This is a genomic window from Achromobacter sp. 1012554356, assembly GCF_059760815.1.
Map to the genome: position 1 here is coordinate 1 of NZ_JCBANC010000042.1, position 56,754 is coordinate 56,754.

Sequence of the window (56,754 nt, forward strand, 5' to 3'; positions counted from 1 at the left end):
CATCTTGAGCCCGCGGCCCAAGGGTGTCAGACACCGGCCGGACCCGCCGCCGCAGCCGCCACGAGGTGTCTGACACCCTGGTGAGAAGCGCTTCATCCTGAGCCGGCGGCTCAAGGGTGTCAGACACCGGCCGGACCGCCGCCGCAGCCGCCACGAGGTGTCTGACACCCTGGTGAGAAGCGCTTCATCTTGAGCCGGCGGCCGAAGGGTGTCAGACACCGGCCGGACCGCCGCCGCAGCCTCCGCGAGGTGTCTGACACCCTGGTGAGAAGCGCTTCATCTTGAGCCGGCGGCCCAAAGGGTGTCAGACACCGGCGGCCAAGCTGCCACCGACGCTCCCCCATCCGGGCAAACCCGCATCTTTGGCACAAAATTATTTCGGATTGTTACGCTATACTCGTCCGCTGCTTGGTTCGGGATTTCCGATAAAAGGAGCGCCGCATGGTGATGATGCTGCCCTTTGTGACTGGGACGTTGGCAGTATGGTTTGGTCTCGTGGGCCGGCGCCGCCCCTGCGTGACGTTCTGGCTGCTGACTTTGGCCATCTTTGCCGCCTGGTGCAAATACCACATGACCAGTCCGCTGGCGTTGTCTCTGTAAAGCGGCGGCGATGATCTTTTCCAGCAACCCGGCGCGCGGCTCGCGCATTCTCAATGCCCTGGCGCTGCTCGGGGTCACCGGCATCCTCTGCATGGCCTTCGCGTGGCAATTCGCGTATGACGAACTGCCGTGCCCGCTATGCCTGCTGCAGCGCGTGGCGCTGATCCTTGCCGGTGTGGGTTTCCTCTTGAACCTGCGGCTGGGCCCATCGCCGATGCACTATGCGATGAGCATTGCCGGCGCGCTGGCCGGCATGCTGGCCGCGGGACGCCAGGTGCTGCTGCACATTGCGCCGGGCGATGCGGGTTACGGCACCCCCTTTCTGGGCGTGCACTTCTATACCTGGGCGTTCGTTGCCTTCACGGCAATCATCGTGTTCTGCGTCGTCATGCTGTGCGTGGACCGCAAGTGGGGCGACAGCATGCTCAAGAAGCCCGTCTCGGCACTGGGCATGGTGGTCATGGCCCTGTTTTTCATCGTCGCCCTGGCCAACGCCGGCAGCACCACGCTGCAGTGCGGTTTCGGACCGTGCCCCGACGATCCGGTCAGCTACCTTTTGCTGAAAAGCGCCGCGTCGCCATAGCGGTCTCCGGCGCCGGGTAAAATACCGGGTTTCGCGGGCTGATCCCGCGGTCCCCCGACATTTCGCGGCGCGTGCGCCGTGGTCTCAACTACTAGACACCGGTTATGACAGACCAGACTTCCGCAGCGGCGCAAGCCTCCCCCGTGGTGGGCGTGATTATGGGATCTTCCAGCGATTGGGAGGTCATGAAGCACGCGGTGACGATGCTGGAGGATTTCGGCGTGGCCTACGAGGCGCGCGTCATCTCCGCGCACCGCATGCCGCAGGACATGGCCGAGTACGGCGCCGCGGCGCACCAGCGCGGCCTGCGCGGCATCATCGCCGGCGCCGGCGGCGCGGCGCACCTGCCGGGCATGATGGCCGCCCTGACCGAAGTGCCGGTCTTCGGCGTGCCGGTCCCCTCCAAGTACCTGCGGGGCGAAGACTCGCTGCTGTCCATCGTGCAGATGCCCAAGGGCGTGCCCGTGGCCACCTTTGCCATCGGCGAAGCCGGCGCCGCCAACGCCGCGCTGCACGTGATCGCCACGCTGGCGGGCACCGATGCCGGCCTGCACGCAAAGCTGGTGGCGTTCCGCGCCCGCCAGACGCAAGCCGCGCGCGACATGAAGGTTCCGCCCGAGGCTTGATGCGAATGACTCAATCGACTCCTTTCCTCATCGCGCCCGGCGGCTGGCTGGGCATGCTGGGCGGCGGCCAACTGGGCCGCATGTTCTGTCACGCCGCGCAAAGCCTCGGGTACAAGGTCGCCGTGCTGGACCCGGCCGCGGAATGTCCGGCCGGCATGGTGGCCGACCTGCACATCCAGGCCGCCTATGACGACGAGGCCGGCCTCGCCCGCCTGGCGCAGACGTGCCAGGCCGTCACCACCGAATTCGAAAACGTTCCCGCCGACAGCCTGCGCGCGCTGGCGACCCGCTGCCGCGTCAGCCCGGCGGGCGACGCCGTGGCCATCGTGCAAGACCGAATCGCTGAAAAGACCTTCATCGCGGCGCAAGGCATCCCGGTCGCGCCGCATGCCGCGATCCGCAGTGAAGCCGATCTGAACGCCGCCTCGGATGCGCTGTTCCCCGGCATCCTGAAGGTCGCGCGCCTGGGTTATGACGGCAAGGGCCAGGCCCGCATCAACACCCGCCAGGAAGCGATCGCCGCCTTCGCCGAATTCGGCGGCGTGGCCTGCGTGCTGGAAGCGTTGATGCCGCTGGACTACGAAATCTCGGTCGTGCTGGCGCGCGGCTTTGATGGCGCGAGCGTAGTGTTTCCCGTGGCGCGCAACGTGCACCGCGACGGCATCCTGGCCGTGTCCACCGCGGCGCCCGTGCAGCAGGACGCGGCCCACGCCGAACGCCAGGCCCGCGCCACCGAAGCCGCGCAAGCCATCGCGCAGGGGTTGGGCTACCACGGCGTGCTGTGCGTGGAGTTCTTCGTGCTCCAGGACGGCAGTCTGATCGTCAACGAGATCGCGCCGCGTCCGCACAACAGCGGCCACTACACGATCGACGCCTGCGTCACCAGCCAGTTCGAGCAGCAGGCGCGCGCCATGGCCGGCCTGCCGCTGGGCAGCACCGACCTGCTGGCGCCCGCCGTCATGCTGAACATCCTGGGCGACATCTGGTACGCCGACGCCACTGGCGATGCGCAACGCGAACCCGATTGGGCGGCCGTGCTGGCCGTGCCGTCGGCCAAGTTGCACCTGTATGGCAAGCGCGAGGCGCGCCGTGGCCGCAAGATGGGCCACATCACGATCGTGGCGGCCACCTTGCAGCAGGCCCGTGACGACGCTGCCCGCGTGGCAGCCGCGCTGGGCATGCAGGCTCCCGAGTAAGCGACACGCCGATGTCTTCATCCCCGTCCGCCAGCGCCGCGGAAATCGCGCACGCCGCCCAGCGCATGCTGGACGGCGAACTGGCCGCCTTCCCGACCGAGACCGTCTACGGCCTGGGCGCGGACGCCGAAAACCCGCAAGCCGTCGCCAAGATCTACGCGGCCAAGGGCCGGCCCTCGAACCATCCCGTCATCGTGCATATCGCGCCGCAGGGCGACGTGGCGTATTGGGCGGCGCACGTGCCGCCCGAGGCGCAACTGCTCATCGACGCGTTCTGGCCCGGTCCGCTGACCCTGATCCTGAAGCGCGCGCCCCACATCGTCGACACGGTGAGCGGCGGGCAGGACAGCATCGGCATCCGTTGCCCATCGCATCCGGTGGCGCAGGCGCTGCTGGCGGCGTTTGCGGCCGGCAAGCCGAACGGGCAGGGCGGTGTGGCGGCGCCGTCGGCCAACAAGTTTGGTCAGGTATCGCCCACCCGTGCCGAACACGTGCGCAACGAGTTCCCCGACGAGGTCGCCGCCGGCATGCCCGTGCTGGAAGGCGGCGCGTCGGACGTCGGCATCGAATCCACCATTCTCGACCTGTCTCGCCTGGATCGCGGCGCGGGGCCCGTGCTGCTGCGGCCCGGCCACATCAGCGCCGCACAGATCGAGGCCGTGCTGGGCGTGCAGGTCTTTGCGCCCGACGCAGCCGCACCGCGCGCGTCCGGCACGCTGAAGGCGCATTACGCGCCGCGCACGCCGCTGGAACTGGCCAGCGAGGCTCGCATGAACGACGTGCTGGCCGGACGCAATCTGCCCGAGGGCCGCGTGGTGCTGGTGGCCTACGACCCGCAACCCGCCGCATCCGATCCTCGTGTGCAGTGGCAGCCGGTATCCGCAGACCCGGCGCGCTACGCGCAGGCGCTGTATGGCTTGCTGCGCGATCTGGACGGTCAGGGGTATGCGCGCATCATCGTGCAGGCGCCGCCCGCCACTGATGACTGGCACGCGGTCAACGACCGCATCGGGCGGGCCGCCGCGGCCTTCACGCTGGATACCACCGGCCTGTAGCCTGCTGGCTGCTCACGCGGCCAGGAATTCCCCGATTCGTTCCACGGCCTGCCGCAAGGGCGGCAGGAACTCGTCCTGCAGGCGGTTGAGCGGCACGCGCGCCGCCTTCACGCTGACATTCACTGCGCCGCAGGCCTTGCCGCTGGCCGATCGCACGGCCACCGAGATCGCGCGCACGTTCAACTCCAGTTCCTGGTCGACCACCGCATAGCCTTGCTCGCGGATGCGCGCCAGTTCCGCGCGCAGTTTCGCCTCGGTGGTCAGCGTGAACTCGGTGTAGGGCTGCAGGTCGGTTGCCGCGAAATACCGCGCCAGCGCGGGCTCGGGCAGTTCCGCCAGCAGCACGCGCCCGATCGACGTGCAATACGCGGGCAGGCGGCTGCCCAACCCCATCGACGTGGCCAGCAGGCGGTTCACCTCGGACCGCGCCAGGTACAGCATTTCGTGGCCTTCCATGATGGCGAGCGCGCAGGTTTCGTTCACGGTCGCGCTCAATTCTTCCAGCACCGGCTGCGCCAGCGAGACAAACGGCGTGGACGAAAAGTATGCGTAGCCCAGCCCAAGAATGCGCGGCGTCAGTACGTAGAGCCGGCCGTGCTGCTCGGCCATGCCCAGCAAGATCAGCGTGTGCAGGCAGCGCTGCACGACGGCGCGCGGCAGACCCGCGCGCCGGCTCAGTTCGGCGGCGGTCTGCGGATGGCGGCGCGTGCCGAAGGCGCGGATGACATGCAGGCCGCGCGCCAGCGTCAGCATGTAGTCCGGGTCGCCGCGCAACTGGTCCGGATGGTCTTCGGCCGTGGGCGGCGCTGCGTAGCCGGGAGCGGGCAGGTTGGGCAGCATCAGCCTGCGCGCAGCGGCGCGCCGGTGCGCGTCTGCAGTTCGGTCAGAGTCATGCCGTCGATCATATCCCGGACCACCAGGCCGTCCGGCGTGACGTCGATGACCGCGAGGTCCGTGTAGATGCGGTTGACCACGCCCGCGCCGGTCAGCGGATAGGTGCAGCGCTCGACGATCTTGGAATCGCCGTTCTTGCTGTTGTGCTCCATCATGATGAACACGCTGCGCGCGCCCACGGCCAGGTCCATCGCGCCGCCGACGGCGGGCGCCTCGCCTGGCTTGTTCAGCGACCAGTTCGCCAGATCGCCATTGGCCGCAACCTGCATGCCGCCCATGACGCAGATGTCCAGATGGCCGCCGCGCATCATCGCGAACGAGTCCGCGTGATGGAAGTACGAGCCGCCCGTCAGCAGCGTTACGGGCTGCTTGCCGGCATTGATGAGATCCAGGTTGATGTCGGCCTCGGCCGGGGGCGGGCCCATGCCGAGGATGCCGTTTTCGCTGTGCAGCACGATCTCGCGGCCCTCGGGCAGATGGGCCGCCACCAGCACCGGCATGCCGATGCCCAGGTTCACGTAGCTGCCGTCGGGAATGTCCAAAGCCAGGCGGCGCGCCATGGCTTCGCGGGTCAGGGGACGAAACATGCGGACTCCTACACGCTGATGGCGTTAACTGGAAAAGGCGGCGTTCGGCACTTCGGTCACGCGCTTGACGAAGATGCCCGGGGTCACCACGGCCTCGGGCGGCAGCTCGCCCAGTTCGGCCTTGGCGCGCACCTGCACGATGGTGGTCTTGGCGGCCATGCACATGATGGGACCGAAGTTGCGCGCGCTCATGTTGTAGGTCAGGTTGCCCCAGCGGTCGCCGCGGTCGGCCTTGACCAGCGCAAAGTCGCCATGCAGCGGTTCCTCGAATACGTGGCCGCGGCCGTTGATGATGCGGGTCTCCTTGCCGCGCGCAAGCTCGGTGCCGTACGCGGTGGGCGTGAAGAAGCCGCCCAGTCCGGCGCCGGCCGCGCGCAAGCGTTCGGCGATGGTGCCTTGCGGTACGCATTCGAGTTCGATGCGGCCTTGCCGGTAGAGCTCGTCGAAGACCCACGAGTGCGAGGCCTTTGGAAACGAGCAGATCACCTTGCGCACGCGCCCGGCCTTGACCAGCGCGGCCAGGCCCGTCTCGCGATTGCCGGCGTTGTTGCTGACCACCGTGAGCTCGCGCGCGCCCTGGTCAATCAGGGCATGGATCAGTTCGGTGGGCATCCCGGCCCCGCCGAACCCGCTGATGAGCACGGTGGCGCCGTCGTGCACGTCTGCAACCGCGGCCTCGGGGGTGTCGAAGAACTTGTCGATCATGGGGGGGCTCCGATGAGGCGGGCGCTGCGGCGCCCGGCCTCGCTCAGTTCACGGTGATGTTTGCCTGTTTGATGATCTCGGCGTAGCGCGCCGAGTCCTTCTTCATCAATTCGGCAAACTCGGCCGGCGTGCCGCCCACCGGCAGAAAGCCCGCGTCCACGAACTTCTGCCGCACGTCCGGCTCTTTGACGATCTCGCTGATCTCGCGCGCCATGCGTTCGATGATCGGCTTGGGCGTGTTGGCCGGCGCCATCAGGCCGGCCCACGAGCCGGTGACAAAGCCCGGCATGCCGGCTTCTTCCATCGTGGGAATGTCCGGCTCCGTGGGCCAGCGCGCCTTGCCCGTGAACGCCAGCGCCTTCAGGCGGTTCTGCTTCACGTATTGCATCGGCACGAGCACGGGATCGAACACCATGCTCACGCGGTTGCCCAGGATATCGGTCAGGATCGGCGCGCTGCCCTTGTACGCCACGTGCGTCATCGTGATCTTGTTCTGCAGCGCGAAGTCGGCGCCAGTCAGGTGGGCGCTCGAGCCGTTGCCGCTGGACGCGTAGGTGAGCTTGTCCGGATTCTTGCGGGCATACGCAACCAGCTCCGCCACGGTCTTGACGGGAAGCTCGTTCGCCACGAACAGGAACAGCGGCAGATCCGCCATCTGCACAACGGGCGTCAGGTCCGCAGGCGTATAGCCCAGCTTGTACAGGTGAAAGTTGATGATGTAGGCCGGCAGCATCGACAGGAACGTGTAGCCGTCGGGTTCCGCCTTGGCGGCCAGCGCCGACCCCAGGCTGCTGTTCGCGCCCGGCCGGTTCTCGACGACGATGGTCTGGTTCAGGCGCGGGCCCAGCTTTTCCATCACGATGCGCGTCACGATGTCGGTGGATCCGCCTGGTGTGTACGGAACGATGATCTTGATCGGCTTGCTGGGCCAGTTGTCGGCCGCGTACGCGGGACCGGCGGCCAGGCTGGCAGCCGCCAGCGCGGCGAACAGGACATTTTTCAGAACGCGGCGGCGGTCAGTGACCGCCGGGCGATGGGGCTGCGACTTGCATGCATGTGCCATGGACTTGTCTCCTCCATGAATCGGCCGATTGCCGCTGTGCGTCCGGGTTTTTATGTGACGCGACGGCTTTTTAAAGGGGCTGCGGCTTTGCTGACTATCGGACAAAGACGCAAAAAAAGTATGGCACGGGGGAATCGGCACGACGGCGCATGACCGCCCCAAAAAAGTTCGATCACCGGACACGGGGAAGTGGCGCCCGTGCGTCCGTTTTACGGGTTTTCACTAGCGATTCGCGCGTTGTTCACAGGGTGGACATGCCTTAATCTGGCGGCCGGTCCAGTAAGGCAGGACCTGGTTTCAACTGTCCCCGGCTACGAGCCCAGGGCGGTCATCTATCTCAGGAGAAGCAGAACATGAAGCGGAAATTGATGGTTGCGGCCGGCGCGATTGCCCTGGCCTGCGCGTCCCAGGCGGCGATGGCCGGTCCCACGCTGGACGCGGTGAAAAAGAAGGGATTCGTGCAGTGCGGCCTGACGGACGGGGTGTCCGGATTCTCCGCGACGAACAGCAAAGGCGAATGGGAAGGCATGGACGTGGACATCTGTCGCGCGGTGGCCGCGGCGGTGTTTGGCGATGCCTCCAAGTTCAAGGGCACCGCGCTGTCCACCCAGCAACGCTTCACTGCACTGCAATCGGGCGAGGTCGACGTGCTGCTGCGCACCGTGACGCTGACCCAGACGCGCGACACGTCGCTGGGCCTGTCCGCCGTGGCCGCCAGTTTCTATGACGGCCAGGGCATCCTGGTGAGCAAGAAGCTGGGCGTCAAGAGCGCCAAGGAACTGAACGGCGCCACAGTCTGCGTGCAGCCCGGCACCACCACCGAACTGAACCTGGCCGACTGGTTCCGCGCCAACAACATCGAGTTCAAGCCGGTCGTGATCGACAAGGTCACGGAAGTCGTGCGCGCCTTTGAATCCGGCCGCTGCGACGCCTTCACCGACGACGCCTCGCAACTGGCCGCGGTGCGCGCCACGCAGGTCGCCAACCCGAACGACTACGAAATTCTGCCGGAGCGTTTCTCGAAAGAGCCGCTGGGCCCCATGGTGCGCCAGGGCGACGAGAACTGGCTGGGCATCGTGCGCTGGACGCTGTTCGCGCTGCTGGAAGCCGAGGAGTACGGCATCACCCAGAAGAACGTGGACGACATGCTCAAGAGCAAGAACCCCAACGTGCTGCGCATCCTGGGCGTGACGCCGGGCGCCGGCAAGAACATGGGGCTGGATGAAAAGTGGGCCTACAACGCCATCAAGGCCGTGGGCAACTACAGCGAAGTGTTCGAGCGCAACGTGGGCAAGGACAGCAAGCTGGGCCTGCAACGCGGCACGAACGCGTTGTGGAACCAGGGCGGCGCGATGTATCCGTGGCCGATCCGCTGATACGTAATCACCCATAGCGGCCGGATAAACCCGTCCGATGCAATCGCGCAAGGCCTCCTTCGGGAGGCCTTGCTGTTTCCGGGTGCGACCCGAACGGGAACGAGGCGTGCCTCGGAAAGGGGACGCCTTGGCACGTCTGCGATAGAATGCGAGCGATTCCCATTTGCAGATAACCGCCCGCCGCGCCATGCTTCCGCCTTCCACGCTTACCTCGGACCATCCTCTGCTGGCCCGGATCTACACCGAAGACAGGCCATGGCTGCTGGGTCGCCTTTACACCCGGCTGCGCAACCTCGAAGACGCCGAAGACGTCGCGGGCGACACGTTCGTGCAGCTCATCCAGACGCCGCGTCTCGCCTCCGTGCGCGAGCCGCGCGCGCTCATCATCACCATCGCCAAACGCCTGGTCTGGAAACTGTGGCGCCGCCGCGAGCTGGAAGCCGCGTGGCTGGAAAGCCTGTTTCATCAGGGCGAGCAGTTTGCGCCGTCGCCGCAGGAACAGCTTGCCATCCTGCAGACGCTGCAGCAGGTGGACCAGATGCTCGACGGCCTGTCTGCGAAGGCGCGCGCCGCGTTCCTGTACAGCCAGCTCGACGGCCTGACGCACAAGGAAATCGCCGCCGCGCTGGGCGTGTCGGTGAGCATGGTGCGCCAGTACATCTCGCAGGCGCTGCAGCGCTGCTACGCGCTGGCGGATGCGCAATGAGCCGCGAGCAAACCGTGGCCGAGGCCGGGGACCGCGCGATCGGCTTCTGGGTCAAGCTGACCTCGGGCGAGGCGACGGACGCCGATCACGCCGCCTGTGCCGCCTGGCGCGCGGCTGACCCGGCCCACGAACATGCCTGGGCGCGGCTGCAGCAGGGCCTGAGCCAGTCGGTGGGACGGCTGGAATCGGTCATGAAGAACGAGCATCACGCGCTGCGGCGCACGCTGGTGCGTCCGGCGCGCCGCCGCGTGCTGCTCAACGCGGCCGCCTTGGCCGGCGCCGCCGCGGCCGGCGGCTGGGTGGCCAACCGCATTTCCCCGCTGGGCAATCTGACGGCCGATCTGGGCACCGCCACGGGTGAACGCCGGACCTACACGCTGCCGGACGGCAGCCTGCTGACCCTGGATGCGCGCAGCCGGGTGGACTTGGACTTCACGGCGGACGCGCGCAGCGTGCGGCTGCTGGAGGGCGCGTTGGTGGTGCAGCCGCGCACCGGCCTTACGGCGATGTTTGCGGTGCACACGGCGCACGGGCAGGTCCGCAGCGCGGGCGCGGGCTGCATGGTGCGGCTGGAAGAGGAAGCCAGCCTGGCCGTGGCGTTGCAGAGCAGCGTCGAAGTGCTTCCGCGCGATGCGTCGCCGCTGACGCTGGCGATGGGGCAAGGCGCGCGTTTTGGCGCCGCCTGGGCGGACCGCCCGCAAGCGATGGAAGACGCCGCGTCGTGGCGCGAGGGATGGCTGAAGGTGCGCGACCAGCCGCTGGGCGAGATTGCCGCGGCGCTGGCCAGCTACCGCACGGGCGTGCTGCGCGTCAGCCCGCAGGCCGCCCGCCTGGCGGTGTCCGGTCTCTATCCGCTGGACGACACCGAACGCGCGCTGAGCGCGCTGGAACACACGCTGCCGATCACGGTCAGCCGCTATACGCGCTGGCTCACTTTGATCGACGTCCGGCCGGCCTGACCGGTTTTTTTCACTTTTTTTCGCACGAGGACTGTCACTTTTCCGATCTCGCGGCACATACCCAGATATCACTGTGCGCAACGTATCGGAGAGCTTCATGCGCGTTTTGCCTGTTCCCCATGTCCTGAGTATCGCCGTGGTCCTGGCGGCGTCCAGCCTTGGCCAGCCCGTCCAGGCCCAGCCGCGGGCACCCATCGCGTTCGATCTGCCCGCTGGCAGCCTGGACGCCACGCTGACCGAGATTGCGAGGTTGAGCCGGACCGTCGTTTCCTACGATCCGCAGCTCGTGCGCGGCCTGAATGCCCCCGCGGTGCGGGGCGTATACACCACGGACGCTGCGCTGCGCGCCGCCCTGGCGGGCAGCGGACTCGAATCCACACAGGCCGCGGACGGCACGCTGACCCTGCGGCGTGCGCCGCCTCAGACCCCCACGCTCGCACCGGTCACGGTGTCCGGTAATTTGCCGCCCGTGGATACCAGTGACACCTACGTCGTGCAGGTGACGAACAGCGCCACGCGCCTGAACCTGTCGCAGCGCGAGACGCCGCAATCGGTAACGGTGGTGACGCGCCAGCGCATGGATGACCAGTCCATGCGGAACCTGGACGACGTGTTGCAGGCGACCACCGGCATTTCGGTGGTTCAGAGCGGTTCGGAGCGCTCGACCTACCAGGCGCGTGGCCAACAGATCGACAACCTGCAAATCGACGGCGTGCCGGTCAACATCACCAACCCGTATTCGTTCGACGCCATCAACAAGCCCACCACCGAGATCTATGACCGGGTCGAGGTCGTGCGTGGCGCCACGGGCCTGCTGGAAGGGGCCGGCAACCCGGCGGCCGCCATCAACCTGGTGCGCAAACGGCCCGGCTACGAGACGACGGGGGTCATGACGGTGTCGGCGGGATCGTGGGACGACTACCGCACCATGCTCGACGTGTCCTCGCCTTTGAACGACGCCAAGACGCTGCGCGGACGCGCCGTGATGGCTTACACCAATTCGGGCGACTTCCAGCAACATGCGGGCAAGGAGAACACGCTCTTCTACGGCATCCTGGAGGCCGACATCACGCCCGCCACCACGGTGACGGCGGGCCTGACCTACCAGAAGGACCGCAACCAGGGCTATGACTGGTCCGGCCTGCCGACGCGGACCGACGGTTCGTTCTACCCGATGTCGCGCAAGACGAGCCTGGTCGGCGACTGGAACTACGTGAACAAGCGCAACACCAACCTGTTCGCCGACATCAGGCATGAATTCGACAACGGCTGGAAGTTCACCCTGGCCGGGAACTGGCTGTCCGCCAAGTCGGACTTCCTGGGAAATTACACGCAGCGCACCACCGGCGACCTTTTCACACTGAACCCGCGCCTCTTCCATTTCAACGATACGCAGTGGGGCGTGGACGCGTATGCATCGGGCCCGTTCCAATTGCTGGGCCGCCAGCATGAGCTGGTGGTGGGCGCCTCCACGCGCAAGGACGACTTCGACTATCACGGTGGGCGCGACGCCAGCTATCGCTACGTGGTCGACATGAACGACCTGAGCGCCTTCGATCCGCCCGTGCCGACCGGGCTGGACGTGGACATGTGGCAGTACAACATCACGCAGAAGCAGCAAGGGATTTACACCGCCGGCCGCTTCAGCCTGACCGACAGCACGACCTTCCTCGTCGGTGCGCGCATGAGCTGGTTCGAATTCGACCGCTTTGCGCAGACCACCGTGCGCACAGGAAGCCGCTATGAGCAGCGCGGCAAGGTCACGCCGTACGCTGGTGTGGTGCAGGACCTGAACGAGAACCTGTCGGCGTACGCCAGCTATACCGAAATCTTCAAGCCGCAGGAAAACATTGGCGTCGACGGCAGCGTGCTGCCGCCGATGACGGGGCAGAACTACGAGATTGGTCTGAAGGGCGAGTTCATGGACCGCCGGGTGAACGCCGCGCTGGCGCTGTTCCAGACGGACCAGAAGGGCCGGGCCGACCGGATCTACGACATGGACCTGTGCCCGCCGGGCGTCCTTTCGTGCTTTCGCGCTGCCGAGAAGGTGCGCAACCGGGGCGTGGACTTCGAGATCAACGGCGCCATCACGCCGGCCTGGAATGTCAGCCTGGGCTACACGTACACGCAGTCCAAATATGCGCAGGGTCCGCTCGCCGGCCAGACATTTGCCAGCACCTTTCCGCGTCACCTGCTGAAGGTGTCCACCGACTACCGACTGCCGGACCAATGGAACAAGCTGCGCGTGGGCGGCTCGGTCTATGCGCAGAGCGGCATCTTCAACACCGGCACGACGGGTGGAGTCGACTACAGGATTTCGCAGGGCGCCTACACGCTGGTCGGCCTGCATGCGGTCTACGACGTCAACAAGAACCTGGCGGTGCAGTTCAATGTGGACAACCTCTTCGACCGGAATTACTACCAGTCGGTGGGCAACACCGACTACTTCAATTACTTCGGCCAGCCGCGCACTTTCCGCCTCGCGCTGCGCGCCACGTTCTGACGGCATGCGAACCGGGGGCGGCCGTCCGCTTCCCGGGCGCCTCCCTGTTATGTTCCGCCAGGCGGAACACTGCCCGGAATGGTTCCATGCGCGCAAGCGGAAATGGCACTATCGCGAATCCGCCAGGCTCCCTATGATGTCCGTTGCGCGGGTGGCCTTGCCACCCGCTACTGCCATTGATAACTACCAGGGAAACAACGATGAACGGCGCCGATAGCCTTTGCGACACCTTGCTTGCCAATGATGTGGACGTTTGCTTTGCAAATCCGGGCACATCCGAGATGCACTTTGTGGCGGCCCTGGATCGCAAGCCCAAGATGCGCTGCGTGCTGGGCCTGTTCGAAGGCGTGGTGACGGGCGCGGCCGACGGCTACGCGCGCATGGCCGACAAGCCGGCAGCCACGCTGCTGCACCTGGGCCCGGGCCTGGGCAATGGCCTTGCCAATCTGCACAACGCCAAGCGTGCGCGCACGCCGATGGTCAACATCGTGGGCGACCACGCCACCTATCACGTGCAGTACGACGCGCCGCTGACCAGCGACGTGGAAGGCGTGGCGCGGCCGATGTCGCACTGGGTCAAGCGCACGATGACGGCATCGGCCTTGTCCGCGGATGCCGCCGAGGCCGTGGCCGTGGCGTGCCGTTCGCCGGGCAACATCGCCACGCTGATCCTGCCGGCCGACACGGCCTGGACCGAGCTGCCCGATAACGCGCCCGCGCCCATCGTGGCCAAGGACGAGCCGCTGGCGCAGACCACCGCCGACGCCGTTCGCGCCGCCGCCGCCGCCATCCGTTCGGGCGAGGTCACCGTGCTGATGCTGGGTGGCGCCGCGCTGCGCGAGCGCGCCCTGAACGCCGCCGGCCGCATTGCGCGGGCCACCGGGGTGCGCCTGGTGTCGGAAACGTCGAACCGCCGCATCGAGCGCGGCGGCTCGCGCACCCCCGTGGACCGCCTGCCGTATCCGATCGACATGGCCGTGGCCAAGCTGAAGGACGTGAAGCATCTGGTGCTGGCGGGCGCCAAATCCCCGGTCGGCTTTTTTGCCTACCCCGGCAAGCCCAGCCTGCTGGCCCCGCAGGACAGCAACCAGCTCGTGCTGGCCACCGCCGACCAGGACCTGCCGCACGCGCTGGAATGGCTCGCCGACGAACTGGGCATCGCCGCCGACGCGCCGCGGCTGCTCGCGCCCGCGCCCAGCTATGAAGTGCCTGCCTCCGGCAAGCTGACCAGCGCCGCGGTCAACGTTCTGGTTGCGCACCACCTGCCCGAGCAGGCCATCGTCTGCGACGAGTCCATCACGCAGGGGCGCGAATTCCCGCTCTACAGCGTCAACAGCGCGCCGCACGACTGGTTGATGCTGACCGGCGGCGCGATTGGCATCGGCCTGCCGATGGCGACGGGCGCGGCGGTCGCTTGCCCCGACCGTAAGGTGGTGACCCTGCAGGCGGACGGCAGCGGCATGTACACCTTGCAGGCGTTGTGGACGCAGGCACGCGAAAACCTGGATTGCCTGACCATCATCCTGGCCAACCGTTCCTATGCCACGCTGCACGGCGAAATGAAGAACGTGGGCGTGCAGGAGCCGGGCCGCAATGCGCGCCGCATGCTGGACCTGCAGGATCCGCATCTGGAATGGACCCATCTGGCGCGCGGCATGGGCGTCGAAGCCGTCAGCGTGGATACGGTCGAAGGCTTTGCGCGCGCGCTGGCCGAAGGCCTGAAGCGCCGCGGCCCCTTCCTGATCGAAGCGGTGATCTGACGATTGCCGCATTGGCGCGAGCGCTTGGCGAATCGTCTTCGCACGCGCCGCGCCGCTACACCCCCAGATAGCGCGTCAATTGCTCCGGCTGTTGGGCAAGCGACGCGCTGTCGCCATCCTGCACGATCAATCCCTTTTCCATGACCAGGCACCGGTCGGTGTGTTCCAGCACCGCCCGGTAGTTGCGGTCCACGATCAGCGTGGACATGCCGGTCGCGCGGATCTCGCGGATGATGCGCCAGATCTCAGCCACGATCAGCGGCGCAAGGCCCTCGGTGGCCTCGTCCAGGATCAAGAGATCGGGATTCGTCATCAACGCGCGGCCGATGGCCAGCATCTGCTGCTCGCCGCCCGACAACTGCTGACCACCGTGGCCCAGGCGCTCGCGCAGGCGCGGAAACGTATCCAGCACGCGCGCGTACGTCCAGTCCTGCCCCGCGCGCTTGCCGGGGCGCGCCGCCACCTGCAGGTTCTCGCGCACATTCAGGTTGGGAAAGATGCCGCGCCCCTCGGGCACGTAGGCCACGCCCATGCGTGCAATCGCATGCGGCTGCGCGTGCGTGCAGTCGCTGCCCCGCACCCGCACGTTGCCCTGCGCGCTTTTCACATGGCCCATCAGGCTGCGGATGAGCGTGGTCTTGCCCATGCCGTTGCGGCCCACGAGGCCCACCGATTCTCCTGGCGCGATGTGCATGTCCACGCCCCGCAGCACATGGCTGGCGCCGTAGTACACATGCAGGCCGCCGGCCTCGATCAGCGTGTGCATCAATGGGCTCCTTGTCCGTCTTCGCCCAGGTAGGCGGTGCGCACCTCGGGATTGGCGCGGATCTGCGGCGGCGCGCCGCTTGCGATCGCGCTGCCGTTGACCATCACGGTGATGGTTTCGGCGATGCGGAACACGGCGTCCATGTCGTGTTCGACCAGCAGGATCGCGTGGCCGGCCTTCAGCGTCTGCAGCAGGTCCAGGATGCGGTCGGTTTCCTCGGGACCCATCCCCGCCAGCGGTTCGTCCAGCAGCAGCACCTGCGGTTCGCCCGCGAGGCACATCGCGATCTCCAACTGGCGCTTGCGGCCGTGGGCCAGCAGACCGGCGGGTTGCCGGGCGTCGGCGGCCAAGCCGGTGCGGTCCAGTGCCTCGGCGGCCAGGTCGGCGCTGCGCCGGCAGCTCGCGGCATCGCGCCACCAGTGCCAGAAGCGCTGGCGGCTGGCCTGCGCGGCCAGCCGGCAGTTTTCGAAAACGCTCAGTTCAGGAAAGATGGTTGACCGCTGGTAGCTGCGGCCCAGCCCGGCGCGCGCGCGCTCGGGTTGCGGCCACGCGGTGATGTCGCGGCCCGCCAGCGTGACCTGCCCGCTGCTGGCCGCCAGTTCGCCCGACAGGATGTTGATGAGCGTGGACTTGCCCGCGCCATTGGTGCCGATGACGGCGTGCACCTGACCGCGCTGCAATTCGAGCGACACGCCGTTGACCGCGGTCAGGCCGCCGAAGCGGCGCGTGACCGCGCTTGCGGCGAGCAGGACATCAGACATGGCGTTCTCCCTGAATGGGCAGGCGGGACGCAGGCGCCGTGCCTTGCGCGCGTGCCGGGGTAATGACGTCTCTGGCGGCTTTTCGGCTCGCGTCCGCCGTCCGTGCATGGCGGCGCTCGCGCCATTGCGCGGGCAATCCCGCCAGTCCGTTCGGCAGCAGTGCCACCAGCGCGATGATGGCCAGGCCCAGCGGCAGGTGCCAATGGCGCGCGTAGTCGCCAAACAATTCCTGCGACTGGAACAGCTCCTGCAGCAGCACCATCGTCACCGTGCCCAGCACCGCGCCGCCCAGGCTGCCCATGCCGCCCAGAATCACCATCAACAGCACCAGCCCCGATTGTTCCCACGCCAGCAGTTCGGGCGTGACAAAGCCGTCTTTCAGCGCAAACAGAAAGCCCGCCAGCCCCGCCAGCGTGGCGCCAATGACGTATGCGGCCAGCTTGTACGGATACGTTGAATAGCCGGCCGCGCGCATGCGCTGCTCGTTGATGCGGATGCCGGCCAGCGCCGCGCCGAACGGCGAGCGCCGCAGCAGCGCCAGAAAACCCCACGCCAGCGCCAGGCACGCAAGGACGAAGAAGTAGAACGTGGTCCCGTTGCTCAGATCGAATGGCATCCAGCCGCCCAGCGAGAGCTCGGGCCGGAAGTACAGATAGATGCCGTCGCTGCCGCCGCCGATCTTGGTGTCGTGAAAGACGTAGTAGGCCATCTGCGAGAACGCCAGCGTGACCATGATGAAGTACACCCCGCGCGTGCGCAGCGCCAGCGCGCCGGTGACCAGCGCATAGGCGGCCGCGGCGAGTAGCGCAGCCGGCAGCAGCCACCACAGCCCGGCCGCTTCCGACTCGGGCGACAGCAGCGCCGCCACGTAGGCGCCAATGCCGAAGAACGCGGCGTGTCCCAGGCTGACCAGCCCCGCGCCGCCGACCAGCAATTGCAGGCTCAGTGCGAAGATCGCGTAGATCATGATCTTCACCACCAGGCCGGTGTAGTAGTCGCTGCCGCTGAACGAAAAGGCGGCCAGCGCCAGCAGCGCCGCGAAGGGCAGAAGTCGGTTGAGCAGAGGCGTGCGCATGCGTGGGTCCTTTTGATGTCGACAGGACCTAGCCCTGTTTGAACAGCCCTTCGGGCTTGCAAAGCAGAATGAAGGCCATCAGCAGATAGACCAGCACGCCCGCCGCGGAGGGGAAGAGCACCTGGCCGAAGGTCTCGGCAAAACCGACCAGCATCGCGGCCAGGAACGCGCCGCGGATCGACCCGATGCCGCCGATCACCACCACCACGAAACAGATGATCAGCACGCCGTTGCCCATGCCGGGATACACCGACGAGACGGGCGCGGCAATGCTGCCGGCCAGCGCCGCCAGCGCCACGCCGGCCGCGAACACCACGCGGTAAAGCTTGTTGATGTCGATGCCCAGCGAGCTGATCATCTCGCGGTTGCTGGCGCCGGCGCGCAGCATCATGCCCAGCCGCGTGCGCGAGATGATCCAGTACAGCAGCAGCGCGACCGCAATGCCGACGGCCGAGATGAACAGCCGGTAGACGGGATAGGTCATCACGTCACCCAGCGCAATGCTGCCCTGCAGCCACGACGGCAGCGGCACGCCGTGCACGTCGTTGCCCACAAGAATGCTGCGCAGTTCCTCGAACACCAGGATCAAGCCGTAGGTCATCAGCACCTGCTGCAAGTGGTTGCGCTTGTACAGGTAGCTGAAGAACGCGGCCTCCAGCACATAGCCCAGCACGCCGGCTGCCAGCACGCAGACGGCCAGCGTCGCGAGAAACCCGCCACCCAGCCAGCGGTCGACCACCGGGCCCAGCGCAAACGCCATGTACGCCCCGATCATGTAGAAACTGCCGTGGGCCAGGTTGATGATGCCCATGATCCCGAAGATCAGCGTGAGTCCGCTGGCCACCAGGAACAGCAGCAAGCCGTACTGGAATGCGTTCAGGCTCTGGATGAGCAGGATGCTGATGTCCATGGGGCCTCCCTGTGGCGGACGCGTGGCGCGGCGTTACAGCTTGCAGCCGCGCGCGGGGTCGGCCAGCTTCTGCACGGCAACCTCGACGACCTTGTTTTCCAGGCCATCGACGCGGCGCAGGTAGATGTCCTGCACCGGGTTGCCGGCCTTGGACAGCGTGAACGAGCCGCGCGGGCTGTCAACCGTCGCCGTGCGCATGGCGCTGCGGAAGGCGTCCTTCTTCGAGAAATCTCCCTTCACGGCCGAGAGGCCCGATTGCATGAGCTGCGCGGCGTCATAGCCTTGCACCGCGTAGACGTCCGGCTGCATCTTGTACGCCTTGGAATAGTCGGCGCGGAACGCGTTGTCGCGCGGCGTGTTCAGCCCGTCAGCGTAGTGCAGGGTGGTCAGCAACCCCTGCGCGGACGCGCCCTGCGCCTGCAGCGTGCCGTCCGTCAGGAAGCCCGATCCGTACAGCGGAATCGTCTTGTCCAGGCCGGCCGCGTGATAGTCCTGCACGAACTTCACCGCGCCGCCGCCCGCAAAGAAGGTGAAGACCATGTCGGGCTTGAGCGCGGCAATCTCCGTCAACAGGGATTGAAACTCCACGTTGGGAAACGGCAGGCTCAGTTCGCGCACAACCTTGCCGCCCGCTTTCTCGAAGCCTTCCTTGAAGCCGCCGATGGCTTCGTCGCCCGCCGCGTACTTCCACGTGATGGTCACGGCAGTCTTGTGGCCCTTGGCATATGCCACCGGTCCCATCGCATAGGCCGGCTGCCAGTTCGTGAACGAGGTGCGGAAGATGCCGGGGCCGCACAGCGGGCCGGTGATTGCGTTGGCGCCGGCGTTGGTCACGATCAGCGTGGTGTCGGCATCCTTGGCGGCTTTGGCCAGCGCCATCGCCACGCCCGAATGCACCGTGCCGATCAGCACGTCCACCTGGTCGCGCTTGATGAGGCGGTTGGCGTTTTCAGCGGCCTTGGCCGGGTTGGATTCGTCGTCCACCTTGAAGTATTCGATCTCGCGCCCGCCCAGCTTGCCGCCTTGCTCGGCAACGTAGAGCTTGAAGCCGTTCTCGATGGCGTTGCCCAGCGCGGCGAAGGTGCCGCTGTAGGGCAGCATGAAGCCGACCTTGAGCTTGTCGTCGGCATGCGCGCCGCTTGCGGCGATCGTCAGGGCGGCGGCCAGCGCGGCCCGGGTCAGGACGTGGTTCATGGTTTGTCTCCGTGCTTGTTATGGGCGGACGCCTGGGCCGGTAGCAGGGCCAGGGTCAACCGGGTTTTTCCAGCGCGCCCACAAAGCGTGCGGCGGCCTGGACAACGGTGGCGGGCTGATCCCGGTGCGGCGAATGCCCGCACGCCGGTATCTCCAGCAGTTCGGTTTGCGGCGCGCGGCGGCGGATGCCGCGCACTTGCTCCAGCGTGCCGTATTCGTCGTCCGTGCCTTGGATGGCCAGCACGGGACAGGTGATACGGGCGAGCTCGTCTTCGATGTTCCAGCCGCGGAATTCGGGCTTCAGCCAGATGTCGTTCCAGCCCCAGAATGCCGAGTCCACATCCCGGTGATGACGCCCCAGCCGCGCACGCAGGTCCGATTCCAGATAGGCCTGGCGCGCCTGCGCGATGCTGGCCACGGAGATGTCTTCGACAAAGAGGTGCGGCGCGGCGGCCACCACGCCGGCGACGGCGTCCGGATACCGCGCGGCGTACAGCAACGCGATCGAGCCGCCGTCGCTATGGCCGAACAGCACGGGCTTGTCGTGGCGCGCGTTCACGCCCAGGACTTCAAGCAGGGCGGGCAGGACGTCGTGCGCCTCTCGGTGCATGAAGTCCACGGGCCACGCTTCGCGCAGCGGGCGCGCGGTCGACTGGCCGTATCCGTATCGCGAGTACACGAGGCCGCGGCAGCCGGCCGCGTCGCAGACGCGTTGCGGAAAGTCTTTCCACATCGACACCGATCCCAGCCCCTCGTGCAGGAACACGATGAGCGGCGCATCAACGCGTTCCGGTGCGATCCACGCGCATTCCAGCCGCATGTCGCGGCCGCGCGCGTGGAGGGTGGCAAAGACCGTGGCGGCCTCGGCGGCGGTCATAGCGCGGCCTCTTCCAGCGCACGCAAGCGGAACCGTTGGATCTTGCCGGTGGCGGTCTTGGGCAGTTCTTCCAGGAAGTCTATCTGGCGCGGGTACTTGAACGGCGCCAGATGCTGCTTCACGTAATGCTGCAAGGCGGCGCCGGTCTGCGCGTCGGGTTCGAAGCCGGCGCGCAGCACTACGTAGGCCTTCGTCTTGACCAGGCCGTCGTGGTCCGGCACGCCGATCACCGCGGCTTCGAGCACCGCCTCGTGCTGAATCAGGATGTTCTCGACTTCCACCGGCGACACGTACTGGCCACTGACCTTGATCATGTCGTCGCTGCGGCCGGCGTAGGTGTAGTAACCGTCGGGGTCGCACACGTACTTGTCGCCGCTTTTCAGCCAGTCGCCCAGAAAGCACTGGCGCGTCTTGTCGCGGTTGTTCCAGTACATCAGCGCGGCGCTGGGGCCCTTGATGTAGAGATCGCCGATGGCGCCCGGCGGGACCGGCGCGCCGTTGTCGTCACGCAGTTGCACCTCGTAGCCGGGCACGGGCTTGCCCGTGGTGCCGTAGCGCAGCTGGCCCGCGCGGTTCGAAATGAAAATGTGCAGCATCTCGGTCGAGCCGATGCCGTCCAGGATTTCACAGCCGAAGTGGCGCGTGAAGCGCTCACCGATGTCACGCGGCAGGGCCTCGCCGGCGGACGTGCAGACGCGCATCGCCACGTGTTCGCGGGCTGGCAAGTCGGGCGACGCGAGCATGCTGGCATATAGCGTCGGCACGCCATAGAACACGGTGGGACGATGCCGGACCAGGCGCTGGAATACGGCCTGCGGGGTGGGGCGCTCGGCCATCAGCACGACGGTGGCGCCCACCGACAGCGGAAACGTCAGGCCGTTGCCCAGGCCATACGCGAAGAACAGTTTCGCGGCCGAGAACACCACGTCGCCTTCGCGGATGCCTAGCACGGGCTTGGCATAGAGTTCGGCCGTGTGCCACAGGTTGCCGTGGGTGTGCACCACGCCCTTGGGCTTGCCCGTGGAGCCGGACGAATACAGCCAGAACGCAATCTCATCCGACAGCGTCCGGGCGGCGGGCACGAGCGCTGCGGCCGCCAGCAGCGATTCGAATTCGTTGGCGCCGTCGGGCAGGTTTGCGCCGGGCTGCGACACGATCAGGTGTTCAATGTCAACCGGCGCCTGGCCAAGCGCCGATTGCAGGACCGGCAGCAACGCGCCCGACACGAACACCGCCCGCACGCGGCTGTGCGCAACGATGTAGGCGTAGTCGTCGGCGGTGAGCAGCGTGTTCACGGCCACCGGCACCACGCCGGCGTGCAGCGCGCCCAGGAACACCACAGGCCAGTCGGCTGTGTCCTGCATCAGCAGCAGGATGCGCTCCTCGCGGCGCAGTCCCAGATTGCGCAGCGCGCCCGCCATGCGGGCCACCCGCTCGGCCAGATCGCCATACGTGAGCTGGCGGGTGTCGTCGATGTAGGCAAGCTTGGCGGCGCGCGGCGCGTTCAGCGCGGCAAGGTGGCTGGCGAAATTCAGTTCGGCGGGGCAGGTGTTCACGGTTGTCTCCTGATGTCCTGGTGGGCGGACGCCGTGCCTGTGTTTGTTGTTGGCGGCAGGGCGGGTGTCCGGACCGGCTGTCAGCCGGGGCGCGTGAATTCGATGGCCCCGCCGGGTAGCAGATACAGCACCAGGGCGCGGCCCTGCGTGACAGTGGGGCGGTGCGCCGACCCCGGGCCATAAACCAGCCAGCCGGCGCCGTGGCCATCAAAGCGGGCGTCTTCGGTCAGCGGCATGATCATGTCGATCTCGCCATTGGGATGCGCGTGGTGCGGACCGGCCAGATCGATCATGTCGACGACGTCCACCGAGCAGCCGCCCAGATCATCGGCCGGCTTGATGACCCGGCCATACTTGATGCCGCCGCCTTCACGGTTGCACATCCAGCCGTCGGCCACGCCCTGCCTACAGGTGGCAAAGATGTCCTGGAACAGCGCGCTGTCCGGGCCGGCCGCGTCATTGAGCCGGGCCTGCAGCGCTGCATCCAGCGGCTGGCCGGCCGTCAGACGCGTCACGTCGCGCATCAGGGCATGGAATTGGTCAGGCGTACTCACCAGGCGGCTCCTTTACACTGTCGGCGCTCCGGCAGTCCGCACTGGACTGCTGTTTTTTTGCACCGGATCGGCTGTGGACTCGTTGGATGGAAAAATAGTGCTTCCGTTGATATGGGTCAAGCACTATAGTGCATAAAAGAGCGGTAATCAGGGTTTTTGCGGAGTCAGTCGAACCATGAATCAAGCGCTAGACACGGCGCCCATCGAACCCCGGCGCGAGCCCTTTCTGATCGCTCTGGGCGAGCGCGTGCGCCGTCTGCGCGCCATTCGCGGCATGACGCGCAAGGGGCTTTCCCAGGCGACCGGCGTGTCCGAACGCCACCTGGCCAATCTGGAACATGGCGTCGGCAACGCGTCGATTCTGGTGCTGCTGCAGATTGCCCGCGCCTTCAACTGCGCGCTGGCGGAGCTGGTCGGTGACGTCACCACGGAATCGCCCGACTGGCTGCTGATCCGGGAATTGCTCAGCGGGCGCACCGAATCCGATCTGCAGCGCGCCCGCGAGGCGCTGTCGCAGCTGTTTGGCGTGGGGGCGGGGGCACAGCGCCCGAACCGCACGCAGCGCGTGGCGCTCATCGGCCTGCGCGGCGCGGGCAAGTCGACGCTGGGTCAGATGCTGGCCGACGACCTGGGCTATCCCTTTGTGGAACTGAACCGCGAGATCGAGCGCGTGGCGGGCTGCGGCATCCTCGAGATCCACAACCTCTACGGCCCCAACGCCTATCGCCGTTACGAACGGCGTGCGCTCGAAGAGGCCGTGCAGATCTACCCGGAAATGGTGCTGGCCACGCCCGGCGGTCTGGTGTCGGAACCTGCCACGCTGAATCTGCTGCTGACCCATTGCTACACGGTCTGGCTGCGCGCCACGCCCGAAGAGCACATGGGCCGCGTCATGGCGCAGGGCGACTTCCGCCCCATGTCCGGCAATAACGAAGCCATGGCCGACCTCAAGCGCATCCTGGCCGGGCGCGAGGCGTTTTATGCCAAGGCGGATCTGACCTGGGTGACGAGCAATCTGGAAGTCCCAGAGAGCTTTGCTGGCTTGCGGACCCAGGTGCGTAAAGCTTGCGGCTTGCCGCTGTAGCGGTTCGATTGGCCAGGTGTCAGACACCCTCGTGGCGCCTCATCATCGTGACGGTCCCTTCTGCCGGGTGTCAGACACCTTCAAGTGGCGCCATGCCCAGGTGTCTGACACCCGCTTAACTGCCGTCTCAAGCAGACGATCCTCTCGGCCAGGTGTCTGACACCGACCCTAGTGACCCAGTCTCCCTTCTGCCGGGTGTCAGACACCTTCAAGTGGCGCCATGCCCAGGTGTCTGACACCGCCCCTAGTAAGCCGGTCTCCCTTCTGCCGGCTGTCAGACACTTCAAGCGGCGCCATGCCCAGGTGTCTGACACCCACTTAACTGCCGTCACAAGCTGACGATCCTCTCGACCGGGTGTCTGACACCGACCCTAGTAAGCCGGTCTCACCCAAGACAAGGCTTCAACCAAACACATCCCCCCGAACTTCAGCACCTGCACTTTCCTGCATATTCCGCTTGACGCTCCAAATCGCCTGCACTAATCTGCATAATAATTCATGTGGTGCAGTATTTTTCCTGTCCGAGCACAGGGCGTATGAGGAGACACACTATGAGCAGCCCCATCAGCCGGGTCGACTTCCGAACCGATCCCGCCCAGTACCGGCATTGGCGCCTGGCCTTCGACGGTGCGGTCGCGACACTGGCCATGGACGTCGCCGAAGACGGCGGCCTGCGCCCCGGCTACAAGCTCAAGCTCAATTCGTACGACCTGGGCGTCGACATCGAATTGCACGACGCCCTGCAGCGCATCCGTTTCGAACACCCGGAAGTGCGCAGCGTGGTCGTCACCAGCATGAAGGACCGGATCTTCTGTTCCGGCGCCAACATCTTCATGCTGGGGTTGTCCACCCACGCCTGGAAGGTGAACTTCTGCAAGTTCACCAACGAAACCCGTAACGGCATTGAAGACTCCAGCCGCCACGGCGGGTTGAAGTTCATCGCCGCGCTGAACGGCGCCTGCGCGGGCGGCGGCTACGAACTGGCGCTGGCCTGCGACGAAATCCTGCTGATCGACGACCGCTCGTCCTCCGTTGCCCTGCCCGAAGTGCCGCTGCTGGGCGTGCTGCCCGGCACGGGCGGACTGACCCGCGTCACCGACAAGCGCCGCGTGCGGCACGACCATGCCGACATCTTCTGCACGCTGGTCGAAGGCGTGCGCGGGCAACGCGCCAAGGATTGGCGGCTGGTGGACGACGTGGTCAAGCCCGCTCGCTTCGAAGAAGAAGTCCGCGCCCGCGCGCAGGCGCTGGCGCAGGACAGCCACCGCCCGGCTGGCGAGCAAGGCGTGTCGCTCACGCCGCTGGAACGTACCGAGACCGAGACCAGCCTGTCGTATCGCTACGTAGACGTGCAGCTTGACCGCGAAAAGCGCCAGGCGACGTGGACGGTTCGCGCCCCGCAAGACTCCGTTGAAACGGAACTGCAGGACATTGTCACCGCGGGCGCCGCCTGGTGGCCGCTGCAGATGGCGCGGGAACTGGACGACGCCATCCTGTCGATGCGCACCAACGAGCTGGACATCGGCACCTGGGTCCTGAAGACCGAAGGCGACCCCGAGGCCGTGCTGGCGGCCGACGCGGCGCTGGAACGGCACGCGGATCACTGGTTCGTGCGCGAGACCGTCGGCATGCTGCGCCGCACGCTTGCGCGGCTGGACGTGACGTCGCGCAGCCTGTTCGCGCTGATCGAACCGGGTTCGTGCTTTGCCGGCACGCTGCTGGAACTGGCGCTGGCCGCCGACCGCAGCTACATGCTGGACGTGGAGGATGACGAAGCCATCGACGCCGCGCCCCCGCAGATTGTGGTGGGCGAGCGCAATTTCGGCGCGTACCCGATGGTGAACGGCCAGAGCCGCCTGCAACGACGCTTCTACGGCGAAACGCAGCCGCTGGAAGCGGTGCGCGCGCAGGCCGGGCGCACCCTGTCGGCCACCGGCGCGCTGGAGCTTGGCCTCATCACCTATGCCCCCGACAGCATCGACTGGGACGACGAAGTTCGGCTGGCGCTGGAAGAGCGCCGTGCATTGTCGCCCGATGCGCTGACCGGCCTGGAAGCCAACCTGCGCTTCGGCGGGCAGGAAACCATGGAAACCCGCATCTTCGGCCGGCTGACCGCCTGGCAGAACTGGATCTTCAACCGTCCCAACGCGGCGGGCGACAAGGGCGCGCTCAAGCTGTACGGCAAGGGCGAGCAGGCGGCATTCGACTGGAACCGCGTCTGAGCGGCAAACGTTCGGTCAGCGGGCGGCAAGGCGCCATGCGCGCCTGCCCGCAGGCACTGAGACCCTAGCGCCGCGCGGCTGGCGGCCCCATTCCAAGAATCAGGAGAGAGACATGTCCGGCATCAACTACACCGACAAGATTCCCAACAACGTCAACCTGTCCGGCGACCGCACGTTGCAGCGCGCGCTGGAACACTGGCAGCCCAATTACCTGCAGTGGTGGCAGGACATGGGGCCGGATGGCTCGCACGGCTTCGACGTCTATCTGCGTACGGCGGTCAGCGTCGAGCCCGACGGCTGGGCGCACTTCAATCACGTGCGCATGCCCGACTACCGATGGGGCATTTTCCTGGCGCCGCAGGACGGGCAGCGCAAGATCCATTTTGGCGAGAACATCGGCCGCGATGTGTGGCAGGACGTGCCGGGCGAGCACCGCGCCAACCTGCGACGCATCATCGTCACGCAGGGCGACACGGAACCCGCCTCGATCGAGCAGCAGCGGCACCTGGGCCTGACCGCGCCGTCGCAGTACGACCTGCGCAACCTGTTCCAGATCAACGTCGAAGAAGGGCGGCACCTGTGGGCGATGGTGTACCTGCTGCATCGTTACTTCGGGCGCGACGGGCGCGAGGAAGCCGACGCGCTGCTGCAGCGTAGCTCGGGCGATTCCGACAACCCGCGCATCCTGGGCGCCTTCAACGAAAAGACGCCGGACTGGCTGGCGTTCTACATGTTCACGTACTTCACCGACCGCGACGGCAAGTTCCAGCTGTGTGCGCTGGCCGAGTCCAGCTTCGATCCGCTGGCCCGCACGACCAAGTTCATGCTGACCGAGGAAGCGCACCACATGTTCGTGGGCGAGTCCGGCATCTCGCGCGTCATTCAGCGCACCTGCGAAGTGATGAAGGAACTGAAGACCGACGATCCGCAAGCCGTGCGAGCGGCCGGCGTGATCGACCTGCCGACCATCCAGCGCTACCTGAATTTCCACTACAGCGTCACCATCGACCTCTTTGGCGCGGACCAGTCGTCCAACGCCGCCATCTTCTACGGCTCGGGCTTGAAGGGCCGCTACGAAGAGACCAAGCGCAACGACGACCATCAGCTCAAGAACGACACCTACCGGGTGCTGAACGTCAGCAACGGCAAGCTGACGGAGATCGAGGTGCCGATGCTCAACGCGCTGAACGAAGTGCTGCGCGATGACTTCATCCGCGACTCGGTGGCCGGCATCGGCCGCTGGAACAAGGTCATCGAAAAGAGCGGCCTGGCCTTCCGCCTGCAAGTGCCGCACAAGGCGTTCAACCGCCAGATCGGCACGCTGGCCGGCATCCGCATGTCGCCCGAGGGCGAGATCGTGTCCGAATCGCAATGGCAGGCCAATCAGCACAAGTGGCTGCCCACGCCGGAAGATCGCGCGTTCGTCGCGTCGCTGATGGGCCGGGTCACGGAACCGGGCAAGTTCGCCAACTGGATCGCGCCGCCTGTCATGGGTGTCAACCGCCAGCCGGTGAATTTCGAGTACGTGCGTTTCAACTGATGGCCGCGCGGGCCGCGTGCCCGCGCGTTTGGGAGGACGGCGATGAACGCCCCGTTACCGGTGGAAGTCCTGAAGCAGCACCTGATCGATCCCGAGATCTGCATCCGCTGCAATACCTGCGAAGAGACCTGTCCGGTCGATGCGATCACGCACGATTCGAACAACTATGTGGTGGATCCGGAGATCTGCAACGGCTGCATGGCCTGCGTGCCGCCTTGCCCGACCGGTTCCATCGACAACTGGCGGCTGGTGGTGCGCGCCGAAGCCTATTCCGTGCAGGACCAGTTCGGCTGGGAAGAACTGCCGCAGGAAAAGTCGTTGCCGGTGGACGCCGCCGTGGCGGGCGACGCCGCGCAGCAGGCCGCGGCGGATCCGCAGGCCGAACCGGCAGCCGCGCCGGCGATGCTTGTGACGCCCGGCGCCGCCGTGCCCCCGTGGTCCGCCGCCCACCCCTATGTGAATCTGTACACGCACAAGACGCCCATCACCGCGACGGTCGTGGGCAACTACCGTGTCACCGGCGCCGACACGGAAAGCGATATCCACCACATCGTGCTCGACTTCGGCGAACAGCCGTTTCCGGTGCTGGAAGGGCAGTCGATCGGCATCCTGCCGCCGGGCGTGGACGCGATGGGCCGGCCGCATCACGCGCGCCAGTATTCGCTGGCCAGCCCGCGCGACGGCGAACGGGCGGGGTACAACAACCTGTCGCTGACGGTAAAGCGCGTCACGCAGGACCACGGTGGAGAGGCCGCGCACGGCGTCTGCTCCAACTATCTGTGCGATCTGGCCAAGAACGACACGGTGCGGGTGATCGGACCGTTCGGCCACACCTTCCTGATGCCGAATCATCCGAAGGCCAATCTCATCATGATCTGCACGGGCACCGGCTCGGCGCCGATGCGCGCCATGACCGAGCGCAGCCGCCGCCTGATCGGCACGGCGGACATCGGCAAGCTCATGCTTTTTTTCGGGGCGCGCACCGAACGCGAGCTGCCTTATTTCGGCCCATTGATGAAGCTGCCACGCGACTTCATCGACATCAACCTGGCGCTCTCGCGCGAACCCGGCCAGCCCAAACGCTACGTGCAGGACCTGCTCCGCGAGCGTGCCGCGCAGGTACGCGGATTGCTGGCCGATCGCAACACCTGCATCTACGTCTGCGGTCTGAAGGGCATGGAGGTCGGCGTGCTGGACGCGCTGCGCGAGGTGGTGGTGCAGTCCGGCGAGGATTGGTCTATCCTGCATGAAGCGCTGCGCCGCGAAGGCCGGCTGCACTTCGAGACTTACTGATCCACAACAACAGATGCGTGACGATCGGCGCGCCTGGGCGCGCCGATTTCGTTGGCACGGGGAAAACAAGACATGAAGTTCGCCGAATTCAAGGACGGCATGGTGATCAAGGGCGGGCCAGTCACCGTGACGGAAGCGGAAATCCTGGAGTTTGCCCGCAAGTACGATCCCCAATGGTTTCACACCGATCCGCAGCGCGCCGCGGCAGGCCGGTGGGGCGGCCTCATCTCCAGCGGATGGCATACCTGCGCGCTGGCCATGCGCATGGCGGTTGACGCCGCCTTGCATGATTCCGAATCCTTCGGCTCGCCCGGCCTGGGCGAAGTCCGCTGGCGCACGCCGGTGCGCCCTGGCGACACCCTGCACCTGCACGCGCGCGTACAAGGCGCGCGGCATTCGTCCTCGCGCCCGGACCTGGGCATCATCAACTGGGCGTGGACGGTCGTGAACCAGCACGACGAAAGCGTGCTGGAAATGGACGCGACCAGCCTGTTCGACCTGTCCGGCAACAACTAGCCGACGCGGCGTTTTTTTACCGCTTGCCCGCCTGTTTCAAAATGGCGGCCCCTTCCGGGCCGGCCGCCGCTTTCCAGGCGTTGATCGATTCCTTGGAGGCGTCCTGTAATGCCTTGCGCACCGCGGGCGGCACGGCGGTGTTGATGGCCACGCCGTTCTTGCGCATGTTTGCGTAGTTCTGCTGCAGGCGGCCTTCGATGCGTTTCCACTGTTCGGCCTCGGTCTGCGCGGCCGCCTGGTCGATGGCCTTGCGCGAACGCGCGTCGAGCGCCTCGTAGGCTTTCAGGTTCATCGTCGCCACCGAAATCGGCATGGCGTAATTGATCTCGGCGAAGTGAGGCAGGTACTCCCACAACTTGCGGCCCGCGCCGCCGTCGCCGGAGGACAGCACCGCGTTCACCTCGCCCGAGGCGATACGCGGCATGGCGTCGGCAAACGAGATGTTCTCCGCGCGCGCGCCGGCACGCTGCATGACGTCCTGCGACGTCGCATCGTAGGTGCGGATGGTCAGGCGCTTGAGCGCCGCCACACTGTCCACCTTCTGCTTGGACCAGATGCCCGAGGCCGGCCACGGCGTGGTGTAGAGCAACTTCTGGCCGTGCGCGGCCAGCAGCTTCTCGTATGCCGGGCGCGCCGCCTTGTTGAGGTTGCGCGCCTTGGACAGCGAGTCCGCCAGGAAGGGCAGGGACGACACGCCAAACAGCGGATACTTCGTGGCCAGCGCGCCGGCGAAGGCGTCGCCCGCATCCACCTTGCGCGCCTGCACCGCGTCGATCATGTCGCCCGACTTGATGCCCTTGGCCGCGTCGAAACTCGTGTCGATGACGACGTTGCCTGCGGACTTAGCGCGCACCAGCTCGGCAAACGTGGACACGCCTTGGCCGGGCATGGAGGTGGCCGGGTATTCGGTGGTCATGGTCAGCGTCGTGGCGGCCTGAGCGCCGTGGGCAACGAATGCCATGGCGATGACCGCCGCCAGGCGCAGGGGGGTGATGCGATGCATGCGCGACTCCTGTGGGGGGATCCGTAAAGCGTACGAGGTGTACAGGCGTACGCCTAGTCGGGCTTTCGGCAATGCGCGGAGGGGCGGGATCGGGCGTATGGGGTATTCCCATTCGGTCGGTGTCTGACACCCCGGGAAGATGGCCGTCAGTTTGTGCCGACGGCTCAGAGGGTGTCAGACACCGAGTAAGTCGTCGTGGGTGTCAGACACCTGGCGCTGCAGCAACGCGCAAAAAAAAGCCGCCCAAGCGGGCGGCTTCCTTTGCTACACCAGGCAGGCGATCAATAGAACGCCTGGATGCCCGTCTGTGCGCGGCCCAGGATCAGGGCGTGCACGTCGTGGGTGCCTTCGTAGGTGTTGACCACTTCCAGGTTCACCAGGTGGCGGGCGACGCCGAACTCGTCGGAGATGCCGTTGCCGCCGAGCATGTCGCGGGCCAGGCGGGCGATGTCCAGCGCCTTGCCGCACGAGTTGCGCTTCATGATCGAGGTGATCTCGACGGCAGCAGTGCCTTCGTCCTTCATGCGGCCCAGGCGCAGGCAGCCTTGCAGCGCCAGCGTGATTTCGGTCTGCATGTCGGCCAGCTTCTTCTGGATGAGCTGGTTGGCTGCCAGGGGGCGGCCAAACTGCTTGCGGTCCAGGGTGTACTGGCGGGCAGTGTGCCAGCAGGCCTCGGCAGCGCCGACAGCGCCCCAGGCGATGCCGTAGCGGGCGGAGTTCAGGCAGGTGAACGGACCCTTCAGGCCGGACACGCCGGGCATCATCTGGTCGGCGGACACTTCCACTTCGTCCATGACGATTTCGCCGGTGATCGACGCGCGCAGGCCGACCTTGCCGTGGATGGCGGGGGCCGACAGGCCCTTCATGCCCTTTTCGAGGATGAAGCCGCGGATCTTGCCGTCGAAGTCGCCGCCGACGCACTTGGCCCACACCACGAACACGTCCGCGATGGGCGAGTTGGTGATCCACATCTTGTTGCCGCTGACCTTGTAGCCGTCGGCCGTCTTGACGGCGCGGGTTTCCATGCCGTTGGGGTCGGAGCCGTGGTTGGGTTCGGTCAGGCCGAAGCAGCCGATCCATTCGCCGCGCGCCAGCTTGGGCAGGTACTTCTTCTTTTGTTCTTCGCTGCCGAATTCGTTGATCGGCACCATCACCAGCGAGGACTGCACGCTCATCATCGAGCGGTAGCCGGAGTCGACGCGTTCGACTTCACGGGCGATCAGGCCGTAGCTGACGTAATTCAGACCGGCGCCGCCGTATTCGACGGGGATCGTGGCGCCCAGCAGGCCCAGTTCGCCCATTTCGGAGAAGATCTCGGGATCGGTCTTCTCGTTGCGGAACGCGTTGAGCACGCGCGGAGCCAGCTTGTCCTGCGAGTAGGCGTAGGCGGCATCGCGCACCATACGCTCTTCGTCGGTCAGTTGCTGGTCCAGCAACAGAGGATCTTGCCAGTGGAATGAGGGGTTCGAGGACATGCTGGGTCTCCGCTATGGATTTCCGAGATCGGAATCTAGAAAGTTTAAACTTAAAATAATTCGGGCGGCAAGTTGGGGTTTGCACGGCGGTGCGCCTGGGCGCGCCGCCGGTCTTATCGCCCGAGTGGGGTTCAGTGCTGGGCCTTCAGCGCCGCCTCGCGGATTTTCTCGAGGGTCGTGGACGGGCTGATGGTTTCCGGGTCGATGAAGCAGTGCAGGATCGCCGGCTTGCCGCTGGCCAGTGCTCGTTCGAAGGCCGGAGCGAACTGTTCGGTCGTCTCCACGCGTTCGCCGTGGCCGCCGAAGGCGCGCGCGTAGTCGGCGAAATCGGGGTTCTTGAGCTCGGTCGCGGAAATGCGGCCCGGATAGTGCTTTTCCTGGTGCATGCGGATCGTGCCGTACATGCCGTTGTCCACCAGGATCACGACGATGGGCAGGTCATACTGCACCGCCGTCGCGAACTCCTGGCCGTGCATCAGAAAGCACCCGTCACCCGCGAAGCACACGACGGTCTTATCCGGCCAGACGCGCTTGGCGCCCACGGCCGCCGGCAGACCGTAGCCCATGGACCCGGAGGTGGGCGCCAACTGCGTGCCAAAACGCGTGAAGCGGTGGAAGCGATGCAGCCAGGTGGCGTAGTTGCCCGCGCCGTTGGTCATGATGGCGTCGGCCGGCAACGTCTTTTCCAGATACGCCATGACCTGGCCTAGCTGCAGCGCGCCGGGCGTGGTGACGGTTTCGGGGTCGCTCCATTTCAGGTACGACTCGCGCATGGCCTTGGTGCCGTCGGCCCAGACCGGCGTGGCCGGCGCCTTCAGGTCGGCCAGCGACGCGGCAAAGGCGGACGGCGACGTGTTGATGGCCAGGGTGGGGCGGTACACCCGGCCCAGCTCGGCGGCATCGGGATGCACGTGCACCAATTTTTGCTTGGGCACCGGGATGTCCAGCAGCGTGTATGCCTGGCTGGGGTTCTCCGACATGCGGCCGCCCACCAGCAGGATCAGATCGGCGTCGGCCACGCGCTTGAGCAGGGCCGGATTGATGCCCAGGCCCACGTCGCCGATGAAGCACGGGTGGTCGGCCGGAAACAGCATCTGGCGGCGGAACGACACGGCGGTCGGCAGCGCATGGCGTTGTGCGAAGTCGGCAAATTCCTGCACGGCGCGCGCGTCCCAGCGCGTGCCGCCCAGGATGGCGACCGGGTTCTTCGCATCGGCCAGCAGTTTTTCCAGGTCGGCCAGCTGACCAGCGGTGGGGGCGGATTCGATGACTTCGTAGCGCGGCGCGTCGGCCACCTTGGCGGCTTCGACCAGCATGTCTTCCGGCAGCGCAATCACGACCGGGCCGGGGCGGCCCGACGTCGCGATGTGGAATGCGCGCGAGATCAGTTCGGGGATGCGTTCGACCTGATCGATCTCGGTCACCCACTTGGCCTGCGTGCCGAACACGGCGCGGTAGTCCATTTCCTGGAAGGCTTCGCGCTCGCGCATGCCGCGCTCGATCTGGCCGACGAACAGGATCATCGGCGACGAATCCTGCTTGGAAATGTGCACGCCAGCCAGCGCGTTGGACGCGCCCGGGCCGCGCGTCACCATGCAGATGCCGGGTTCGCCCGTCAGCTTGCCGTGCGCATCGGCCATCATGGCCGCGCCGCCTTCCTGGCGGCACACCGTGACCTTGATATCGGCATCGTGCAGGCCGTCCAGCACCGCCAGATAGCTTTCGCCGGGGACACAAAAGACATGTTTGACGCCATGGGCGACCAGTTGGTCGACCAGAATGTGACCGCCAAGGCGGGAATCTTGCTGGGGCATGGTGGTGTCGTGGTTAGCCTAGGGTAGAACTCCCGAGCATATGTTCCCTGAGCGCACAACGCAATTGATAAAATTGCACATTCTGTTGATCCCCCGGCACGTGGCGGCTGGTGCGCCGCAGCATCCGGGCGCACGGCGGCGGGCCGGCTTTCCGGCGGTATTTCCATGAGAAACGGCATCCCCAATCTGACCGCCTTGCAGGCGTTCGAGGCCTCGGCCCGGCTGGGCAGCTTTTCGCGCGCCGCCGAAGAGCTGTCGCTGACGCACAGCGCCGTTTACCGGCAGGTGGCAAGCCTGGAGGCGCGGCTGGGCGTGCAGCTGTTCACGCGGGTGCGGCGCCGGATCGTACTGACCGATCACGGCGCCGAATACGCCGGCCGCATCCGTCACCATCTGGACCAGATCGAAAAGGACACCTTTGGACTCGTCAGCAGGACCGGCATGGGGCGCAGCATCCACATCGCCGTCGTGCCGACGCTGGCCACCACCTGGCTGATTCCGCGTCTGGCCGATTTTCAGCGCGAGCACGGTGACATCACCGTCAGCCTGTCCGTGCGCACGCTGCCGTTCCAGTTCAAGGATCAGCCGTTCGACGGCGCGCTGTACCACGGGGACGGACTCTGGCCCGGCACGCAGGGCGGGCTGCTGTTTCCCGAACGCGAACTGGTGCCGGTCTGTGCGCCCGAATTGGCGGTGCGCGTGGCGGAGCAGAGCGGCGGCGCCCTGACCGGCATGACGCATCTGCACCTGGCTTCGCGGCCGGACGCCTGGCGCCAGTGGTACGGGGCCAATGGCTATCTGTATGGTCCGCAGGCGGCCGGCGGCCCCCGCTACGAGCTTTTCACCATGGTGATGGCGGCGGTGCAGGCCGGCCTGGGCGTCGGGTTGATGCCGCGCTTTCTGGCGCAGCCGGCGTTGGACCAGGGAGCGCTGGCCATGCCGGTGCCGCAGTCGCTGGCGGTCAGTCAGGGCTATTACTTCGGTTATCCGCAACGCAGCGAACGGTCCGATGCATTGAAGGCGTTTGAAACGTGGCTCAAGTCCGCCGCCGCTGGCGTGGGCGAGCGCCTGCCCGGCCGCGCCGCGCCGTAGAATCCTGCCATGTCCAAAACCCGCCAGCCGCTTGCCTCCCAAGCCGACATCGACGCCTTCATCGACGCCGTCTGGCTTGAAGACGGCCTCTCCGCCAACACGCTGGCTGCCTACCGGCGCGACCTGACGGGTTTCGCCCGCTGGCTCGAAGACCCCGAGGCCTATGCCCGGGAACTGGCCGACCGGCACGGCGAACCCGCACGTGCGCAGACCCTGCCCGTCGGCCCGGCCAAGCCGATCCGCGACGCGCAAAAGGCTGACATCGAGGCCTGGTTCGCCTTCCGTCACGAAGAAACCCGCGCCACCACCGCCAACCGCCGGCTTGCCGCGCTGCGCCGCTTCTACGCCTGGGCGCTGCGCGAACACCGCGCCGAGCGCGATCCGTGCCTGACGCTGGTCGCCGCCAAGCAGCCGCCGCGCATGCCCAAAACGCTGTCCGAGCAACAGGTGGACGCCTTGCTGCGCGCGCCCGACGTCAGTCAGCCGCGCGGCCTGCGCGACCGCGCCATGCTCGAGACCCTGTACGCCACCGGCTTGCGCGTGTCCGAGCTGGTCGGCGTGCGCGCGCTGGACGTCAGCCTGAACGAAGGCGTGGTGCGCGTGGTGTTGGGCAAGGGCGGCAAGGACCGCCTTGTGCCGCTGGGCGCCGAAGCCGCGCACTGGATTTCGCAGTACCTGGCCACTGCGCGACCCGAATTGGCGTCAGGCCGCGTCAGCGACGCGCTCTTCATCACCAGCCGCGCAGAGGCGATGTCGCGGCAGGCATTCTGGCAACTGGTCAAGAAATACGCCGTGCTTGCAGGCGTGCATGCACCGCTGTCGCCCCACGTGCTGCGCCACGCCTTCGCCACCCACCTGCTGAACCACGGCGCGGACCTGCGCGTCGTGCAGATGCTGCTGGGCCACGCGGACATTTCCACCACGCAGATCTACACCCATGTGGCGCGCGAACGCCTGAAGGCGTTGCACGCGGCGCATCATCCACGCGGCTGACCGCCGCCATCTTCCTACCCACCGGCACAAAAATGAGCAAAGCCCGCCACGTCTCCGAAACGCCCGCCACCCAGTTCCTCAAGCAGCACAAGGTGGCCTACTCCGAGCACACCTACGACTACGTCGATCACGGCGGCGCCGGCGAAGCCGCGCGCCAGCTCGGCCTGGACCCGCATGCCGTGGTCAAGACGCTGGTGATGGAGGACGAATCGGCCAAGCCGCTGATCGTGGTCATGCACGGCGACCGCGAGGTCTCCACCAAGAATCTGGCGCGCCAGGCCGGCCTGAAAAAGGTCGAGCCCTGCAAGCCCGAGGTCGCGCAGCGCCATTCGGGCTATCAGGTGGGCGGCACATCGCCGTTCGGCACGCGCAAGAAGATGCCGGTGTGGGTTGAAGCCGATGTGCTGGAATATCCGGTGGTCTACATCAACGGCGGGCGCCGTGGCTATCTGGTGGGCATTGATCCGAACGTGCTGGTGGACCTGCTGGGCGCCAAGCCGGTCATGGTGGCGCTGGAGTAGGGGAGGAGCCCGGTGGTATCCCGCTACCACCTCGCCCGCCGGCTCGGCGGGCACAATGGGACAAGAACACCAAGAACCGGAGTCCGATCCTCGGGCAAGCAACCGGACGCTACCCTCATCCCACGGAGACAATCATGAGCAAACGACTGTTGATGCTGGTCGGCGACTACGCCGAAGACTACGAAACCATGGTGCCGTTCCAGACGCTGCTGACCGTCGGTCACACGGTGCATGCGGTCTGCCCGGACAAGAAAGCGGGCGACACGGTGGCCACGTCGATCCATGATTTCGAAGGCGCGCAGACCTACACCGAAAAGCGCGGCCACAACTTCACGCTGAACTACGACTTCGATCGCGTCGAGCCTTCGTCCTACGACGGCCTGGTGATCCCCGGTGGACGCGCACCCGAATACCTGCGCCTGAACGAAAAGGTGCTGGAGATCGTGCGGCATTTCGACAAGGCCAACAAGCCCATCGCCGCCGTCTGCCACGGCGCGCAGATCCTGGCCGCGGCCGGCGTGCTGAAGGGCCGGACCTGCTCGGCGTATCCCGCGTGCGCGCCCGAGGTCCGGCTGGCCGGCGGCACCTACGCCGAGATCGCCGTCGACCAGGCCTACACGGATGGCAACCTGGTGTCGGCGCCCGCCTGGCCGGCGCATCCGGCATGGATGTCGCAGTTCCTGGCGGTGCTGGGCACCAAGATCACGCACTGACGCTGGCGCGGGCGGGGCGCCGCGCTCAGTCTGCGACGCTCAGTCCGCGGCAATCACCCGCCCCGGGTTGAACAACCCCAGCGGATCAAACAGGCGCTTGATGCTCGCCATCATCGCCATCTCGTTGGCCGGCTTGTACCGGCCAATCGAACCCACCCGCAGTTGTCCCACGCCATGCTCGGCGGAGATCGACCCGTTCATGCGCGCCACCACGTCGTACACCGCGCCTGAAACTGCCTTCTCTGAATTGCGCATGGCCTGGTAGGCCGACGCGTCCGCGCCCGGCGGCGTCGACACGTTGTAGTGCAGGTTGCCGTCGCCCACATGGCCAAACACGAAGATGCGCGCGTTGGGCAGAACGCCATGCACAGCCGTCTGTGCCGCCACGATGAATTCCCCGATGCGCGAGATCGGCAGCGAGATGTCATGCTTGATGTTCTCGCCGTCGATGGACTGCGCTTCGGGCAGATGATGCCGGATCTGCCAGAACGAGGCCGACTGCGCCAGCGTCGACGCAATGGCCGCATCCGTGACAATGCCCGCCTCGAAGGCCGCCTCCATCAACGCCTCGAATCGCTCCGTGGCATGGGCCGCGCTTTCGGCGTCGCTGGATTCCAGCAGCACGTAATACGGCGCCTTGGCGGGCACCGGGCTGCGCGCGCCCGGCGTATGTTGCAGCACCAGTTCCACCGCCGGACCGCTGATCAGTTCAAAGGCCGTCAGGCTGGCCGACAGATACGACTGCGCCAGGGACAGCAGTTGCACCGCGCTCTGCGGATCCGGCACGGCGGCGAAGGCCGTCATCTGCGCGGCCGGGCGCGGATACAGTTTGACGGTGGCGGCCGTGATGATGCCCAGCGTGCCCTCCGCGCCAATGAACAGCTGCTTCAGGTCGTACCCGGTGTTGTCCTTGCGTAGACCGCGCAAGCCATTCCAGATCTGCCCGTCAGGGGTCACCACTTCCAGACCCAGGCACAAGTCGCGCGCGTTGCCGTAGCGCAGCACCTGGATGCCGCCGGCGTTGGTGGCCAGGTTGCCGCCCAGCGTGCAGCTTCCCTCCGCGCCCAGGCTCAGCGGGAACAGCCGGTCCGCCTGAGCGGCGGCCTCCTGCACGTTGGCCAGCACGGCGCCCGCCTGCGCGGTCAAGGTGTTGTTGTAGCGGTCCACGTCCAGGATGGCGTTCATGCGGGCCAGCGACAGCACGATGCTGTGCCCGCCGCTGTCCGGCACGCTGCCGCCGACCAGGCCCGTATTGCCCCCTTGCGGATAGATGGCGACGCGGCGCTCACGGCACCAATGCACCAGCCTGGCCACGTCCTCGGTGCTGTCGGGCTGCGCCAGCGCCAGGGTGCGGCCCGTCCACCGCTTGCGGTAATCGGTCAGGTGCGGCGCCAGGGCGTCGGCGTCGTCCAGCACGCGCCCCTGGAAGGCGGCGCGCAAAGAGGCTTTGATGTCTTCGTCAGGCATGGCCGGCTCTTTCTTCGGGTCAGTTGGCGGAAGCGCCGGCGGCTTGCACCACGGCTTTCCATTTCTCGATCTCGGTGCCGATGAAGGCGTTGAATTGCGCCGGACCCTTTACGGTGGGCACCGCGCCCAGCTCGATCACGCGCTTCTGCATATCGGGGTCGGCCATGGCCTTCTCGATCGCCTGATCGATCCGGTTCACGATGGGCGCCGGCGTGCCTGCCGGCGCCAGCACGCCAAACCACGAGCCCGCTTCGAAATTGGGCACACCGGCCTCGGCCATGGTGGGCACGTCGGGCAGATTGGTGCTGCGTTCGGCGCTGGTCACCGCCAACGCGCGCAGCGTGCCATTCTTGATGAAGGGCAGCGAGGTCGGCAGGTTGTCGAACATCAGATGCACCTGGCCACCGACCAGATCCGTCACCGCCGCGGCGCTGCCCTTGTACGGCACGTGCACCATGTCGACACCCGTGCGGCTCTTGAACATCTCGCCCGACAGATGGATCGAACTGCCCGCGCCGCTGGACGCGAAGCTCAGCTTGCCCGGATTCTTCTTGCCGTACTCGATCAGTTCCTGCACCGACTTCACGGGCAGGCTGGCCGTCACCGCCAGCACGTTGGGAACGGATGCCACCAGCGTGATCGGCGCAAAATCCGCCGGCTTGAACCGGATGTCCTTGTAGATGGCGTAGTTGATGGCCTGCGTGCCCACGGTGCCCATCAACAGCGTGTAGCCATCGGCATCGGCGCGCGCCACGAAGTCCGCGGCGATGTTGCCCGCCGCGCCCGGACGGTTCTCGACCACGACGGGCTGACCCACCGCTTTCTCGATGTGCGGCGCAATCAGGCGGGCCACCACGTCGGTGTTTCCGCCCGCCGAGAACGGGATGACCATGCGGATCGGTTTGGTCGGCCAGTTATCCGCCGCGCTCGCGCCCGCCGATGCCGCCAGCGCGACCAGACCCGCGCACGCGTAGGCAATGCCCTGCTTGGTGCTCTTGAACATGTTGTCTCCTTGTTTATGGTTTTTGATGTCCGGTACTGCAGTGCATCCCGCAACGCCGCGGAAACGGCGTCCGGGAGATTCGGTCAACCCGCCTCGGCCAGGGTGCGTTTCAGGCGCTCAAGCAGCAGATCGATCTCGGCATGGTCGGTCGCGTCCAGCTTCGGGCCCGGCCGGCGCATGCCCGCATGCTTGATTGCGCCACGGCGTTTCATGATCTCCTTGCGGACGGCGACGCCCCACTGGCTCTGGTTCTCGTAGCTCAGCAAAGGCAGGTAGCGGTCGAACACCGCGTGGGCGTCGTCGACACGGCCCGCCGTGTACAGCGCATACACCTGCGACAGCATCTCGGGATGCGAGAACCCGGCCATCGGTCCGTCAATGCCGCGGCCCATTTCCAGCGGCAGGAACATCGCGTTGTTGCCGGTCAGAATGGCGACCCGGCGGCCGGGCAGGGCGCGCAGCTTGGTGATCTTGGTGATGCTGGGCAGGTCCTCTTCCTTGACCGCCTGAATTTGCGGATGCCGCTCGATCAACTGGCCGATCACCGGCACCGACATCCAGGTGCCCGTCGAAAACGGAAAGTCCTGCAGCACCGTCGGCACGTTGCCGATCCGGTCAAACACGGCCTCGAAGTAGGACAACACTTCCTGTTCGGTGCGCAACCCGCCCGGCGGCGCGATCATGACGCCGGCGGCCCCGGCGTCCATCACCTGTCCGGTCAGCTCGGCCATCTGCGCCACGCTGCTGTTGCTGACCCCCACCACGACCGGCTTGTCCTTGGCCCGCGCGATAAACCGCGACGCCACCGCCAGCGATTCCGCCGGCGTGAGCTTGTTGGACTCGCCGGCAACGCCCAGCACGGTCAGCCCGTTGGCGCCATGCGAAAAATAGAAGTCGGTCAGCGAGTCGACGCTTTCCAGGTCGATGGCGCCATTTTCCTGAAACGGCGTCTGCGCAACGATGTACACGCCACGGGCTTGGTCAAGCATGTTGTCTCCTGATCTTGGTGTGAATATCGGCAAATATTAGCGCTAATATTTTATTAGCGCTAATATTTGCCGATAGGGAATTTCCCCTGGTTCTGAACCGTTGCAGCCAGCGCGTGGGCGACGGCAGGAGGCGCCTTCCTGCCTATGCCGCTTTACGACTCGATCAGGTTCAGGACGTCATCGTCAGGATGATTTTGCCCACGTTCTGCGCCGATTCCATTCGGCGATGCGCATCGGATGCGCGTTCGAGCGGGTAGGTGCTGTCAACCACGGGCACCAGGCCCGCGCCACTGGAAAAGCGGTCCAGCCAGTGCTCACGGAAACGCTGAACCATCGCGTGTTTTTCAGCCTGGGGGCGCGATTTCATGACCGTGCCGTGTATATGCAGATGTCGATACAGGATGTCCTCCAGGGCGATGCTGACTTGTCCGCCGCCGCCCAGGATGCCAACCTGAATCAGCCGTCCGCCGTTTGCCAGCGAGGCGATGTTGCGCGCAAAGTTGGGCTCTCCGATAAAGTCGATCACCACGTCAACGCCGCGCGCCGACGTCCGCTCGGCCACCACCTGCGCAAAGTCCTGCGTGCGGTAGTCGATCACGTAATCGGCGCCCAGCCGCTGAACCTGCTCGAGCTTGTTGGCTTCGGCAGTGGCGTACACGGTGGCGCCCGTTGCCCTTGCAAGTTGGACCGCCGCCGAGCCCACGCCACCCGCCGCTGCGTGGATCAGCACGGAATCACCCGCCTGCAGGCCGCCCAGATGCAGCATCGCTTCGTGCGCGGTAACGAACACTTCCGGAATCGCAGCGGCGTGGACGTAGTCCAAGGCGTCCGGAATCGGCAAGGCCATGCGCCAGTCCAACCGGGCAATCTCCGCATAAGCGCCGCCACCCACCACGCCCATCACGCGATCGCCTTGTTTGAAGCCGCGCACCGCACTGCCTGCCTGCAGCACTTCTCCAGCAATTTCCAAGCCCATGATGGTCGAGTCCCCGAAATTCGGGCGGCCGTACCCGCCACGGCGATGGGTCAGATCGGCGCGGTTCACGCCTGAGGCATGGACTCGAACGATAAGGTCATCGTCTCGCATCTCAGGCGGGGGAACGTCAGCCATCTGGAGCACATCCGCATCGCCAAATTGTTCAAAAGTGATCGCCTTCATTATTTGTCCTCAAGGTTGTTTTCGGGTGACGCGGCCAATGTGGCGTGTGCAATTGCCGAGGCGGTAATCGCGGCGGGAAACCCGACGTAGAACGCCAGGTGCGTGATGGCAGCCGCCAATTCATTGCGCGTCAGTCCGTTGGCGAGCGCGCGGCGCAGATGCGCGGGCAATTCCTCTGTATGGCCTGCCGCAATCAAGGCGGCCACGGTGACCAGGCTGCGGTCCCGGGCCGCCAACGCGGGGTCGCCCCAGATGTCGGGGTAAAGCGTGTTGTCGACGAAGGCGGACAGCGCCGGCGTGAACGCGCGCGCTGCCTCGCGCGGATGGCTGAAATCGATGTTGGACATGGCGTGTACCTGGTTCAAGCCTGGCTGATGAACTTGTGCGTGAGGTAATACTCAATTCCCTCCACGCCGCCCTCCGAGCCGTGTCCGCTTTCCTTCATTCCGCCGAAGGGCAATTCGGTTGCCACGATTCGATATTGGTTGATGCCGATCATTCCGGCTTCCAGACCATCGGCCACGTCTATCGCGGTGCGGGCGCTGCTGGTGAACGCGTATGCCGACAGGCCGTAAGGCAGCCGGTTGGCTTCTTGCAAGGCGTCGGCCAGTTCATCAAAGGGCAACAGCACGGCGATGGGACCGAACGGTTCTTCGTGCATGATCTTCGCGTGCATGGGCACATCGGCCAGCACAGTGGGTTCGAAAAAGTAGCCTTCGCCCTCAGCGGCCTTTCCCCCGGTCAGGACCGTAGCGCCGCAGGCCACCGCGTCGGCGATCAACGACTGCATCTTGTCCAATTGGCGCGCGTTCGCCAACGGTCCCACCTGCGTCTCCGGATCCAGCCCGTTCCCGACCTTCAATGCGCGTGCGGCTTTCACGAAGTGTTCGCGGAATTCGTCATAGACGCCGCGCTGAATCAGAAACCGTGTGGACGAAATGCAGACTTGGCCGGTGCCACGGAAGCGGTTGGCGGCGCCCTCGGTTGCGGCGCGCTCAACGTCGGCATCGTCGAACACAAGCACGGGTCCATGACCGCCAAGTTCCAGCGTGATGGGCTTGACTCCCTCGGCGGCTCGCGCCGACAGCAGCCGGCCGATGGGTACTGACCCCGTGAAGGTCACCTTGCGGACCACCGGTGAGGCAATCAGGTGGCGCGAAACGTCGTCTGGGACGCCAAAGACCACCTGCAGCACCCCTTTCGGCAGCCCCGCATCATCCAGGGCGCGTGCCAACGCCAGTGCGGTTGCCGGGCTTTCCTCGCCGGGCTTGATGATGACGCTGCAACCTGCGGCAAGCGCGGCGGCCAGCTTTCGTGCCGGCGTGATCGCCGGAAAATTCCAGGGCGTGAACGCGGCCACCGGACCGATCGCCTGCCGTTTGACCAATTGCTGCACGCCGGGCCGATTCGCAGGTACGACACGGCCATCGATCCGTTTGGCTTCTTCGGCAAACCATTCGAAGTAATCGGCGGCGCGCAGCACTTCGTCGCGGCTTTCGGCCAGAGGCTTGCCCTCTTCGAGCGTCATCACCGTTGCAATGTGCTCGGCCCGGTCGCGCATCAAGTCCGCACCACGCTTGAGAATGCGGGCGCGCTCGTTGGGAAACGTCGTGCGCCACGCGTTGAAGGCCGGCTGCGTTGCCGAAAGCGCGCGGTCCAGATCCGCCGTCGTCGCAAGGGGCACGCGGCCCAGTTCTTTGCGTGTGGCGGGATTGACCACACTGGCTGTCTCGCGTTCGCGCGCGCCTATCCATTCACCATCGATGAAAAGGTAAAGCGGGTCATAGGTGCCATTCATGGTTGCAAACTCCGATAAGATTGTTCGTTACCAGCCGGCTCCATTTCCAACCCGGCAGACTCGACCCGCTAGGAAGGGGCGGTATCTGTCGGGGGCGGGACGCTTGTTTTCTCCAAGCGCTGGATCAGGGGCCTGACCATGGCTTGAAGTCTAGGGATGTGGGGCGCGCGGATTTAGCCCCGAACGGAAGAATGACTTTCCCTGCCAGAGGAAAAGTCGCATGAACTCGATGGACTCACGATGGACAAGCTATACAACATGTCGGTTTTTGCGAAAGTGGTGGAGATGGGCAGTTTCACTGCCGTGGCCAACCATCTTTCCACCACGGTCGGCAATATTTCGCGCGCCGTCACCGTCCTCGAGGAAGGCCTGAATGCCCGGCTGATTCAACGCTCCACGCGTCGCCTGGTCGTCACCGACGTGGGGCATCGTTTCTACGATCGCTGCCTCGCGATCCTGAGCGACGTCGAGCAAGCAGAAGCCGAAGCGGGTCATGCAACGGTGGCGCCACGGGGCGTGTTGCGCGTTCACGCCGTGCCCGGCCTGGGTCGAACGCTAGTCGCTCGCGCGGCCCTGGCGTATAGAAAGGCCCACCCCGACGTCTCTGTCGACCTCCTGCTCTCGCAGCGCATGCCGAATCTGCTTGAAGAGCAGCTTGATGTCGGAATCGTGATTGCGCGGGCCTTGCCCGACTCCACGTACGTCAGCCAGAAGATTGGCGTCAGTCATTGCATCTTGGCGGCGTCGCCCGCGTATCTCGAACAGCATTCCCCGGTGCGCACGCCAGAGGACCTTGCCGAGCACGCCTGCATTTTGCTGAGCACGGTGGACTATGCCCCGGACGAGTGGCATCTGGAGGGCGAGGGCGGTACGTTTACCCACCGGCCTTCGGGCGGACACCTTGGTGTGAACGATATGGATGCGATGGCGACGGCGCTGCGCGATGGGGCGGGAATCGGTCTGCTCGCAGGATTTTCCGCCATTGAAGATTTCCGGCGAGGCACCCTGGTGCGGGTATTGCCTGGGTATCACACGAACCAGCGCAATGTGTATGCGCTGTACCCCTCGCGGCAATTCGTCGACGCAAAGATCAAACTCTTCATCGACGCATTGAGACTGCACGTTGGTGAGCAACTTGCGGGATATGTCTCAGAGCTGGGTATCACGGCCGAAGACGCGATTTGATCCGCTGACGCCGGCGATCAGGCGGTTCGGGCTGGCCTGGAGAAGCGTCAGGCGCTTTGACGCCGCATCAACGTGAATCCCACATCGACCCGCAGCCCCTCATTGGCCTGTCCGTCCAGGCGGTCGATGATGGCGCGCGCCGCCTGCTCGCCAATCAGCGAGCCGTCAATGCGCACAGTCGTCAAAGGCGGGGTGGTGGCCGCCGCGTAGGCCTGATCGCCGAATCCCACGACGGCCAGGTCGCTCGGTACCTGCCTGCCCATCGCCGCGGCTTCCAGCAACACGCCCATGGCAATCATGTCGGTGCTGCACACCACGGCATCGGCATCGGGCACGCGCGCCAGCAGTTCCGCCAGCCCGCTGCGGCCCGCGCCCATGGTGGCGGGGGCGGGGATCAGCACATGCGGCGTATCAGCGTCCGCGTCGATCAAGCGCAACTCGCGCGCCGCCGCAGTGAAACCCTGCAACCGACGACCCGCCCGTGGATCATTGCCGATGACGGCCACGGGCCGCCGTCTTCCGGTTTCGGACAGAAACTGTGCCACGCACGCGCCCGCCGCCTCGTGAGAAAAACCGATCAGCATGTCGACCGGATCATCGTTCCAATCCCAGGCTTCCACGACGGGAATGCGCGCCGCGCGTAACTGCGTGCGTCCCGTCGGGGTCAGCACCGTGCGCATCATGACCACGCCATCCGGCCGCCGGCCCAGGATCGCTTGCAGGGCGGACACTTCCAGCTCGGGGTCGTAGCCGCTTTCGGTCAGCATCATCTGATAGCCATGCCGGCTCAGATGCAGGCTGAGCGTCTGCAGCGCCTCCAGAAACACAGGGCTGCCCAGCGTGGGCACCGTCACCGCCACCAGTCGGCTGCGGCCGCTGGCCAGGCCTCCGGCCACCAGGTCCTGCACATACCCGGTCTGGGCGATGGCGTCGTTGATCAGTTTGACCGTGCGTTCAGGTACGTTTTCGGGGGCGTTCAGGACGCGCGACACCGTGTGCATCGACATGCCCGCCACGCGCGCGACGTCGGCAATGGTCACCCGGCCGGACCCCCGCCGAGGCGCGCGGCTGGTGGCAGGCTTGCTGCGACGCTCAGAGGGTAGGGTGGGCATGCGGCCTCGCTGGGATCAGGGTAGGCCGGATTGTACCGAGCCTAGGTGTCTGACACCCGTTGAAACGCCACCGCAAGCTGACGACGATTTCCGCCGGGTGTCAGACACCGCCCCAAGCAAACTGCCCTTCTAACGCCCCCCGGTATCAGGCGAAGTCAAGCACGATTCGGCCTTCGATCTGGCCCTGCTTCATGCGGTCGAACACGCTATTGATGTTGTCCAGGCTTTCGGTGGCGACGGTGGCGTGGACCTTGCCTTCTTCGGCAAATTGCAGCGATTCCTGCAGATCCAGCCGCGAACCCACGATGGAGCCGCGCACAGTCACGCCGTTAAGCACCATGTCGAAGATCGACAGCGGGAAATCCCCCGGCGGCAGCCCATTCAGCGAGATCGTGCCGCCCCGGCGCACCATGCCCAGCGCCTGCTCGAAAGCCTTGGGCGACACCGCGGTGATCAGCGCGCCATGCGCGCCGCCGAACTCCCGTTTCAGGTACGCGGCCGGATCCGTGGTCCGTGCATTGACGGTGACTTCCGCGCCCAGGCGGCGCGCGAAATCCAGCTTGGCGTCGTCGATATCCACCGCAGCGACGTTCAGACCCATCGCCTTTGCGTATTGCACCGCCATGTGGCCCAGGCCTCCGATCCCCGAGATGACCACCCAATTGCCAGGCCGGGTGTCCGTCATCTTCAGGCCCTTGTACACGGTGACGCCGGCGCACAGGACCGGGGCCACCTCGATGAAGCCGACGCTCTTGGGCAGCAGGCCCACGTAATCGGCGGCGGCCAGCGCGTACTCGGCGAAGCCGCCGTTGACGGAGTAGCCCGTGTTCTGCTGCTGCTCGCACAGGGTTTCCCAGCCGCCCAGGCAGTGTTCGCAATGGCCGCAAGCGGAGTACAGCCAGGGGATCCCGACGCGGTCGCCTTCCTTGACGTGGGTGACGCCAGCGCCCGCGGCGACGACATAGCCGACGCCCTCGTGGCCGGGAATGAAAGGGGGATTGGGTTTGACGGGCCAGTCGCCCTCGACGGCGTGCAGGTCCGTGTGACAGACGCCGCAGGCTTCGATCTTTACCAGGAGTTCGCCCGGACCCGGGCGCGGCACGGCGACTTCTTCGATTACCAGCGGTTGGCCAAACGCGCGTGCCACTGCGGCCTTCATGGTCTTGTTCATCACTACCTCCGAAGTCTGATCAGTTTCACTATGCTCGGCCGCTTGGTCGGCCAATACCATGATGTACATCAATTAGCGCGGGAAGGTACACCTCGTCACCGGTTCGGGGCCATATTGCCCCGGGCGAGGAAGTCGTCGTACAGTCGTTCGCAGGCGCGCCGGTCCCAGCAGCGTGTCGCCGTTGCCCAGGAGTCTTCAATGTGTGAAATCTTCATCCGCGCCACCGAGCACTCCTATGCCTGCGAAACAAGATCGCTGCGCCTGCACGGCGTGGCGACCAGCCTGCGGCTCGAGCACCTGTTCTGGCAGGTCCTCGAAGAGATCGCCGGGCGGGACGGCATGCGGGTCACGCAACTGATCGAACGCCTGTACGACGAACTGGTCGAGTACCGGGGCGAGGCCGCCAACTTCACGTCGTTCCTGCGGGTCTGCTGCCTGCGGTATCAGTTGCTGCAGGCCGACGGCCGGATCCCGCGCGACGCCAGCGTGCCGATTCAATCGCTCAATGCAAAAGCCGTGCTGGAAGGGCTGCCGCCGTCGCTGTGCGACGCCCAGCCGGTCCCGGCAAAGCGCCGCGCGGCATAAGCCGGCTGGCCAAAGCCATGAAAAAAGGGCCCGATGCAATCGGGCCCTTCATCTTTACCGCGCGCAACGGTCAGCCAGTCATCAGCCGCCAGCGCCAATCGACGCCATGGCCACTTCGCTCTGTACGATGCGGCGGATGCGCACGGCATCGCCGATACGCGAGAGCTTGCCCTGCGAATCCAGCAGCACGATCGCCAGATCGCGGCCGTTGATGCGCGCCAGCATCACCAGGCATTCGCCCGCTTCGTTGATGTAGCCGGTCTTGGACACCTTGATGTCCCAGTCGGGCTTGCGCACCAGCAGGTTGGTGTTGCGGAACGTCTGCGTGCGGTTGTTGATCTCGACCTCGTACTCCGTATCGGTGGAGTAACGGTGGATCAGCGGACGCTGCGATGCCGCGCGCAACAGGCGCGCCAGATCGTGCGGCGACGACACGTTGTTGCTGGACAGGCCGGTGGGCTCGATGAATCGCGTGCTGGTCATGCCCAGCGACTGCGCCTTGGCATTCATGGCGGCCACGAAGGCGGACAGGCCGCCGGGATAGTGGCGGCCCAGCGCGTTGGCGGCGCGATTCTCGGAGGACATCAGCGCCAGGTGCAGCATGTCGCCGCGCGACAGCTTGGTACCCACGCGCAGCCGCGACGTCGTGTGCTTGAGTTCGTCGACGTCGTCGTCGGTGATCTCAAGCATCTCGTCCATCGGCAGGTTGGCGTCCACGACGACGACCGCGGTCATCAGCTTCGAGATCGAAGCAATGGGGCGCACGACGTTTTCGTTCTTGGCGAAGATGACCGTGGAGGTTTCCAGATCTTGCACATAGGCAGTGCTGGATCGCAGCGCGGCCGCTTCGGCGCGTGCCGAGGCGGCGGGCGGCGGCATCGCGGCGCTGGCCGCGGCGGCTGCGGCAACGCGCCGGCCGCGCGCGGCCTTGTCCGCCTTGCCACCCTTGCCGCTCTTACCCGACGCGCCCGCCTTCTTGGACGGCGTGCCTTTCGCGGCGACCTGCTTGCCGCCCTTGGGCGGCGCCTTCTTGGCCGAAGAGGATTTGGGAGGCGCCTTCTTGGCGGACGGCGCGGCCTGCTTGGCGGCGGCGCTCTTGCCCGAGCCCGCCTTGGGCGCGGGGGCTTTCTTTGCTTGTTGCGCCTTGCAGGCTGCCGATTTGGCGTTGGTCTTGCAAGGATCGGAGTTCTTGGCTGCTTGTGCCGCAGGGGGCAGGAGCGCGCACACCGCCAGCGCGGCAGGCGCTAGGGCTTTCGCAATTGCACGAGTCCAGGAAAAGGCCATGGTTGAGCAGGCTTGTCGGTCTGTGAACAAATATTTCTTAAGCCGGCGTTTCGTCGGATCAGGAAAAGTCCAGATGAATTATGGGCTTACGCGTCGAATTTAAACAGCAATTTCAAGTGTCACGCAAGGCGATTTGCGACGTTTACCGAAAAAAATATTGGTGACATATTGACGCAGCAGCAATTAGTCACATGTCAGAAGTCGCAAAGCTAACCGCGCGGCGCGCAAGAGCGTAGCCCGGATTAACCCTCATCTGGCTGAATGGGTGGACTTTTTTGAGGAGAGACGGCGCGCATGGCCGAGGCCTGAGTGGCCTCGCCGGGTGGAATCGAACCACCAATTGACCCTTAGGAGGGGCCGGTTATATCCATTTAACTACGGCGAGCGGGGCGGGATGCGCAAGACGCTTGCGCCACTGAGGGCGGCAAGCGGGCGCCAGCGTGGGCGCGCTTTGCACTAAGGCCTTGAAATTGCTGCGGAACTTGCGAGCCGAAGTTTAGCACTGCGGACGCCGGCTTCGAAGCAGGACGCAAGTCTATCAGCAGGCGCGGCAACCCCCAAATCATTGGCCTTCGCGCGGGCGGCCCGCAATCGCCGCCTACGCGAAGCTTGTTGCGCCAACGCGGGTATTCACAGACCCGCCTACCGACTTGTATATGATGTTTGCGTCCCGCCGCCGCGCGGGGCCGCCCCGAGGAGGGGGCGCAAACCCAAAAACAACCAGACACGGGTTTCATGTCTAGCCAAACCGATACGATTTCCGCACGCACCATTGCCTTGGGCACCCTGGTCGTGCTGCTTGCCATGGGGGTGCGCGCCACCTTCGGCCTCTTCATGCAGCCCATGGGCCTGACGCACGGCTGGAGCCGCGAAGTGTTTTCCATGGCCTTTGCCCTGCAGAACCTGGTGTGGGGCGTGGCCTGTATCTTCATGGGCATGCTGGCCGACCGCTACGGTTCGGGCCGCACCATTGCCCTGGGCGCGGTGCTGTACATGCTGGGCCTCATCGGCACGCGCTTTGCCACCGACGAAGCCACGCTTTATCTGACGGCTGGCGTGCTGGTCGGACTGGGCCAGGCGGGTACGACGTTCCCTGTCATCCTGCCCGTGGTGGCGCGCGCCGTGCCGCCTGCCTACCGCAGCACGGCGATGGGCATTGCGAGCGCGGGCGGCTCGCTGGGGCAATTCGCCGTGGTGCCCACCGGACAGCTGCTCATCACCGGCCTCGACTGGACGGGCGCGCTATGGGTGCTGTCGCTCTTCGTGGCGTGCGCCGCGCCGCTCGCGTACTTCCTGCGCGGCCGGCCGCAAGCGCACGTCGGTCCGCAGCAATCCCTTGGCACCGCCATCAAGCAGGCCGTGCGTCATCCGTCGTTCCACTTCCTGTTCTGGAGCTACTTCGTCTGCGGCTTTCACACCGCGTTCATCACCTTGCATTTGCCGGCTTATGTGACCGATGGCGGGCTGACGGCCGGGCAGGGCGCCACGGCGATCGCGCTCATCGGCCTCTTCAACGTTCTGGGGTCGTTCTACGCCGGCAAGCTTGGCGGCAAGTACAGCAAGAAGCGCCTGCTGGCGGTGGTGTACTTCATGCGGGCGTTCGGCATCCTGTTGCTGCTGTCGGTGCCGCTCACGCCGTGGGTGTTGTACGCGTTCGCCGCATGGATGGGCTTGTTCTGGCTGGGCACCGTGCCGCTGACGCAGGGGCTCATCGGACAGATCTATGGCCTGCGCTATGCGGCCACGTTGTCGGGCATCGTGTTCCTCGGCCATCAGTTGGGCAGCTTCATCGGCGTATGGCTCGGCGGCTACGCCTATGCCAAGACCGGCAGCTATGACCTGGTCTGGTGGCTGGGCGTTGCACTGGCCGTCATCGCCGCGCTGCTGTGCCTGCCCGTGCGCGAACAGCCGGTGACGCCGGCTCAGCCCGCGACGGCCTGATCACGGCACACCGGAATCGCGCCATGTACCCCAGCCCGCATCCCGAAGCCCCGCGCCGCAAAGGCTGGCGCGCTGTTGGCGTGCTGGCGCTGGCCGCCGTGCTGGGGCTGGCGTTCTGGGGATACACCACGCCCGAGATGCAGATCCACTGGGAAAACCTGGCCGCGCTCTGCGGGTTCTGACAGGGCTCGGCTTACCGCAATCGGCGTATTTCGCCGGCCGGCTCGCGGTATCCTACGGCGGAGATTTCTCTCCGCCTTTTTCATCTTTTTTTCTTTCGCGTGGCGCCTTGCCGCGCGGCCTTGGATGACCATGCAGGACGCAGCGCCCACCTACTCCGAACTCTCGTTGCCGGACATCGCCAGTCTGCCTGCGGCGGATACGCTTGTCCTGACGGTGAACAACCGCTTGTCGCGACGCCTCACGCTCGAGCTCGCCGGATTGCTGCGCCAAGAGCGCCAGGTCAGCGAACTGCCCCGCATCCTGCCGTTGTCCGCCTGGCTTGCTGAATCCGCCAACGAACTCGCGTTCGAATCCGACGAAGACGTGCCTGCCTATCGGCTCGACAGTTTCGCCACGCAGCTTGTCTGGACCGAAGCGATCCGCCTCGAAGAAGCCGAACGCGTCCTGCTGGACGCCAGCCAGGCTGCGCGGCTGTCGATGGATGCCGACCTGCTCATGGACGAATGGGCGCTGCAGGTGCCATCCGGCGCGGACACCGACGAATACCGGGGGTTCGCGCGATGGCGCGAGCGCTATCGCCAGACGCTTGCCGGCATCGATGCCGAAGACGCCAACCAAGGCTATGCGCGTGTGCTGCGCGCACTTGAAGCCGGCCGCCTTGCCACGCCGCGGCAACTGGTGCTTGCCGGATTCACGGATATCTCTCCTCGCTTCCAGCGCCTGTTGCTCGCGTTCGAGGCGCAGGGCACCGACGTTGCGCAATGGCGCGACACCCAGCGCGTGCAAGCAGTGGCGCATCGCTTCGAGGCCGCGGACCAAGGCGCCGAATGGCGCGCCGCTGCAGATTGGGCAGCCAGCCAATTGAAGGCCAATCCCGCCGGCCGCTACGCCATCGTCTCGCCGCAACTCGAGGCCGAGTCTCCCTTTGCACGTCGCGTGCTGAGCCAGGCGCTGGCCGGGCGCGACGGCGCGCCGGCGTTTGCGTTCAACGTTGCCGTGGGCCGTCCGCTCGACGAATGGCCCATGGCGCGCGCGGCGCTGGCGTGGCTGAGGGCCTTGGCCGAATGCGCGTCCGGCAAGGGATGTGGCGTCGACGTGCTGGGCGCCGCGCTGCTCGCGGGGCATTGCGCCGGCGACGTGCGTGACCGCGCGCGTCTTGCGGCCATCGACGCGCGCTGGCGGCGCCAGGGCAAGCTGCACGTTGAGCCGCAAGAGTGGCGCAAGCTGCTCGCCGACATGCCGGCGTTGGCGCAGGCGTGGAACCACGCCACAGAGATCTGGACGCAGGGCGGCAGCAAGGCTATGTGCGATGTCTGGATGCTGCGCATGAAGGCCGCATTGACGGCCCTGGGTTTTCCGGGCGAAGCGCCGCTCGATAGCGTGGGTTATCAGGTGATGGGGGCGCTGGGCGATGCGCTCGGCAGCTTTTCGGCGCTGGCGCCGGCGGCCGGCCGTCTGGGCGGCTTGGCGGCGGTAAACCTGCTGGAAAGCGTGGCGCGTTCATCCTCGTTCCAGCCGCAGCGCGATCCGCTCGCGCGATTGGACGTGCTGGGATTGCTGGAAGCCGAAGGCGGCTCTTGGGATGGTGTCTGGCTGCTGGGTCTGACGGACGACGTGTTGCCGGCTTCGCCCAAGCCGAACCCGCTGCTGCCGCTCGCAGTCCTGCGCCAGGCAAGCGCGCCACGCGCCACGCCCGAGCGCGAGCGCGAATGGGCCGAAGGCATGTACGCCGCACTCTGCCGCTGCGCGCCGGGCATCATCGTCAGCCACGCGCACATGGACGGCGAGCGCGAATTGCGCCCGTCACCGCTGATCGCCGCGCTGGCCCTCACCGATTGGACGCCGGCCTTGATCGACGCGCAGGCCGCTTTGCCGCAGGAGTCGCTCGACGATTCGCAAGGGCCGCCGCTGGCGGCCGGAAACCGCGGCGGGGGCGGGCTGGATGTGCTGGACACGCAGGCGCGCAATCCGCTGTGGGCTTTCGTGCGCCATCGCCTCGGCGGGCGCGAGCTCGCCCCTTATGCCGACGCCGCCACCGTGAACGTGCGCGGCCAGTTCTTGCACAAGGCGCTCGAAGTGGTGTGGGGCATGATGCCCGACCAGGATGCGCTGCACGAGCAGCTTGCGGCGGGCCGCCTGCCGGCGCTGCTCGAGCAGGCCGTGGCGCAGGCCGCAGACGAAGAACTCAAGGACTACGCGCCGGCCTTGCGGGCGCTGGAATGCCAGCGCGCCCAGGCCGTGCTGACGTCATGGCTCGACCTCGAAGCGCAGCGCATGCCGTTCGCGGTCGCGCAGGTCGAAAAGAACCACCAGTGGCAGCGTGGCGCGCTCAGCCTGAAGCTGCGGCTGGACCGCATCGACAGCCTGCCTGATGGCCGCAACGTCATCGTCGACTACAAGACCGGCGTGGCCGCGGCCAAGCCCGAGCCGGACTGGTCGCGCAGCCGTCCCGTGAACGTGCAATTGCCGTTTTACGCGTCCGTGCTGGCCGACGCAGCCGGCGGCGAAGCCGCGGGTCTGGTGCTGGCGCAGATCCACGCGAGGCAGGTCGCCGCGCAAGGCTTGGCCGACGAAGACCTGGGCATGCCGGGCGTCACCCTGGCCAGCGAAAGCAAATTCTTCGACGGCCTGTCATGGCCCGAGATCCGCCAGCGCTGGCGCGTGGCAATCGAATCGCTGGCTGACGAATATGTGGCCGGCTACGCGGCCAACGTCGCGTACCGGCGGGACGATCTGAAATACTGCGATGCCTTGCCGTTCCTGCGCTTGCATCTGGACGACGAGGACGCATGACCATGGCCGAACAGGATCGCCTTCCGCATGACCACGCCGCTCGCGCGGCGGCACTCGATCCCGCGCGTTCTTTTCTGGTCCAGGCGCCTGCGGGGTCGGGTAAGACCGAGCTCCTGACCGACCGCATCCTGGCCCTGCTTGCCACGGTGAACCGGCCCGAGGAAATCGTCGCCATCACCTTCACGCGCAAGGCCGCCTCCGAGATGCACGCACGCGTGCTGAGCAAGCTGCGCCGTGGCCTGGACGCGCCGCCCGAAGCCGCCCACGAACGCCGCAGCTGGGATCTCGCCCGCGCGGCGCTCGCGCGCAATGCCGAACAAGGCTGGCATCTGCTTGAGCATCCCGCGCGTCTCGCCATTCGCACCATCGACTCGTTCTGCGCGGGGCTGGTGCGCAGCATGCCGTGGCTGTCCGAGCTGGGCGGCATGCCGGACATCACGGACGATGCGCGCTCGCACTACGAGGCCGCGGCGCGCGCCACGCTGGACCTCGCCGACGACTACGAGGCCGTGCGCATCCTGCTGCGCCACCTGGACGTCGACGTCCAGGCCGCCAAGGACGCCATCGCCGACATGCTGGGCCAGCGCGATCAATGGCTGCCGCTCTTGCGCCACGGTTCCGACCGCCAGGCCATGGAAGCCACGCTGGCCGAGGCCATCGGCGAAGACCTCGATGCATTGTGCGCAGCCATGCCTTATGGCTGGTCTGAATCGTTGTGCGGTCCGGCGCGCCTGGCCGCCGCCCATCTGCAGGACGGCGAAGACGAAAACAAGCTCGTGGCGTTGCTGGACTGGACCGACGAACTGCAGCCCGACGCCGAATTGCTGGACGCCTGGCGCGCCGTGGCGCATCTGCTTCTGACCGGCACGGGCTCGTTGCGCAAGACCGTCAACAAGAACCTGGGATTCCCGGCCAAATGCGCGCACAAGGAACCTTTCGTCGCCTGGCTTGAAGGCGCCGACGCGCAAGGCGCGTGGGTGCGCCGCCTGCATGCCGTCCGCGATATCCCCGCGCCGCATTTCACCGATGCGCAGTGGGAAGTGCTGGGCGCGCAGCTCATGACGCTTGCGCTCGCCGTGGCACAGCTGCGCCTGCGCTTCGCCGACAAGGGCGAGGTGGACTTCATCGAGATCGCCCAGCGCGCCGCCGCCGCATTGGGCAGCGCCGACGATCCCGGCGAACTGCTGCTCAAGCTGGACGCCTCGATCCGCCATCTGCTCATCGACGAATTCCAGGACACCAGCCAGACGCAGCTGGATCTGCTGCGCACGCTCACCGCAGGCTGGCAGTCTGGCGACGGCCGCAGCCTTTTTCTGGTGGGCGACCCGATGCAATCGATCTACCGCTTCCGCAAGGCAGAGGTCGGCCTGTTCCTGGAAGTGGCCGACGTCGGCGTGGGAGAGGTCAAACCAGATTTCCTGAACCTCACGGACAATTTCCGATCGCAAGCCGGCATTGTGGACTGGGTGAACCAGTCGTTCGTCGACCTGCTGCCCCAACGCAGCGACGCCGCCGCAGGCGCCATCGCGTACAGTCCATCCACCGCCTTCCATCCCGCCTTGCCCGACCCCGCCGTGCGCTTTCACCCGGCGTGGTCGCGCGAGGGCGCGCCGCCTGCCGAAGAACAGGCGGAGGACATCGCGGTGGAGCTGGTGCGCCAGGCTCTCATCGACCACAAGGGAGCCAAGCACCCCGTCGCCATTCTCGTGCGCGCCCGCAGCCACCTCGGCAACCTCACACGCCGGCTGGCACACGAAGGCATCCGGTCCCGCGCAGTCGACCTGGTGCCGCTGGCGCTGCGCCCGGTTGTGGCCGATCTGGTCCAGCTTGTGCGCGCCCTGTCGCATCCGGCGGACCGTCTCGCCTGGCTGTCGGTACTGCGCGCGCCGTATTGCGGCCTGACGCTCACGTCGCTTCAGCGCCTTTTCGGCGACGATCACATCACGCCGGTGCCCGTGCTGCTAGAACGCGCCTTGCGCATTGCCCCGCAGCCCAGCGCCACGGCAACCGCCGCTGCGTCGGCGGGCCCGCAAGCGTCGCTCTTCGACGCACCGGCGCCGGAACCCGAAGCGCCCTCCGCGCAAACCGTGCTCAGCGCCGACGAGTTCGCGCGCCTGCGCCAAGTGGCGTCCATCTTGCTCGACAAGCGCAACGCCTCCGGCGCCATCCCGTTCGCGGCATGGGTGGAATCGCTGTGGCGCCGCCTGGGCGGATCGGGCCTCTACGCCGGGCTGTCCGTTGCCAACGACGCGGAAAGCCTGTTCCAACTGGTCGAGCGCCTGGCGCCGCACGGCAACATCGACGTGGCCGCGCTGGACGCCGGCATCTCCCGCCTGTTCGCGGCGCCCGACGCCGCCGACGAAGACGAGGGCGCGGTCGAGATCATGACCATGCACAAGTCCAAGGGCCTGCAGTTCGAAACCGTGATCCTCTACGGCCTGCATCGCGCCCCCCGCGGCGACCAGGCACCTTTGGTGCGCTTCGAACAAAGCGGCGGCCGTGTCCTCTTCGGACCGGTCAAACCCCGCGCCGAAACCGAGGCAGACCCCGTCTCGCGCTACCTCGGCGCCCGCGAAGCCCGCCGCGCCTCCTACGAAATCGATCGCCTCCTCTACGTCGCGGCCACAAGAGCCCGCAAGCGCCTGCACCTGGTGGGACACGTCTCGATCGACGAAGCCACCGGCCAGCCCAAGACCCCACCCGCAGCCAGCCTGCTTGGCCGCCTGTGGCCCTGCCTGACCCCACCCGTTCCGCCATCGCTGAACGGCGAGCCGGTAGAGGAGGAGGGCGACGCCCCCGAATGGCAAGGCGAACCCCTGCGCCGCATCGACGGCGCGGGCCTGACCCAACTGCAACGCCACTCGAACATCACCATGAGCGCCGGCTTCGCCACGGCAACGCGCGGCGCATGGGGCGAAGCCGCCGAACATCCCGCCTGGCAACTAGAGGCCGGCTACGACGCCGCCATCGGCACCTTGGCCCACGCATGGCTGGCCCGCATCGGCCAGGACGGCGTACAAGCGTGGCCCCCCGAAGCGCTAACTCCCCGCCTCCCCGCCATGCGCCGCCAACTGACACGCGCAGGCATCCCCGCCAGCCAAGCCGACGCAGCCGCCGAAGCCGTCCTCGAAACCCTGCAAGCCACCCTCGCAGACGACCGCGGCCTGTGGCTCCTATCCCAATCCGGCGCCCGCCGAGAATGGCCCCTCATCGACGCGGCAGGCAAAGTGTCAGTCATCGACCTGGCCCTAAGCACCGAAGACGGCTGGCTAATCGTCGATTACAAGACAGGCCGTCCCCACCCAGGCGAATCACCCCCCGCCTTTGCCACCCGCATGCGCCAACGCCATGGCGAACAGTTACAGCGTTACTGCACCCAAGTCACCGCCCTAGACGGCCGCAGCGCCCGCGCCGCCCTGTACTTCCCCCGCGCAAAGGCGTGGATAGATTTGATGGAATAAGGCCCAAGCCAAAGCGAAGCGAGCAAAAAGTGGCCAAGCGCAGCGACGCCC

At 66.3% G+C, this 56,754-nt stretch carries 49 protein-coding genes and 1 tRNA gene; 25 read left to right on the forward strand and 25 right to left on the reverse strand.

The window, feature by feature from the left end; translation table 11 throughout:
• Positions 1-441: 441 nt before the first annotated feature.
• The 5 genes from AC6LJW_RS20135 (at position 442) to AC6LJW_RS20155 (ending at position 4,060) form a co-directional block, all read left to right on the forward strand.
• Entirely contained in the window at positions 442-600 is a 159-nt protein-coding gene (locus AC6LJW_RS20135; protein ID WP_175138208.1) for a DUF5993 family protein, read from the forward strand.
• A gap of 10 nt (positions 601-610) precedes the next feature.
• Positions 611-1,183: a disulfide bond formation protein B gene (locus tag AC6LJW_RS20140; protein ID WP_498088121.1), complete on the forward strand. Its 573-nt coding sequence runs from the start codon at positions 611-613 to the stop codon at positions 1,181-1,183.
• 104 nt (positions 1,184-1,287) lie between these two features.
• Positions 1,288-1,809: a 5-(carboxyamino)imidazole ribonucleotide mutase gene (gene purE, locus AC6LJW_RS20145; RefSeq protein ID WP_056570908.1), complete on the forward strand. Its 522-nt coding sequence runs from the start codon at positions 1,288-1,290 to the stop codon at positions 1,807-1,809.
• A gap of 5 nt (positions 1,810-1,814) precedes the next feature.
• The gene (locus AC6LJW_RS20150; RefSeq protein ID WP_056570906.1) at positions 1,815-3,005 is read left to right on the forward strand and encodes a 5-(carboxyamino)imidazole ribonucleotide synthase; all 1,191 of its coding nucleotides are present in this window, start codon (positions 1,815-1,817) and stop codon (positions 3,003-3,005) included.
• An 11-nt stretch (positions 3,006-3,016) separates the two neighbouring features.
• Positions 3,017-4,060: an L-threonylcarbamoyladenylate synthase gene (locus AC6LJW_RS20155; RefSeq protein ID WP_056570904.1), complete on the forward strand. Its 1,044-nt coding sequence runs from the start codon at positions 3,017-3,019 to the stop codon at positions 4,058-4,060.
• A 12-nt stretch (positions 4,061-4,072) separates the two neighbouring features.
• On the opposite strand, the gene AC6LJW_RS20160 is transcribed toward AC6LJW_RS20155, so the two are convergent.
• From AC6LJW_RS20160 to AC6LJW_RS20175, 4 genes are read right to left on the reverse strand one after another with little or no spacing between them, the layout of a single operon-like run.
• Entirely contained in the window at positions 4,073-4,900 is an 828-nt protein-coding gene (locus tag AC6LJW_RS20160; protein WP_056570902.1) for an IclR family transcriptional regulator domain-containing protein, read from the reverse strand.
• The gene (locus tag AC6LJW_RS20165) at positions 4,900-5,541 is read right to left on the reverse strand and encodes a 3-oxoacid CoA-transferase subunit B (protein ID WP_498088122.1); all 642 of its coding nucleotides are present in this window, start codon (positions 5,539-5,541) and stop codon (positions 4,900-4,902) included. Before AC6LJW_RS20165 ends, AC6LJW_RS20160 begins: the two co-directional genes overlap by 1 nt.
• Positions 5,542-5,565: 24 nt before the next feature.
• Entirely contained in the window at positions 5,566-6,246 is a 681-nt protein-coding gene (locus tag AC6LJW_RS20170) for a 3-oxoacid CoA-transferase subunit A (protein ID WP_498088123.1), read from the reverse strand.
• A gap of 43 nt (positions 6,247-6,289) precedes the next feature.
• Complete coding sequence (locus AC6LJW_RS20175) at positions 6,290-7,309, reverse strand: Bug family tripartite tricarboxylate transporter substrate binding protein (RefSeq protein WP_498088124.1); 1,020 nt, start codon at positions 7,307-7,309, stop codon at positions 6,290-6,292.
• A gap of 353 nt (positions 7,310-7,662) precedes the next feature.
• Here AC6LJW_RS20175 and AC6LJW_RS20180 point away from each other — a divergent pair, with 353 nt between their 5' ends.
• The 5 genes from AC6LJW_RS20180 (at position 7,663) to AC6LJW_RS20200 (ending at position 14,613) form a co-directional block, all read left to right on the forward strand.
• Complete coding sequence (locus AC6LJW_RS20180; protein ID WP_056570894.1) at positions 7,663-8,685, forward strand: amino acid ABC transporter substrate-binding protein; 1,023 nt, start codon at positions 7,663-7,665, stop codon at positions 8,683-8,685.
• 187 nt (positions 8,686-8,872) lie between these two features.
• Positions 8,873-9,391: a sigma-70 family RNA polymerase sigma factor gene (locus tag AC6LJW_RS20185; protein WP_056570892.1), complete on the forward strand. Its 519-nt coding sequence runs from the start codon at positions 8,873-8,875 to the stop codon at positions 9,389-9,391.
• Complete coding sequence (locus tag AC6LJW_RS20190; RefSeq protein WP_498088125.1) at positions 9,388-10,350, forward strand: FecR domain-containing protein; 963 nt, start codon at positions 9,388-9,390, stop codon at positions 10,348-10,350. Before AC6LJW_RS20185 ends, AC6LJW_RS20190 begins: the two co-directional genes overlap by 4 nt.
• A gap of 97 nt (positions 10,351-10,447) precedes the next feature.
• Complete coding sequence (locus AC6LJW_RS20195; protein ID WP_175125884.1) at positions 10,448-12,853, forward strand: TonB-dependent siderophore receptor; 2,406 nt, start codon at positions 10,448-10,450, stop codon at positions 12,851-12,853.
• 200 nt (positions 12,854-13,053) lie between these two features.
• The gene (locus tag AC6LJW_RS20200) at positions 13,054-14,613 is read left to right on the forward strand and encodes an acetolactate synthase large subunit (RefSeq protein WP_498088126.1); all 1,560 of its coding nucleotides are present in this window, start codon (positions 13,054-13,056) and stop codon (positions 14,611-14,613) included.
• Positions 14,614-14,668: 55 nt separating this feature from the next.
• Here AC6LJW_RS20200 and AC6LJW_RS20205 read toward each other — a convergent pair whose 3' ends face one another.
• The 8 genes from AC6LJW_RS20205 to AC6LJW_RS20240 form a co-directional block, all read right to left on the reverse strand.
• Entirely contained in the window at positions 14,669-15,379 is a 711-nt protein-coding gene (locus AC6LJW_RS20205) for an ABC transporter ATP-binding protein (protein WP_056570884.1), read from the reverse strand.
• Positions 15,379-16,140, reverse strand: a complete 762-nt coding sequence (locus AC6LJW_RS20210) for an ABC transporter ATP-binding protein (protein ID WP_427986998.1) — start codon at positions 16,138-16,140, stop codon at positions 15,379-15,381. The genes AC6LJW_RS20205 and AC6LJW_RS20210 overlap by 1 nt, the downstream gene beginning before the upstream one ends.
• Positions 16,133-17,215, reverse strand: coding sequence for a branched-chain amino acid ABC transporter permease (locus AC6LJW_RS20215; protein WP_082579046.1), 1,083 nt, complete (start codon positions 17,213-17,215; stop codon positions 16,133-16,135). The genes AC6LJW_RS20210 and AC6LJW_RS20215 overlap by 8 nt, the downstream gene beginning before the upstream one ends.
• 28 nt (positions 17,216-17,243) lie before the next feature.
• Entirely contained in the window at positions 17,244-18,125 is an 882-nt protein-coding gene (locus AC6LJW_RS20220) for a branched-chain amino acid ABC transporter permease (RefSeq protein ID WP_056570880.1), read from the reverse strand.
• 33 nt (positions 18,126-18,158) lie between these two features.
• A complete protein-coding gene (locus tag AC6LJW_RS20225) occupies positions 18,159-19,319 on the reverse strand; it encodes an ABC transporter substrate-binding protein (protein WP_427987214.1) in 1,161 nt (386 codons plus the stop codon).
• A 55-nt stretch (positions 19,320-19,374) separates the two neighbouring features.
• Positions 19,375-20,196, reverse strand: coding sequence for an alpha/beta fold hydrolase (locus AC6LJW_RS20230; RefSeq protein WP_056570876.1), 822 nt, complete (start codon positions 20,194-20,196; stop codon positions 19,375-19,377).
• A complete protein-coding gene (locus tag AC6LJW_RS20235; protein ID WP_498088127.1) occupies positions 20,193-21,752 on the reverse strand; it encodes a benzoate-CoA ligase family protein in 1,560 nt (519 codons plus the stop codon). The genes AC6LJW_RS20230 and AC6LJW_RS20235 overlap by 4 nt, the downstream gene beginning before the upstream one ends.
• An 80-nt stretch (positions 21,753-21,832) precedes the next feature.
• On the reverse strand, positions 21,833-22,306 hold the full coding sequence (locus AC6LJW_RS20240) for a DUF4863 family protein (RefSeq protein ID WP_056570873.1): 474 nt from the start codon (positions 22,304-22,306) through the stop codon (positions 21,833-21,835).
• Between the two features lie 175 nt (positions 22,307-22,481).
• On the opposite strand from AC6LJW_RS20240, the gene AC6LJW_RS20245 reads away from it, so the two are divergent.
• The 5 genes from AC6LJW_RS20245 (at position 22,482) to AC6LJW_RS20265 (ending at position 28,961) form a co-directional block, all read left to right on the forward strand.
• A complete protein-coding gene (locus AC6LJW_RS20245) occupies positions 22,482-23,390 on the forward strand; it encodes a helix-turn-helix transcriptional regulator (RefSeq protein ID WP_056570871.1) in 909 nt (302 codons plus the stop codon).
• 551 nt (positions 23,391-23,941) lie between these two features.
• Positions 23,942-25,612 carry a 2,3-epoxybenzoyl-CoA dihydrolase gene (gene boxC / locus AC6LJW_RS20250; protein WP_498088128.1) on the forward strand — a complete coding sequence of 557 codons (1,671 nt, stop codon included), beginning with the start codon at positions 23,942-23,944 and terminating at the stop codon, positions 25,610-25,612.
• Positions 25,613-25,724: 112 nt separating this feature from the next.
• On the forward strand, positions 25,725-27,152 hold the full coding sequence (gene boxB, locus AC6LJW_RS20255; protein ID WP_056570867.1) for a benzoyl-CoA 2,3-epoxidase subunit BoxB: 1,428 nt from the start codon (positions 25,725-25,727) through the stop codon (positions 27,150-27,152).
• Positions 27,153-27,194: 42 nt separating this feature from the next.
• On the forward strand, positions 27,195-28,445 hold the full coding sequence (gene boxA, locus AC6LJW_RS20260; RefSeq protein ID WP_498088129.1) for a benzoyl-CoA 2,3-epoxidase subunit BoxA: 1,251 nt from the start codon (positions 27,195-27,197) through the stop codon (positions 28,443-28,445).
• Between the two features lie 72 nt (positions 28,446-28,517).
• A complete protein-coding gene (locus tag AC6LJW_RS20265; protein ID WP_056570863.1) occupies positions 28,518-28,961 on the forward strand; it encodes a MaoC family dehydratase in 444 nt (147 codons plus the stop codon).
• A gap of 16 nt (positions 28,962-28,977) precedes the next feature.
• Here AC6LJW_RS20265 and AC6LJW_RS20270 read toward each other — a convergent pair whose 3' ends face one another.
• The 3 genes from AC6LJW_RS20270 to AC6LJW_RS20280 form a co-directional block, all read right to left on the reverse strand.
• On the reverse strand, positions 28,978-29,964 hold the full coding sequence (locus tag AC6LJW_RS20270) for a TRAP transporter substrate-binding protein (protein WP_498088130.1): 987 nt from the start codon (positions 29,962-29,964) through the stop codon (positions 28,978-28,980).
• A 281-nt stretch (positions 29,965-30,245) separates the two neighbouring features.
• Positions 30,246-31,439 carry an acyl-CoA dehydrogenase gene (locus tag AC6LJW_RS20275; protein WP_056570859.1) on the reverse strand — a complete coding sequence of 398 codons (1,194 nt, stop codon included), beginning with the start codon at positions 31,437-31,439 and terminating at the stop codon, positions 30,246-30,248.
• 131 nt (positions 31,440-31,570) lie between these two features.
• Entirely contained in the window at positions 31,571-33,253 is a 1,683-nt protein-coding gene (locus AC6LJW_RS20280; RefSeq protein WP_056570857.1) for a thiamine pyrophosphate-binding protein, read from the reverse strand.
• Positions 33,254-33,418: 165 nt separating this feature from the next.
• Here AC6LJW_RS20280 and AC6LJW_RS20285 point away from each other — a divergent pair, with 165 nt between their 5' ends.
• From AC6LJW_RS20285 to AC6LJW_RS20300, 4 genes are all read left to right on the forward strand, one after another.
• The gene (locus AC6LJW_RS20285) at positions 33,419-34,345 is read left to right on the forward strand and encodes a LysR substrate-binding domain-containing protein (RefSeq protein WP_056570855.1); all 927 of its coding nucleotides are present in this window, start codon (positions 33,419-33,421) and stop codon (positions 34,343-34,345) included.
• 9 nt (positions 34,346-34,354) lie between these two features.
• Positions 34,355-35,338 (forward strand): site-specific tyrosine recombinase XerD, encoded by a 984-nt coding sequence (gene xerD / locus AC6LJW_RS20290; protein ID WP_498088131.1) that lies wholly within the window; start codon positions 34,355-34,357, stop codon positions 35,336-35,338.
• Positions 35,339-35,370: 32 nt separating this feature from the next.
• Positions 35,371-35,859, forward strand: coding sequence for a Cys-tRNA(Pro) deacylase (gene ybaK, locus AC6LJW_RS20295; RefSeq protein ID WP_056570850.1), 489 nt, complete (start codon positions 35,371-35,373; stop codon positions 35,857-35,859).
• A gap of 134 nt (positions 35,860-35,993) precedes the next feature.
• On the forward strand, positions 35,994-36,572 hold the full coding sequence (locus AC6LJW_RS20300; protein ID WP_056570848.1) for a DJ-1/PfpI family protein: 579 nt from the start codon (positions 35,994-35,996) through the stop codon (positions 36,570-36,572).
• 39 nt (positions 36,573-36,611) lie between these two features.
• On the opposite strand, the gene AC6LJW_RS20305 is transcribed toward AC6LJW_RS20300, so the two are convergent.
• From AC6LJW_RS20305 to AC6LJW_RS20330, 6 genes are all read right to left on the reverse strand, one after another.
• Positions 36,612-38,039, reverse strand: coding sequence for an FAD-binding oxidoreductase (locus tag AC6LJW_RS20305; RefSeq protein WP_498088132.1), 1,428 nt, complete (start codon positions 38,037-38,039; stop codon positions 36,612-36,614).
• A 19-nt stretch (positions 38,040-38,058) separates the two neighbouring features.
• Positions 38,059-39,042 (reverse strand): Bug family tripartite tricarboxylate transporter substrate binding protein, encoded by a 984-nt coding sequence (locus AC6LJW_RS20310; protein ID WP_056570845.1) that lies wholly within the window; start codon positions 39,040-39,042, stop codon positions 38,059-38,061.
• 83 nt (positions 39,043-39,125) lie between these two features.
• Entirely contained in the window at positions 39,126-40,031 is a 906-nt protein-coding gene (locus tag AC6LJW_RS20315; RefSeq protein ID WP_291377183.1) for a dihydrodipicolinate synthase family protein, read from the reverse strand.
• A 169-nt stretch (positions 40,032-40,200) separates the two neighbouring features.
• Positions 40,201-41,190, reverse strand: coding sequence for an NAD(P)H-quinone oxidoreductase (locus AC6LJW_RS20320; RefSeq protein ID WP_498088133.1), 990 nt, complete (start codon positions 41,188-41,190; stop codon positions 40,201-40,203).
• On the reverse strand, positions 41,190-41,537 hold the full coding sequence (locus tag AC6LJW_RS20325; protein WP_498088134.1) for a carboxymuconolactone decarboxylase family protein: 348 nt from the start codon (positions 41,535-41,537) through the stop codon (positions 41,190-41,192). The genes AC6LJW_RS20320 and AC6LJW_RS20325 overlap by 1 nt, the downstream gene beginning before the upstream one ends.
• Positions 41,538-41,551: 14 nt before the next feature.
• Complete coding sequence (locus tag AC6LJW_RS20330; protein ID WP_498088135.1) at positions 41,552-42,988, reverse strand: NAD-dependent succinate-semialdehyde dehydrogenase; 1,437 nt, start codon at positions 42,986-42,988, stop codon at positions 41,552-41,554.
• Between the two features lie 240 nt (positions 42,989-43,228).
• Here AC6LJW_RS20330 and AC6LJW_RS20335 point away from each other — a divergent pair, with 240 nt between their 5' ends.
• Entirely contained in the window at positions 43,229-44,173 is a 945-nt protein-coding gene (locus AC6LJW_RS20335; RefSeq protein WP_498088136.1) for a LysR family transcriptional regulator, read from the forward strand.
• A 47-nt stretch (positions 44,174-44,220) separates the two neighbouring features.
• On the opposite strand, the gene AC6LJW_RS20340 is transcribed toward AC6LJW_RS20335, so the two are convergent.
• Together AC6LJW_RS20340 and adhP are read right to left on the reverse strand one after the other, a co-directional pair.
• Positions 44,221-45,285, reverse strand: coding sequence for a LacI family DNA-binding transcriptional regulator (locus AC6LJW_RS20340; RefSeq protein ID WP_056570834.1), 1,065 nt, complete (start codon positions 45,283-45,285; stop codon positions 44,221-44,223).
• A gap of 145 nt (positions 45,286-45,430) precedes the next feature.
• Positions 45,431-46,456 (reverse strand): alcohol dehydrogenase AdhP, encoded by a 1,026-nt coding sequence (gene adhP / locus AC6LJW_RS20345; RefSeq protein WP_498088137.1) that lies wholly within the window; start codon positions 46,454-46,456, stop codon positions 45,431-45,433.
• Between the two features lie 198 nt (positions 46,457-46,654).
• On the opposite strand from adhP, the gene AC6LJW_RS20350 reads away from it, so the two are divergent.
• The gene (locus tag AC6LJW_RS20350; protein WP_056570831.1) at positions 46,655-47,041 is read left to right on the forward strand and encodes a ribbon-helix-helix domain-containing protein; all 387 of its coding nucleotides are present in this window, start codon (positions 46,655-46,657) and stop codon (positions 47,039-47,041) included.
• An 81-nt stretch (positions 47,042-47,122) separates the two neighbouring features.
• Here the strand turns inward: AC6LJW_RS20350 and pbpG are convergent, their stop codons facing one another.
• On the reverse strand, positions 47,123-48,325 hold the full coding sequence (gene pbpG / locus AC6LJW_RS20355) for a D-alanyl-D-alanine endopeptidase (RefSeq protein WP_427985991.1): 1,203 nt from the start codon (positions 48,323-48,325) through the stop codon (positions 47,123-47,125).
• A gap of 310 nt (positions 48,326-48,635) precedes the next feature.
• Positions 48,636-48,710, reverse strand: a tRNA-Arg gene (locus tag AC6LJW_RS20360).
• Positions 48,711-49,060: 350 nt separating this feature from the next.
• Between AC6LJW_RS20360 and AC6LJW_RS20365 the strand changes: the two genes are divergently transcribed.
• The 4 genes from AC6LJW_RS20365 (at position 49,061) to AC6LJW_RS20380 (ending at position 56,703) form a co-directional block, all read left to right on the forward strand.
• Positions 49,061-50,266: an MFS transporter gene (locus AC6LJW_RS20365; protein ID WP_056570792.1), complete on the forward strand. Its 1,206-nt coding sequence runs from the start codon at positions 49,061-49,063 to the stop codon at positions 50,264-50,266.
• Positions 50,267-50,289: 23 nt separating this feature from the next.
• Positions 50,290-50,448: a hypothetical protein gene (locus AC6LJW_RS20370; RefSeq protein ID WP_498088138.1), complete on the forward strand. Its 159-nt coding sequence runs from the start codon at positions 50,290-50,292 to the stop codon at positions 50,446-50,448.
• A 124-nt stretch (positions 50,449-50,572) separates the two neighbouring features.
• Positions 50,573-53,242, forward strand: a complete 2,670-nt coding sequence (locus tag AC6LJW_RS20375) for a PD-(D/E)XK nuclease family protein (RefSeq protein WP_498088139.1) — start codon at positions 50,573-50,575, stop codon at positions 53,240-53,242.
• Between the two features lie 2 nt (positions 53,243-53,244).
• The gene (locus tag AC6LJW_RS20380; RefSeq protein WP_498088140.1) at positions 53,245-56,703 is read left to right on the forward strand and encodes a UvrD-helicase domain-containing protein; all 3,459 of its coding nucleotides are present in this window, start codon (positions 53,245-53,247) and stop codon (positions 56,701-56,703) included.
• Positions 56,704-56,754 lie beyond the last annotated feature (51 nt).

Excerpts from the sequence above, each read along its gene's own strand:
- AC6LJW_RS20135 (WP_175138208.1), top strand. The coding sequence starts at position 442 with ATGGTGATGATGCTGCCCTTTGTGACTGGGACGTTGGCAGTATGGTTT.
- AC6LJW_RS20140 (WP_498088121.1), top strand. The coding sequence starts at position 611 with ATGATCTTTTCCAGCAACCCGGCGCGCGGCTCGCGCATTCTCAATGCC.
- purE (WP_056570908.1), top strand. The coding sequence starts at position 1,288 with ATGACAGACCAGACTTCCGCAGCGGCGCAAGCCTCCCCCGTGGTGGGC.
- AC6LJW_RS20150 (WP_056570906.1), top strand. The coding sequence starts at position 1,815 with ATGACTCAATCGACTCCTTTCCTCATCGCGCCCGGCGGCTGGCTGGGC.
- AC6LJW_RS20155 (WP_056570904.1), top strand. The coding sequence starts at position 3,017 with ATGTCTTCATCCCCGTCCGCCAGCGCCGCGGAAATCGCGCACGCCGCC.
- AC6LJW_RS20160 (WP_056570902.1), bottom strand. The coding sequence starts at position 4,900 with ATGCTGCCCAACCTGCCCGCTCCCGGCTACGCAGCGCCGCCCACGGCC.
- AC6LJW_RS20165 (WP_498088122.1), bottom strand. The coding sequence starts at position 5,541 with ATGTTTCGTCCCCTGACCCGCGAAGCCATGGCGCGCCGCCTGGCTTTG.
- AC6LJW_RS20170 (WP_498088123.1), bottom strand. The coding sequence starts at position 6,246 with ATGATCGACAAGTTCTTCGACACCCCCGAGGCCGCGGTTGCAGACGTG.
- AC6LJW_RS20175 (WP_498088124.1), bottom strand. The coding sequence starts at position 7,309 with ATGGCACATGCATGCAAGTCGCAGCCCCATCGCCCGGCGGTCACTGAC.
- AC6LJW_RS20180 (WP_056570894.1), top strand. The coding sequence starts at position 7,663 with ATGAAGCGGAAATTGATGGTTGCGGCCGGCGCGATTGCCCTGGCCTGC.
- AC6LJW_RS20185 (WP_056570892.1), top strand. The coding sequence starts at position 8,873 with ATGCTTCCGCCTTCCACGCTTACCTCGGACCATCCTCTGCTGGCCCGG.
- AC6LJW_RS20190 (WP_498088125.1), top strand. The coding sequence starts at position 9,388 with ATGAGCCGCGAGCAAACCGTGGCCGAGGCCGGGGACCGCGCGATCGGC.
- AC6LJW_RS20195 (WP_175125884.1), top strand. The coding sequence starts at position 10,448 with ATGCGCGTTTTGCCTGTTCCCCATGTCCTGAGTATCGCCGTGGTCCTG.
- AC6LJW_RS20200 (WP_498088126.1), top strand. The coding sequence starts at position 13,054 with ATGAACGGCGCCGATAGCCTTTGCGACACCTTGCTTGCCAATGATGTG.
- AC6LJW_RS20205 (WP_056570884.1), bottom strand. The coding sequence starts at position 15,379 with ATGCACACGCTGATCGAGGCCGGCGGCCTGCATGTGTACTACGGCGCC.
- AC6LJW_RS20210 (WP_427986998.1), bottom strand. The coding sequence starts at position 16,140 with ATGTCTGATGTCCTGCTCGCCGCAAGCGCGGTCACGCGCCGCTTCGGC.
- AC6LJW_RS20215 (WP_082579046.1), bottom strand. The coding sequence starts at position 17,215 with ATGCGCACGCCTCTGCTCAACCGACTTCTGCCCTTCGCGGCGCTGCTG.
- AC6LJW_RS20220 (WP_056570880.1), bottom strand. The coding sequence starts at position 18,125 with ATGGACATCAGCATCCTGCTCATCCAGAGCCTGAACGCATTCCAGTAC.
- AC6LJW_RS20225 (WP_427987214.1), bottom strand. The coding sequence starts at position 19,319 with ATGAACCACGTCCTGACCCGGGCCGCGCTGGCCGCCGCCCTGACGATC.
- AC6LJW_RS20230 (WP_056570876.1), bottom strand. The coding sequence starts at position 20,196 with ATGACCGCCGCCGAGGCCGCCACGGTCTTTGCCACCCTCCACGCGCGC.
- AC6LJW_RS20245 (WP_056570871.1), top strand. The coding sequence starts at position 22,482 with ATGAATCAAGCGCTAGACACGGCGCCCATCGAACCCCGGCGCGAGCCC.
- boxC (WP_498088128.1), top strand. The coding sequence starts at position 23,942 with ATGAGCAGCCCCATCAGCCGGGTCGACTTCCGAACCGATCCCGCCCAG.
- boxB (WP_056570867.1), top strand. The coding sequence starts at position 25,725 with ATGTCCGGCATCAACTACACCGACAAGATTCCCAACAACGTCAACCTG.
- boxA (WP_498088129.1), top strand. The coding sequence starts at position 27,195 with ATGAACGCCCCGTTACCGGTGGAAGTCCTGAAGCAGCACCTGATCGAT.
- AC6LJW_RS20265 (WP_056570863.1), top strand. The coding sequence starts at position 28,518 with ATGAAGTTCGCCGAATTCAAGGACGGCATGGTGATCAAGGGCGGGCCA.
- AC6LJW_RS20270 (WP_498088130.1), bottom strand. The coding sequence starts at position 29,964 with ATGCATCGCATCACCCCCCTGCGCCTGGCGGCGGTCATCGCCATGGCA.
- AC6LJW_RS20275 (WP_056570859.1), bottom strand. The coding sequence starts at position 31,439 with ATGTCCTCGAACCCCTCATTCCACTGGCAAGATCCTCTGTTGCTGGAC.
- AC6LJW_RS20280 (WP_056570857.1), bottom strand. The coding sequence starts at position 33,253 with ATGCCCCAGCAAGATTCCCGCCTTGGCGGTCACATTCTGGTCGACCAA.
- AC6LJW_RS20285 (WP_056570855.1), top strand. The coding sequence starts at position 33,419 with ATGAGAAACGGCATCCCCAATCTGACCGCCTTGCAGGCGTTCGAGGCC.
- xerD (WP_498088131.1), top strand. The coding sequence starts at position 34,355 with ATGTCCAAAACCCGCCAGCCGCTTGCCTCCCAAGCCGACATCGACGCC.
- ybaK (WP_056570850.1), top strand. The coding sequence starts at position 35,371 with ATGAGCAAAGCCCGCCACGTCTCCGAAACGCCCGCCACCCAGTTCCTC.
- AC6LJW_RS20300 (WP_056570848.1), top strand. The coding sequence starts at position 35,994 with ATGAGCAAACGACTGTTGATGCTGGTCGGCGACTACGCCGAAGACTAC.
- AC6LJW_RS20305 (WP_498088132.1), bottom strand. The coding sequence starts at position 38,039 with ATGCCTGACGAAGACATCAAAGCCTCTTTGCGCGCCGCCTTCCAGGGG.
- AC6LJW_RS20310 (WP_056570845.1), bottom strand. The coding sequence starts at position 39,042 with ATGTTCAAGAGCACCAAGCAGGGCATTGCCTACGCGTGCGCGGGTCTG.
- AC6LJW_RS20315 (WP_291377183.1), bottom strand. The coding sequence starts at position 40,031 with ATGCTTGACCAAGCCCGTGGCGTGTACATCGTTGCGCAGACGCCGTTT.
- AC6LJW_RS20320 (WP_498088133.1), bottom strand. The coding sequence starts at position 41,190 with ATGAAGGCGATCACTTTTGAACAATTTGGCGATGCGGATGTGCTCCAG.
- AC6LJW_RS20325 (WP_498088134.1), bottom strand. The coding sequence starts at position 41,537 with ATGTCCAACATCGATTTCAGCCATCCGCGCGAGGCAGCGCGCGCGTTC.
- AC6LJW_RS20330 (WP_498088135.1), bottom strand. The coding sequence starts at position 42,988 with ATGAATGGCACCTATGACCCGCTTTACCTTTTCATCGATGGTGAATGG.
- AC6LJW_RS20335 (WP_498088136.1), top strand. The coding sequence starts at position 43,229 with ATGGACAAGCTATACAACATGTCGGTTTTTGCGAAAGTGGTGGAGATG.
- AC6LJW_RS20340 (WP_056570834.1), bottom strand. The coding sequence starts at position 45,285 with ATGCCCACCCTACCCTCTGAGCGTCGCAGCAAGCCTGCCACCAGCCGC.
- adhP (WP_498088137.1), bottom strand. The coding sequence starts at position 46,456 with ATGAACAAGACCATGAAGGCCGCAGTGGCACGCGCGTTTGGCCAACCG.
- AC6LJW_RS20350 (WP_056570831.1), top strand. The coding sequence starts at position 46,655 with ATGTGTGAAATCTTCATCCGCGCCACCGAGCACTCCTATGCCTGCGAA.
- pbpG (WP_427985991.1), bottom strand. The coding sequence starts at position 48,325 with ATGGCCTTTTCCTGGACTCGTGCAATTGCGAAAGCCCTAGCGCCTGCC.
- AC6LJW_RS20365 (WP_056570792.1), top strand. The coding sequence starts at position 49,061 with ATGTCTAGCCAAACCGATACGATTTCCGCACGCACCATTGCCTTGGGC.
- AC6LJW_RS20370 (WP_498088138.1), top strand. The coding sequence starts at position 50,290 with ATGTACCCCAGCCCGCATCCCGAAGCCCCGCGCCGCAAAGGCTGGCGC.
- AC6LJW_RS20375 (WP_498088139.1), top strand. The coding sequence starts at position 50,573 with ATGACCATGCAGGACGCAGCGCCCACCTACTCCGAACTCTCGTTGCCG.
- AC6LJW_RS20380 (WP_498088140.1), top strand. The coding sequence starts at position 53,245 with ATGGCCGAACAGGATCGCCTTCCGCATGACCACGCCGCTCGCGCGGCG.